This window comes from Terriglobales bacterium (genome assembly GCA_035651995.1).
Classification (GTDB): Bacteria; Acidobacteriota; Terriglobia; order Terriglobales; family Acidobacteriaceae; genus DASRER01.
In genome coordinates this window covers 1-55,400 of sequence record DASRER010000033.1, presented here as the reverse complement: position 1 = coordinate 55,400, position 55,400 = coordinate 1, and the positions used below count along the sequence as shown (strand labels likewise).

The window sequence follows — 55,400 nt, the reverse complement described above, 5'->3', positions numbered from 1 at the left end:
TGCACGCCAGTGAAGTGGCGCCCGCGCAGCATGCGCCTGAACTTGCGTGGCGAATGGTGACGGGCGAGGATGCCGAAACGCGGGCGATCCGTCAGAACGTGATCCTGCTGCAAATCCCCGTGATTAATCCGGACGGGCTCGACTGGATCGCGCACTGGTACACGGGGAATGTGGGCACGGCATACGAGCAGGCTCCCCTGCCTTGGCTGTATCAGAAATACGCGGGGCACGACAACAATCGCGACTGGTTCATGCTGAATCTGCAGGAGACGCGGAACGTCACGCGACTGCTGTTTCAGGAATGGTTTCCGCAGATTCTGTACAACCAGCACCAGTCGCCGCCGTTCCCCGCGCGCATTTTCATACCGCCGTATGCCGAGCCGCTGAATCCGAACATCCCGGCGGCGGTGATGGAGGGGATCAACGTCATCGGTATGACGATGAAGGAGCGGTTCGCGCGCGAAAACAAGCCGGGCATCCTTTCTTATTGGGGCTACGACGGCTGGTGGAACGGCGGCCTGCGATCCGTGCCGGCTTTCCACAATATGCACGGGATTCTCACGGAAGTGGCGGGCACGAGCTTCGCTTCGCCGCGGACTTATCGGGAGAGTTCGCTGCCGCACTCGTTTCCTAACGGATATCCCACGCACGAACCCACCATCTTCTACGAGATGCCGTGGCGCGGCGGCCGGTGGAGCGTGCGCAACGCGATCGATTACATGCTCACCGCGGATTACGCCATCCTGACGCACGCCGCAATGCGCCGGTCTGATTTCCTGCTTAAGGCGTGGCAGATGGCGCGCGCCGAGATCGATGAGGGGAATCGAGGCAATCCGTACGCTTATGTCGTTTCACCCAAGCAGTGGGATCAACCAACCGCGCTGGAATTTCTGGAACGGCTGGCGGCATCAGGCGTTGCCGTCGAGCGCGCGCGGGCGGCGTTTCAGGCGGGCGGCAAGTCGTATCCGGAGGGCACGTTCGTGCTGCGGGCCGGCCAGCCATTCCGGCCATACCTGATGGATCTGGTAGAGCCGCAGAAGTATCCCGAACTGCGTACGGGCACGGGCGGGCCTACCAAGCGTCCGTACGATATCGCGGGATGGACGCTGAGCATGCAGATGGGGGTGGTGCTCGATCGCATCGTAGATCGGTTCGAGGCGGATCTGGAACCGCTCGCTCGCATTCCAGAGGCGCCGGCACACGCTCTCGACCATCGCGAGAACGCTTCGTTTCTGGAGACCGCGACGAGGCTGGAAAAAGGCGAGCGGATGGGCTGGACAGCCGACGGCGCAATCGTGACGGGCGGCGACAAATCCGCGTACGAGTTGCATATCCCGCGGGTGGCACTTTATGTACCGTGGCTCGCCAACGCTGATACCGGCTGGACCGAGTGGCTGCTCGATCATTACAAGATCAAGTACACGGAACTGCGCAACAAGGATTTCGACGGTTCGGACCTGCGCACGCGTTTCGACAGCATCATCCTGGCGCAACAAACGGCGGCATCGATTATGCACGGCGGGACGTCGGACACGCGCGCGGGGCGGGAGAACGGAAGACAGCGTCCCCAGTATACGGGCGGTATCGGATTGAAAGGTGTGGAACAGATTGAGCAGTTCGTGCGGGCGGGCGGCACTCTGATCGCGCTCGATCAGGCAACCGAGGTGCCGGTGCAGTTCTTTCAGATTTCGATCCGCAATGCACTGCGGCCGGCCGGGAGTGCATCGCCCGAAGGCGACGCGCAGGCGGCCGGCGCCCGGCCGGATTTCTATTGCCCGGGCTCGCTGCTGCGGCTGAGCGTCGACAACACGCAGCCGCTGGCGTTCGGGATGCCCAAGGAAGTGATCGCCTTTTCGACGGGCGGCGAGGCGTTCGACGCCCCGGACAAAGAGGCGCATGCGGTCGCGCGCTTCGCCGAGAGCAACGTGCTCGCCAGTGGCTGGCTTTCCGGAAAGAAGGAGATCGCCGGCAAGGCAGCGCTGGTCGAAGTGAAGTATGGTCGCGGGCAGGCGGTGTTGTTCGGGTTCAGGCCGCAGTTTCGCGGTCAGCCATACGGCACGTTCAAGTTCCTGCTGAATGCGATCTACCTGGCGTCGTCCAAGGCGGCGAATTAGTGTAATGCTCGCCCTGGCCTTTCCCGAGTCTGAACCGCTCGCGGTGGGGCGGCCAATCTTAAACGCGGACCGGCTTTCAGGCCAGTCCGGCAGGGTAAAAGGCGGCTGCGGGCAGGATTGCCCGCCACACAACCACTGCCAGCAATTCTTCCACAGGAGAGGAGACTAGATGGCGCGGGCTCTTGTCCTGTTCGACATCGATGGCACACTGGTGCGGCGCGCGGGGCCGCATCACCGGCAGGCGCTGGTCGATGCGGTGCGCGCCGTGACCGGCGTCGAGACCACTACCGACAGCATTCCGGTGCAGGGCATGCTCGATCCGGACATCCTGACCCTGATGATGCTGAATGCAGGCATGGAACCGGCGGCAATCCGCGAAGCGCTTCCGGAGGTAATCGAGCGCGCGCCGGAGTTTTATTTGCACAGCGTACCGGATATCCGCGACAAGACCTGTCCGGGCGCCCGCGAGTTGCTCGACGAATTGCAGAGTCGTGAAGTGCTGTTGGCGCTGGTGACCGGCAACCTGGCTCCGATCGGCTGGCGTAAGCTACAGCGCGCTGGACTCGACGGTTACTTTCGTTATGGCGCATTTGGCGAGATGGCGAAGGATCGCGCGGGCTTGGCGAAGGCGGCGATCGAACGGGCGCGCGTAGAGCATCAGATCGCGCCGCAGACGCCGGTGTCGCTGATCGGCGATGCGCCCGCGGATATTATCGCGGCCAAGGCAAACGGCATCCGTTCGATCGCGGTGTGCACAGGGTTGACGTCGAGGGAGGAGTTGGCGGCACACAACCCGGATATACTGGTCGAGGATTTGCGGCAAATCGCCGCCGAAGCACTGCTCCGCTAACCACGGCTTGGCTGCACCGTCTAATGCCGATATGGCCAGAGTCGCCCAGGATCTGCGTTTCGCTCTGCGCGCCATGCGCCGCAGCCCGTTGTTTGCCGCGGTGGCAGTGTTATCGCTGGCGTTAGGCATTGGCGCCAATACCGCCATTTTCACGCTGATGGATCAACTCATGCTGCGGCTGCTGCCGGTGAAGAATCCCGAGCAACTGGTGATGCTCTATCAGCAGGGAGCCCACAATGGCAGTAACATGGGGCGGCGCATGCATTCCTACCCGATTTATCAGGATTTTCAGCAGAAGGCGGCGCCGTTCTCGGAGGTCCTCTGCCGTCGGCTGGTAAACACCTCGATCAGCGTAGACAATCAAACGGAGCGGGTCGATGCGGAGATGGTGTCGGGCAATTATTTCACCATGTTGGGTGTGAATGCAGCGATTGGCCGCGTCTTCAGTTCCGAGGCGGACGACCGCGTCTACAACGGGCATCCGGTCGTGGTCTTGAGCTACGATTACTGGGCCAGCCGATTTGTAAAGAATCCCACGGTCGTCGGCAAGAAAATTCTGGTCAACAATTATCCGATGACGATCGTGGGCGTCTCGGCCGCCGGATTTGCCGGCCTGGACCCATCGCGCTCGCCGCAGATCCGGGTTCCGGTGCTGATGAAGCCGGCCATCCTGCCGGAATGGACGTGGTTTGATGCAGGCGACCGGCGCGCACGCTGGGTGCAAGTCTTTGCGCGGCTCAAACCGGGGTACACGGTGGAATCGGCGCGGGCGCCCCTGCAGACCCTGTTCACGCAGATTCGTCAATACGAAACCACGCTGCCCGGAGCGAGGAACTGGAGTTCCTACTCGCGGACACAATTCCTGCGCGGCACCGTCCACCTCGAGAAGGCCGCGACCGGGTATTCGGACCTGCGGAATCACTTCTCCACGGCACTGGTCGTACTGATGTCGATGGTGGGTCTGGTGCTGCTGATCGCGTGCGCCAATGTGGCAAATCTCCTGATTGCCCGCGCCTTTGCCCGTCAGAAAGAGATCGCCGTGCGGCTGTCGATGGGTGCATCCCGCTGGGCGTTAGTGCGGCAGTTGCTCGTCGAGAGCCTTTTCTTATCCGCTACCGGCGGGATTATGGGCGTGGCGCTGGCGATCGTCATGACCCGCGGCCTGGTGGCGTTGGTGCCGGCGGAAGGGAATCCGCTGCTGATTCGTTCCACCCCCGATCTGCGAATCCTGCTTTTCGCGCTGGCGCTGACGTTTCTCACTGCACTCGTGTTCGGTCTGGTACCGGCGTTGCGCGCCAGCCGGCCGGACCTGGCCCATACACTCAAGGATGCGGTGGGATCGATTGCCGGATCCGGCGGGTCGCTGTTCCTGCGCAAAGGACTGGTGACCGCGCAAGTAGCGCTGAGCTTCCTGCTGTTGTTCGGCGCTGGATTATTCGTGCGCAGCTTACAAAACCTGAAAGCCAAGGACACGGGCTTTCGCGAACTCGACAACCTGGTGACGTTTCAGGTGAATCCGGCGCTGAACGGATACGACAAACCGCGCGCCGTGCACTTCTACCGCGAGCTACTGCAAAACATCCGGGCTTTGCCCGGTGTGCGCTCGGCGGCCGTGGCCACGGTAGCCCTGCTGCACGGCGACGAGTGGGACAACGGGACGTTGGTGGAAGGCTACCAGGCCAAAGACGGCGAGGACATGCAGGCTTTTATGAACGCGCTCTCGCCGGGATACTTTCAAACGATGGGAATCCCGATTCTGGAGGGGCGCGACTTCGACCAGCGCGACGTCAAGGAGAATGCCAAGGTCGCCATCGTCAATCAGCAGTTCGCCCGGCATTTCTTCAAAGGGCGGAGCGCCGTAGGGCGTCATATCGGACAAGGCGGCCCGCGTTCGAAGCTCGATATAGAGATTATTGGCGTTGCCGCGGACTCGCTTTATGAAGGTCCTCGCGAAGGAGTTCGCCGCCAGGTATTTATTCCACAATGGGGCAATGGCGGAGTGACGTTTTACGTGCGCACGGCCATGAGTGCGCCTGGTGCGTATGCTGCTCTGCGGAACGAGGTAAAGAAGCTGGATGAATCTTTGCCGGTATACGAGGTGAAGACTCTGGCGGCGCAGCTCGATGAAACGCTGTTGACCGAGCGGCTGATCGCGCTCCTCTCGGCAGGATTCGGTTTGTTAGCAACGCTGCTCGCATCGGTCGGCTTATATGGCGTGATGGCGTTCGCGGTGGCCCGGCGCACGAAAGAGATGGGTTTGCGGATGGCGCTCGGGGCGCAGCGAGGCGCGGTCATCTGGCTGGTGATGAAGGAAGTGCTGCTGCTGTTGACGATCGGCCTCGGGATCGGGCTACCGGCGGCGGCCGGCCTGGGACGGTATGTGGCCGGTCAGCTCTATGGAGTGGAGCCAGGGGATCCCTGGATCGGTGGCGCGGCGGTTCTCCTGTTGTCGCTCGTGGCAGCCGCAGCCGGATGGATTCCAGCGCATCGCGCCAGCCGGATCGACCCGATCCTGGCGCTCCGCTACGAGTAGCGACCCGCATTCAGTTCCAGGTCGAAGGCCGCGGCACCGGAGAGCCGGCGGAGGCGCGAGAGTGGAGTTCACCAAACGCGCGCATCCGCGACGATCGGGTTGGTTTCCGGCACACGTTCAAACTTGCTCCGAAGCACCTGCCCGACCTTAATCACAACGGCTGCCAGCCAGATCGCGGCCAGAAAAATCATCACTTCCACAGAGATACTGTTCCAACTTCCGAAAACCAGATTAAGAATCCATGTCGTCATGACCTGAATTTACTGCGAAAAATGTTGGTCTTCAAGAGATTTTGTTCCGTTTTCAGAACAGACCTGGCTAGGAGTACCCAGTTTAATAACCGAAGTTAATTCAGAAAATAGGTGCGATACAGGGTGTCGCGCTGCTTGGGGATGAAGCCGGCGTCGCGAATCAGGCGGCGGAGCTCTTCTTCGGTGGAGCAATGATGGGCGCCCGCGGCCGAGACAACGTTCTCTTCGATCATGATGCTACCGACGTCGTTGCCGCCGAAGCGCAAGCCGAGCTGGCAAGTCTTGAGCCCTTGCGTGACCCATGACGATTGCACGTTCTCGAAATTGTCGAGATAAATGCGCGAAATCGCCAGCGTCTGCAGGTACTCCACGGCCGTCGCTTCCTCTTTGATGAAGCGGCCGAGGCTGGTGTTCTCGCGCTGGAAGGTCCACGGGATGAACGCCGTGAATCCGCCCGTGTCCTCCTGAATGCGGCGCACGATCTCGAGGTGATTCATGCGCTGCTCGAGCGTCTCGCCGCAGCCGAACATCATGGTCGCTGTGGTCCGCATGCCGAGCGAATGGGCGGTGCGATGCACGTCAATCCACTCGCTGGTGTTGCACTTCAGACGGCTGATGCGATGGCGCACGCCGTCGTCCAGGATCTCGGCGCCGCCGCCGGGGATGGAGTCGAGGCCGGCATCGCGCAGGCGCATGATGGTGTCGCGGATGGTGAGCCCGTTCAGCTCGGCGAAGTGGATGATCTCCGAGGCCGAGAAGCAATGCAGCCACACCTGCGGGAAGCGCTGCTTGATGCCGCGCAGCAGGTCTTCGTACCACTCCAGCTTCAGACCGGGATGCAGCCCGCCCTGCATGAGCACGCCGGTGCCGCCGAGTTCGACCGTCTCGCGGATCTTGTCGTAGATCACGTCGAAGTCGAGCACGTACCCCTTCGCAGCGCCGGGGCCCTTGATCGGCGCGTAGAACGCGCAGAAGGTGCAGTACTCGGTGCACAGGTTGGTGTAGTTGATGTTGCGGTCGATGATGTAGGTGACCACGCCCTCAGGGTGCAGCTTGCGGCGAAGCGCGTCGGCTTCCATGCCGATGCCGATGAGGTCATCGGAGCGGAACAGGTCGAGGGCCTGGGCGTGGGTGAGAGACATTGAATATCGGGTCATCGGGCCATGGAACATTGGTCCGATACAACCTTCGATTGTAAGAGCGCGGCCCGCATCATCGCAAATCAACGGGCCGGGAGGCGATTCTCAGGCGGCAGCCTGCTCCGGCGCGCCGCGCTGTGCGACTTCTTTGCGTTTCTGATGGCGCGTCCAGAGCCATCCGATGAGCGCGGCGCCGACCGAGAAAATCACGAACGACACAATCACGAGTATTTCGTTCTGCCGGAGGACGCGGATGATGTGGCGTCCGTAGTGCTGCGCGAGCCAGACGATGATTCCGTAACGCAGCACTCGGCCGGAGCCGAGCGCGAGCAGGAATTTGCGCCGCGGATACTGCAATGCGCCGGCGCCGACCACGAGCGGAACCATGGGCAACGGCGGCGGGAGCAGCGCGCCGATGAACAATGCCCAGAAGCCGCCCTTCTCGAATCCCTTAACGAGCTTCTCGACTTTGCTGTGGGGCAGGCGTTTCTCCAGCGCCTCCTGGCCGCCTTTGCGGCTGATGCGATAGGTGATCCATGCGCCCAACAGCGCCGCGGCCGTCGCCATGAACCAGTAGTAGGGCCACCATTTCGGGTTTCCGGCGGTGAGGACGATGGTGGCGAAGTCGAGGCTGCCCGGCAGCGGGACAAAAGACTGATCGACGATGCCGATCAGGATCAGGCCCGGTCCACCGAGGTGAACCAGCCAGCGCAGATTGAATTTGAGAACAGCGAATTCCGTCATGGCCGCCGGGACCGATGCACACCCCGGAGCGCATCGGGACCACCTGAGGTTGGATGCAGGATCAGAAAGAATGCGGTGGGAAGGAACTTCCTCCCACCGCATAGGTGCATTGCTCAGGGTCGGAGGTTGCGCACGCGACTGACTTCTGCGTTGAAGCTGACTAGGCCCCCACTCCCGATAGCTTCGAGCAGTCGCTGCTTGGCGGTACCCTGAAACGCATCGTCTGAGATTGACGGCCGGAGAAACGACCGGAGGGCAACTTCACCTCCCGACTGAAGCGCCGCGAGTGCGCGACCGTACACCTCAATGATACGGGTACGTTTTGCAACGAGATAGTTGTTAAAGTCCTTTGCATCTGGGCCAAAGCGACTCCCGTCTCCCAACTCAAGATAAGCAACTGTAACGACGACGCGCTGGATGACATCCTTGCCACCTACGGAGAATCTTACTGGCTCACGAATTGAGGCCCGCGGAGCGAGCAAGCCCGTTGGCGAGATCCAATTGTCGGCGTACACAGGAATCCGGCGTACCGAATCGCCGCTATAGATGTCCCACCATAGCTCATAAGCGACGACCTTCTGATCGCCCAAGTTCTCTACCGAAACAGAGACTTTGTTGAGCTCCTGAGGAGAGAGAGAGTAGCGGATGTCTGAGATTCCGAGCGGAGCGTTTGTCGGATTGGAAATCTTGACGATGCCAAAGGATTCGGGAACCCCAGTCGCGGGCTGTGCTGATAGGCTGGCGAGCAACAGCGTGCTCGGGACGCTATTTCGAATGCTGGCGACTGATGTACATCCAATCCAACTCTTCGGTCGCAATTGTGTTTGGTTTCCCGGCCTTCCGCTGCATGACATCTCTGAGCAGTTGATTCCGTTCGTAACACTCTGTTTGCAGCAGGATCCGACAGTTTGGCAGCTGCCACCGTGATATGAGCAGGATTCGGTGTTGTCGGCGGCGTTACATTCGCAGCTCGCCGAAAGCCCATTCTGTGGGCAATCCCAAGTTGCTGTGCACGCGGGCTTGCCGGCGGCATCGTCCTGGCTCCAACAGATGCACGGCACCAGTATGACCAGCGCCGGTGCGGCCCAAATGTAAGTCCATCTGAAACTTCCCTTTGGCACCATATCTTTCGCCTCCAGATCGGTGTCCGGAGGCGGGAACATACCTCCCCCCCAAAAAAAAGAAAGCGCAATCATGCGTCACAATTTGGCGGATTCAAGCGCCGTCCTGAAGGGCGATTCGTTAGTCGGCAGTGCGCTCCTAGTACTTCCCGCGGTGCACCGCTGGCGAATCGCTGTTTGCAAGCCCAAGAAAACCCAACTCTGGCGCAGGGGGGAGCAGGCGCTCTTCGGCGGCGTAGCGCAGGAACAGGTGCAGGCCGGCTAGGTTTTCCGCATCGAGCTGGAAGCTGATGCTTTCGGTCAAGTATCCGCGCACGGCTTCTTCCGAAATGCCGACGCGTGGCGCCCACTCGCGCGCCAGCACATCAATGCTGGCGGGCTGGAGGCCGTGGTCGCGCGAGAGGCGGAAGTGCGCGGGCATGTTGGGCTGCAGGGCCTCGGCCCGAACCGCCCAGAAGGCGAAGACGAAGGGCTTACCGGTCATGCGGCGCCACTCGGCGGCAAGATCGAACACGCCGTAGCGCGTGGCGTCTACGCGCAGGGCCGAGTCGCCGATGAGCAGCGCGGCGTCGTGCGCGGCGAGCATGGCGTCGAGATCAGGCTCGGCGCGCGTGAACTCGCGCGGCGCGCCCTTGGCGTTCGCCGGGAACCAGCGGCGCAAGAGCAGGTCGCAGAGCACGACCGATGTCCGCGAGCTGACGTCGGCGGCCACGGTTTCGACTTCCTCCAGCGGCTTGCGCGCGATGAGCAGGATGCTGCGCACCGCATCTTTCGCCGCGATGCAGACGTCGGGCAGAATGACCAGGTTGGGAATGCTGAAATACGTCACCGCGGGGATCAGGCCAATGTCGGCCGCGCCGGAGCGCAGCGCCTCGGCGCACAGTGAGGGAATCGTGTAGCTGATGTCGTATTCGCGGCCAAGCGGGGTACGCTCGAAGTCCCACATCAGCGGCGCGGTGTTGAGAAACGAGATCGCCGAGACGCGCGGGCGGGGCATGGGCGAGGGAATTCTAGCAGGCGGCGCGCGACGCATGACTGCGCTTGCACTTCTACCCGCAGGCGTGTAAAAGGCACGCCTCATGTCGACTCCCGCGGGTTCTCCGGAAAAGATGCTGTACTGGCTGGCGCTGGCGCAGGCGCCGCAACTAGGGCCGGCGCGCGCGAAGAGACTGGCCGAGTCGCTGGGCGGGGTGGCCAGTGTGTTTCACGCATCGCTGACCGAGTTGGAAGCAGCCGGGCTGCATGCGGCGTCGGCACAGGCGATCTTCAACGGCAAGGCGATGCAGGCGGCGCAGGAAGAGCTGGTGCGGGCGGCGTCGGCCGGGGCGCAGGTCGTTGGCCTCGATGACGCCGCGTATCCGGCGCGCCTGCGGCAAATCTACGACCCGCCGCTGGTTTTGTACGTCCGCGGCAACGTGGAAGCGCTGGCGCAGCCGGGAATTGCGGTGGTCGGGACCAGGCACCCCACCCCCTACGGAGTGGGCATGGCCGAACGGCTGGCCTGCGACCTTTCGGCCCGCGGCCTCATCATTATTAGTGGGCTGGCGCGCGGGGTAGACTCGGCGGCCCACCGGGGCGCGGTCAACGCCAAGGGGAAGACCGTGGCCGTGCTGGGCACCGGCGTTGACGTGGTTTATCCACGCGAGAACAAGCCCCTGGCCGAGAGCCTGCTCGAAATCGGCGGCGCGCTGGTCAGCGAATTTGCTCTGGGCACGTTTGCCGCGCCGCAGAATTTTCCCATTCGCAACCGGATCATCAGCGGGCTCGCCCTCGGCGTGCTGGTCGTCGAGGCGGGCGAGTACAGCGGCACGCGCATCACGGCGCGCATGGCGCTGGAGCAGAACCGCGACCTGTACGCGGTGCCGGGGAACGTGACCAACAAGACCTCATGGGGGCCGAACACGCTCATCAAGCAGGGCGCCAAGCTGACCGCGACATGGGAAGACGTTTGGGAGGAACTCCCGCCGGATGTGCGACTTGCACTGACCCCGGCGGAGGGCGCTGAAACCGAACGGGGGGCTGCCGCATCTCTATTCAGCGACGAACCGTTAAGTGATCACGAACGCAGTGTCTTTCGCCTCCTGAAAGCGGACGAGTCAACCCACATTGACGAGATCGTGCAGGCACTCGAGACGCAGCTCTCGTCGTCGGAGATTTTTGCGGCGCTGTTTGAGCTGGAGCTGGCGGGGAAAATCCGTCAATTGCCGGGCAAGAATTACGTCAAGGCGTTCTGAAAGCGCTCCTTCAACCCGTTCGCTCGCTGCAAGTGCTTCAAGCGAAGAGCCAAGAGCCAGCAGCCAAGGGCGCGCTTGTTGTTGAAACGAGTACCGCGATTCGCCACGCTTGCAACTTCCGTGCTAGTTTGTCGTTCTTAAGGGAACCAGAGAGGGAATATTGTCGAAGATTTTGTCAAAGGGTTTAGTCATCGTCGAATCGCCGGCCAAGGCGAAGACCATCCAGAAATATCTTGGCAGGGGCTTCACGGTTGAGGCGTCGCTGGGGCACGTCAAGGACCTGCCCAAGAGCAACCTCGGCGTGGACATTGAAAACGATTTTGAAACGGACTACGTCGTTATTCCCGGCAAGGAAAAGGTCCTTGCCAAGCTGAAGAAGCTGGCCGAGGGCGCCGATGCCATCTATCTGGCGCCCGATCCGGACCGCGAAGGCGAAGCCATTGCCGCGCACCTGGCCGACGAACTGGGCGGCAACGGATCGAAGAAGAAAAAAGCGAAGAAGGCGGCGGCCAACGGACGCGAGATCCATCGCGTCACGTTCAATGAGATCACGCAGCGGGCGGTGCGGGAGGCGTTCGAGCATCCGCGCACGATTGACCGCAACCTGGTGGACGCGCAGCAAACCCGCCGCGTCCTCGATCGGCTGGTGGGCTACCAGATTTCGCCGCTGCTGTGGGACAAGGTCCGCCGCGGGCTGAGCGCGGGCCGGGTGCAGACCGTCGCGCTGCGCCTCATCGTGGAGCGCGAGCGCGAAATCAAGGCGTTCCAGAAGACCGAGTACTGGACGCTGGACGCGCACCTTGCCGCCGGCAAGCCGCCGGCATTCGACGCGCACCTGGTGGGCGCCAATCCCGAAAAGAACGTGGTCCCCGACGCGGCCACGGCCGAGCGCCTGAACGCGGCGCTGGAAAAGGCCGAGTGGACCGTCACCGGCGTCGAGAAGAAGGAGCGCCGCCGCAGTCCGGCGCCGCCGTTCACCACGTCGAAGCTGCAGCAGGATTCGTCACGCAAGCTGCGCTTCAGCGTGAAGCGCACCATGATGCTGGCGCAGCGCCTGTACGAAGGCGTGGAACTCGGCGAAGAAGGCTCGGTCGGCCTGATCACCTACATGCGCACCGATTCGGTGAACGTGAGCAAAGATGCGCTTGCCGAAGTGCGCGAATTCATTCCGCAGCAGTTCGGCGCCGCATTCGTGCCCGAGCAGCCGAACTTCTACAAGTCGCGCAAGGCGGCGCAGGAGGCGCACGAGGCGATCCGGCCGACTTCGGTTGCGCGGCATCCGGATTCGATCCGGCAATATCTGAAGGACGACGAGTACAAGGTCTACAAGCTCATCTGGCAGCGCTTCGTGGCGTCGCAGATGACGCCCGCCGTCTTCGACCAGACGGTGGTGGACATCGAGGCGCGCACCAATGGTGACGCGTATCCGTTCCGGGTTACCGGTTCCGTCCTGAAGTTCGAAGGCTTCCTCAAGGTTTATGAGGAGTCGAAGGAAGGCAAGGACGAGGAAGATGAGGCGCTCCGTCACAAGCTGCCTCCGCTGGAAGCGGGACAGAAGCTCGCGTTGCGCGAGCTGAAGCCGGAGCAGCACTTCACCGAGCCACCGCCGCGCTACAACGAGGCGTCGCTGGTGAAGGAACTGGAAGAGCGCGGCATCGGGCGTCCGTCCACCTACGCGGCGATCCTCACAACCATCCAGGAGCGGCAGTACGTGCAGAAAGTCGGGGGCAAGTTCGTGCCGACCGAGATCGGGCTGGTCGTCACCGATCTGCTGGTGGAGAACTTCCCCGACATCTTCGACCTGCAATACACCGCGCGTTTGGAAGAAGAGCTGGACGACATCGAGGAAGGCAAGGAGCAGTGGACCGACGCGCTGGGCGAGTTTTACAAGAAATTCGAGAAAGACCTGAACTATGCCCGCAAGCACATGGAGAACATCAAGCGGATGGAGAAGCCCACCGAGGAGAAATGCGAACGGTGCGGCTCGCCGCTGGTGATCAAGTGGGGCAAACACGGGTCGTTTTACGCGTGCTCGTCGTACGACAAGAACGATCCCAACAGCTGCACGTTCACGAGAGAAAACCCGATTGACTTGCCCGACCTTGACTCGGCCGACATGCAGGAGACGTCGCAGGAGGAATACTGCGAGAACTGCGGGCGTCCGATGGTCCTGAAGCGCGGACGCTTCGGACAGTTCATGGCGTGCACCGGGTATCCGGACTGCAAGACCACGCGCCGCCTGGACCAGGGCAAGAAAGTTCCGGACATTCCGCTGGAAGAAACCTGTCCCAAGTGCGGGCGCAACATGGTGCTGCGCCACGGGCGCTACGGTGAGTTCGTGTCGTGCTCCGGGTATCCGGAGTGCAAGTACATCAAGCAGAACTTCATCGGGGTGAAATGTCCGGAGTGCAAGGACGGAGACCTGGTGGAGAAGAAAGCACGCAAGCGCGGGAACAGCTTCTACGGCTGCTCGAATTATCCGAAGTGCAAGTTCACCTCGGCGCACAAGCCGATCGCGGAGAAGTGCCCGCAATGCGGCAGCGAGTACCTGGTGGAGAAGAACCTGAAATCAGGGCTGGTGATTGCCTGCCCGAAGGGGGAGTGCGACTACTCGCGTCCGCTGGAGGCCGTCGCGGCTTCATAAGCTGCTATAGTCCCGGAAATTGGTATAGTGAAGTGCGCGCCGAGGGCGCGCACATTGCTTTTGCCGGGAGAAATCATGGCTAAGAAGCCCACACCCACCGATGCCGACCTGATCCTGAAGCTGTATGACCTGCGCCGCGAAGCGGTTATGCGCAATGCGCGCCGCTACATGGGCGGCGAATTCTGGCCTGCCAGCGCCGACGATGTCATCGCGCTCCTCAGCAATCCCGCTGATCCCAACAACGCCTTCATTCGCCAGGTGCTCGGTTACTGGGACATGGCGGCGTCGCTGGTGGTCTTCGGCACGCTCAACGAGGCGCTGTTCGTGGAAAATGCCGGCGAGATGTTTTTCTACTACGCCAAAATCAAGCCGTTCCTGAAGCAGATCCGCGAGCGTTTTCCGACCGCCATGCTGAACATAGAGAAAGTTGCGGAGCGCACACCGCAGGCGCGCAGGAAGCTGGAAGCCGTGGCGCGCAACGTGGCCCTGGTACGCGAAAAGCGGATGGGAGCGGGAAGATAAGGGAGTTTCAAGTTTCGGGTTTCAAGTTTCGAGATAAGGCGCGGTGCAACTCGAAACTTGCAACCTTGAAACTGCAGTTACGCGATGTATTCCCTGATGTACTCGTCCCGCGTCTCCACCAGCTGTTCCGCGGCGCCGTCGAAGATTACGCAGCCGTCGCGCAGGACCAGGAATGTCGTCTCCACGTCCGTGGTGGAGTCCCGGCCGATGGGCACCATCTTGTTCTGTTTCGTGTCGAAGCAGTTTGTGGCCATCACGAACGCGTCCTGCAGGCGGTGCGTGACCATGAGCGCGGTGGTCTTGTAGACGTCGCGCTGTTTCAGGATGAGCTCGATGATGGTGGTTGACGTGATGGGATCGAGCCCGCCGGTGGGCGAGTCGTAGAGAATGACCTCCGGCCGCGTGACGATGGCGCGCGCGATGGCCACGCGGCGCCGCATGCCGCCGGAGAGTTCGGACGGAAACATGTCGAGCGTGTGCTCCAGCTCGACGAATCGCAGCGCCTCCGCCACGCGCTGCTCCACTTCCCCGGCGCTCAAGCTGTGGTCTTCCATCAGGCGGTAGCCCACGTTCTCCCGCACGGTGAGTGAATCGAAGAGCGCGCTCTCCTGAAAGACCATGCCCACGCGGCTGCGGAGGGCGAATAGGTCCTGTTCGGTCATGGCCGTCACTTCCTGGCCGAGCACCCAGATGCGTCCGCGGTCGGGGCGAAGCAGCCCCAGCGCCAGCTTGAGGATGGTGCTCTTGCCGGAGCCGGCAATGCCCAGCAGGACTTTCGTCTCGCCGCGAGTGAGCGCGAAGGAAATGCTCTTCAGCACTTCGTTTTCTTCGAACGAAATCGCCACGTCATCGAAGACGATGGCCTTGTCTTCGGCGGGAAACGGCGCCGGGGCGGGCAGATCGGCCGGATGGGTGATGGACGACATCGCTTACAGCACCACCATGAGGAAGCGCGTCAGGAAGAAGTCGACCACCAGGATGAGCACCGACGCGGCGACCACCGCCTGGGTGGTCGAGCGCCCCACGCCCTGCGTGCCGCCGGTGGTGGACATGCCGTAGTAGCAGCCGACGGTGGAGATGAGAAAGCCGAAGAAGATCGGCTTCACCAGCCCCATGATCACGTCGGCATAAGCGAGCGTCTGGTACGAGGTAGTCCAGTACTGATAGCTGTCAAGGCCGAGCAGCGCGTAGCTGATGAACCAGCCGCCGCACAGGCCCACCAGGTCGGAGATGATGCTCAGGAAGAAAAGCATCACCACGGTCGCGGCAACGCGCGGCGTGACCAGCTTCTTGTACGGGTCGGTGCCCAGCGCGCGCATGGCGTCGATCTGCTCGGTCACCTTCATAGAGCCGAGTTCGCTGGCCATGCCGCTGGCGTTGCGTCCGGCCACCAGCAGGCCGGTGAGCACCGGGCCGAGTTCGCGCACCATGGATACCGAGACGAGCTGGCCGGTGAGCGAGAGCGATCCGAATTTTTCCAGGGTGCTCGAGGTGTTCAGCGCCAGCACGGCGCCCGTGAAGAACCCGGTCAGGATGACGATGGGCAGCGAGCCGACGCCGATGTTGTCGGCCTGGAGCAGCATGTCGGCCACGTAGCGCGGCTGCCGGAACAGGTTGGTGACGGAGCGCCAGGCAAGCTCCGCGTACTCCTGCACGGCGAGTACTTTTTCCTTCGCGATTTCTGCGGGAGAAACCAGCTCCAGCGGCATGAGTGCCGAATAGTGTAGCAAGCGCCCGGGGAACTTTGACCGCCGAAAGAGACTACAGAGGTCCTGAGCCCGCCAAGAACACGGGCCCAAGACGGCGCTTCAAGATTGCAGGATCAATCCCCAGAACCTCAGACCCCGCAGAATCGAGGTGAGCGCTTGGAGCATTAGTCCTTCGATTTCTTGCGGATTTCGATGTTCAGGCGCTTGATCTTCTGGTTCAGCGTCGAGAGCGGGACGTGGAACTGCTCGGCGGCCTCGGTCTGGTTCCAATTGCAGCGCTCGAGCATATCGGCGATGATGCGGCGCTCGCACTCTTCCATGATGTCGAACAGCGAGGCGTCGGGCCGGTGCTCGATGAGCTGCTGCGCCGCGCCTCGGCCCGCGATATGGTCGGGCAGCAGGTCAGGGCCGATGACGGGGCCGTTGGAGAGCACCACGGCGCGCTCGACCACGTTCTCCAGTTCGCGTACGTTGCCCGGCCAGGCGTAGTCGAGCAGCGGACGCAGCGCTTCGACCGACATCTGCCGCATCGGCTTGTCGTTTTCGGTGGAGAACTTGCGCAGGAAGTGATCGACGAGGAGTGTGATGTCCTCGCGGCGGTTGCGCAGCGGCGGCAGGTCGAGTGTGATGACGTTCAGGCGATAGTAGAGGTCGTCGCGGAAGCGGCCCTCGCGCACCAGTTGCCGCAGGTCCACGTTGGTGGCGGCGATGATGCGCACGTCCACCTGGATTTCCTGCACGCCGCCCAGGTGCATGAACTTTCGGTCCTGGAGCACGCGGAGGATTTTTGCCTGCGTCTCCAGGCTCATGGCGCCGATTTCGTCGAGGAACAGCGTGCCGCGGTCGGCGATCTCGAACAGGCCCTTCTTCGATGCGACCGCGCTGGTGAACGCGCCTTTCACGTGACCAAACAGGGTGGACTCGAGCAGGTCGGCGGGCATCGAACCGGTGTTGACCGGGACGAAAGCGCGGTCCTTGCGGGGCGAGTTCATGTGGATCGCTTTCGCGATCAGCTCTTTTCCGGTGCCGCTCTCGCCCTGGATGAGCACGGTAGAGCGCGAGGGCGCCACCTGGCTCACCAGGTCGAAGATGCGCAGCATGGTGTCGGACTTGCCGACGATGTTTTCGAAGTTGTAGCGCTGCTTGAGGGCGCGCTTGAGCTGTACGTTTTCCTCTTCGATGCGGCGGTGCGCGATGGCCGCGCCCACGTCGGCGAGCAGTTTTTCGTTGTCCCAGGGCTTCTGGATGAAGTTGACGGCGCCGCCCTGCATGGCCTTCACCGCGTTCTCCACCGTGCCGAAGGCGGTGACCATGATGACGGCCATCTGCGGGTCGCGCTCGCGGATTTCAGTGAGCACCTTGAGACCGTTGCGGCCGGGAAGCGCGTAGTCCAGCAGGACCACGTCGAAGGGTTCGTTGCCGAGGCGGGCGAGGCCTTCGTCGCCGTCGCCGGCAACTTCCACGCGGTAGCCTTCCAGTTCGAGCAGCGTCTGCAGCGACTCGCGAATGGCGGCTTCGTCGTCAATGATCAAAATGGCGCCCGTGCGCGCCCCGCCTTCCAGCGGTGGCGAGCTGCGTAGCGGCGTAGAGGCAACAGCTCTAGACATTCACTGCCTTCCTTATCAAAGGGAATTCCAGGTGGAAGGTCGTGCCTTCTCCCACGCGGCTCTCCACGCGAATCTTGCCGGCGTGCTCCTGGATGATGCCGTAGGTAACGGCGAGGCCCAGGCCGGTGCCGCGTCCCTGGCCGTTATTGCGGGGCGCGTGTTTGGTGGTGAAGAACGGATCGTAGATGCGGCTCAGGTGTTCCTGCGCGATGCCGGCGCCGGTGTCGCGCACGCGCACGTTCACGCCCGAGCCGTTCGAGGTGCTCACGTGCAGCGTGCCGCCGCTGAGCATGGCGTCTTTCGCGTTCAGGAACAGGTTCAGGAACACCTGCTGCAGTTTGCCGGCGTTGCCGTGGATGTGCGGCAGCTCCGGATCGAGTTCCTGCTCGATGCGGATGCGCGCCGTCTTGAACTGGTGCTCCAGCAGCATGAGCGTTTCGTGGATCACGCGGTTCACGTCCACCTCGCCGAACTCGGAGGCGCCGGTGCGCGAGAAGTTCAGCAGGTTGTTGACGATCTCGGAGGCGCGGAAGCTCTGCGCGGTGATCTTTTCCAGCAGCGACGACTTCTTCTCGTCGCCCTGGAGCTGCTTGGAAAGCATCTGCGCGTAGCTGGAGATCACCGCCAGCGGCGTGTTGACTTCGTGCGCCACGCCCGCGGCCATCAGGCCGATGGAGCTGAGCTTTTCCGCCTGCGTGAGCTGCGATTCCAGCTCGATGCGCTCGGTGATGTCGTCAACGATGATGAGGCGGCCAATCACGTTGAAGCGGCGCGTGACCAGCGGCGCAATGGCGATGTTGGCCACGCGGTTTTCGCCGGTGCGCGTGCCCAGCCGGAACTTGTAGAGGTTGTGAATGCCGCCCGACTGCCGCAGCCGGTAGAACTCTTCGGTGAAGGCGGCAGGAAACACGTCCGCCAGCGGTTTGCCGACCGCTTCCGAGCGCGGCAGCGCGTACATCACTTCCATCTGCGAGTTCCAGAACTCGATGCGGTCGTCCAGGTCCACCGCGAGCACGCCTACGCTGATGGACTCCACGATGTTCTCGTTGAAGTCCTTCAGGCGCTCGTACTGCTGCACTTTCTGCTCGAGCGAAGCGTATAGGCGGGCGTTCTGGATGGCGATGCCGATGTAACCGGCGAGCGTCTCGAGCAGTTCCACGTCTTCGCTGGTGAGGAAGTCGCCTTCCATCGTCTTGCCCAGGCCGAGGACGGCGACCGCGCTCTGCTGCACGGTGCAGGGGATGTAGTAGTTCAGGTCGAGGCGAGCGATGGTTTCCTGTGCGCTCGGGGTTTCGCGCAGCGCCTGGTGCGTATTGTCGAAGAACAGGTGTCCGTGCTGGCCGGGACGCGGCGCGCTCAGGAAGCTCAGGTCAAGCCCCAGAAGGTCGCCCATGCCCGCGGACTTGGCCATGACGAAGCCGCCGGGCGCCTTCTCATCGGCGAGAAAAACGGCCACGCGCACGACCATGAGCGTGCGCGAGAGGCGATCGACCACGGCGCTGAGCATCTTGTCCATGTCGGTCTCGGAGCTCAGCTCGCGGCCGAACTCGACCAGCGTCTTGCGATAGTCCACGCGCTGGCGGGAGAAGAACTGGTCCATGCGCTCCTGGATCCAATTCTTGACCGGGTCGAACAGGAATGACGTGACGATGATGGCGACGATCAGCCCGGTCGGGCCTGCGCTGGGCAGGTTCTTGTGGACGATCTCGGCGGCCAGAGCGACCACCAGGTAGAACAGTCCGGCAATGGACGCGGCCGCCAGCGTGTAGGCGACGCCGCGCTTGAAGATGATGTCCACGTCCATGAGCCGGTAACGGAAGATGGCGTAGCCGAAGGTCAGCGGCAGAAACACCAGCGACAGCACCGAGACCTTCATGGTCGCAGTGGGCAACGCGCCGAGCAGGTAGGGGACGACGTAGAACAGCGTGAACGGCGCGATGGCAAGAATTGTGCCGCGCGTCACCCACTTCATCTGCTGGCGCAGGATGGGAGTGGCCGCGTGGCGATAGCTGTGCCACAGCACGCCCGCGGCGCCGATGAAGTACAGCGCCAGGTAGCCCATCTGCACGCGGTCAAGGTTGAAGCGCAGCAGCTCGCTGGGCGGCAGCAGGCGGATGGCCGAAACGTGCAAAGCGCCGAGCAGCACCGCCGGCAGGTAGACCACGGCCGGCAGCCAGCGATGGCGGCGAACGAACTCCTTCGTCTCGGGGAAGGTGAAGGCGAAGTGCAGGAACAGCGCCGGCTGCAGGAGCCAGGCGACCTCGTTGGACCAATAGATGATCCAATCAAACGAATTCAGCTTGCCGGTGTAGTGGAATGCGTAAAAAATGAACGACACCAGGCAGAAAACGTAGAAGTGCGTCGACTTGGGCGCGGTCCAGCGTCGCAGGAGCACGTACAGGCCGATCCCGAGATAGATCAGCGCGATCAGCCGCAGGCCGGAGTTGAGCGACCGGTCGGCGGGCGTGAGGATGATCGGCGCATCGAGGGCAACGCCCCCGCGCACAATCGAGTACGTAACCTTGCCGTAGACGCCGGTCTTGTACATTTGCCGGCTGAGGGCAGCCGCGTTGCGGACGTCCTGGCCGGCGACGGCAATGAGGCGGTCACCCTGCTTGATGCCGGCGCGGGCGCCGGGTCCTTCGGAGTCCACGCGCTGGGCGGCGAGGCCGTCCACTCGCTCCACCCACCACACGCCGTCGTAGGGGACCGGGTATTCGCGCTCCTTGCGGAAGTTGATCCAGGCGAAGATTGCCGATGCCAAGGTGAGGAAAGCGAGGACAACGGCAACGAACCGGACTTGGAAATCCTTGGCCATGGGGCGGCGCGACAGCGGCGGGGTGCGAGGCGCCTCGCCGAGTGCATACTTCTCCGCTTGCTTGTGATGCAACTCGGGTGCCAGCCGCAACGCCATATGGGATCGTCTAAGTGCTTTCGGAACTGCGCGTTACGCAATTATAGAAGCGACTTACGCGAACGGCTACCATTTTTGGTAGGCCAATCTGGAAGGCTGTATCCAGAACTGCTTTGTTCTGAATAGGTTGTAAGATGCGGGGCGGGCGGAAGTGGATATTCCGAACGGCGTAGGATGGCGCTTTTCGGCGCGCGCCTTACGGAAAAAGCGCCAGACCTGTGCGCCCCGCTTGGAACAGGATGGCGTCGCCGATCGGCCAACAAAAACGGGGAGCCTGCACAGGCTCCCCAACAGAAGCGACAGAGGCGATTCGCTCAGATTGGAATCAAGCAGGTGCGGTTCGGTTGCCTGCAAAAAGCGGTGGAAAGTGGATAGTGAATGGTAGACAGTGAAGATGGGCGTCACTAAACCGTCGTCTCGCTACCGGCGATTTCCTTCTTGAACACCAGGCTCCAACACGCCACGGTATACAGCGCCTCCGCTGTGGCGGCTGGTCTCGCTGAACGGTGGATCACCGTGGACGGCGTGCGGGTGCGCTATCTGCACGGCGGCGATGGTCCGCCGCTGGTGCTGGTGCATGGGCTGATCGCATCGGCTTTCTCCTGGCGCTTCAATTTGCCCGAACTGGCGCGCATACGTACCGTGTTTGCGCTCGACCTGCCGGGGGCGGGCGAATCGCAACGCCTTCCGATGGACTGCTCGCTGCGGGGCCTGGCGAAGTGGCTGCTGAATTTCTGCGCCGCCTGCGGCGTGGAACGCTTTGATCTGCTGGGCACGTCGCACGGCGGAGCCGTCGCGATGAAGGCAGCCGCGATGGATGCGGCAGGCGACAAGCGGATTCAAAGGCTGCTGCTGGTGGCGGCGGTGAATCCGTGGTCGCGCGGACCACGCGGCCGTATCGCCGCGCTGAACCTGCTGCCGCAGTTCGTGACGGTTCCGTGCCTGAAGATACTGGCGCCGCCGCTGCGCGGATTCTTCCTGCGCCGCGTTTACGGCGACCCGCGACGCATCCCTCCGGGGACGGCGGAAACGTACGCGAGCTATCTGCGCCCGCCCGGGTCGGTGGAGCACACACTGCGCATCCTGCGAACCTGGCATCAGGACCTGGACGAGCTGGAGCGCGCGCTCCCCCAGATTGCGCATCTTCCAACGCTGGTGCTGTGGGGCGAGCGCGATCCGGCGGTGATGGCTTCGTCGGCCGCGGAACTGGCGAAGCGATTGCCGAACACGCGCACCGTGCTTCTGCCCGGCGTTGGGCATCTGCCGTATGAGGAAGCGCCGGACAACTTCAATGCGGCAGTCATCTCATTCCTAACCAGCGCTCAGCATTCAGCACTCGGCATTCAGCCCTGAAGCTGTATCTTGAAGCTCGGGCCTGCATTGGCTGAGTGCTGATTGCTGACTGCTGTGTGCTGCCATGGATAGCTGGCTCTTCGCGCATCTGCGCGCGTTCTTCGCCGAGTTCGGCTACTGGGCCGTGGTGATTGCCCTGCTGCTGGAGAACATGGGCATCCCGGTGCCGGGCGAGACCGTGCTGCTGTTCGCCAGCTTCCTGGCATGGTCGGAGAACAAGCTGCACCTGCCGGTGGTGATTGTGGCCGGCATCTGCGCATGCACGGTGGGCGACAACATCGGGTATGCCATCGGACACCGCGGCGGCCGCAAGCTGCTGGAGCGCTACCGGCATTTTTTCCGGATCCGCAACCGCACGATCGCGATGGGCGAGCGCTTGTTCGCCAAACACGGCGCGGTCACCGTGTTCTTCGCGCGCTTCATTTTCGGAATGCGGATCATCGCCGGACCGCTGGCGGGCGTTCTGCGGATGCACTGGCGGAAGTTCGCCATTTTCAATTTTCTCGGCGCGGTGGTCTGGGTCAGCGTAATATCGGGCCTCGGTTACTTATTCGGCGGACAGTTCGAGAGGCTGGAGCGGCTGATGGGCCGCGCCAACGCGATCATCGCCGTGGCGGCGGTGGTGCTCATCTACTGGACGGTTCGCGCCTACCGGCGGCGCATGCAGGACGAGGCGGCCGAGCCGGAATAGCGCCGCGCACGGGCGCCTGAAGCGCTGCTATCCTGTGAGTGCCGGCCGAGCATGACCGCCAAACGCATCGCCACCATCGCCCTGGGGTGGGCCTTTCTGCTCCTTGGCGTGGCGGGACTGGTTCTCCCCATCCTGCAGGGAATCCTGTTCATCGTGATCGGGCTGCTGATTCTCTCCACCGAGTACGTGTGGGCGCACCACCTGCTGCGGCGACTGCGCGAAAAATTTCCCAGCGCGGCGCGGCGGGCCGACCGCGCGGGTGGACGCGCGCAGGCATGGCTGCGGCGCATCGGGCCGAGCGGAGCCAAGCCCGAACAAAAGGCCGATTCCAAGCCGGAGTGAAACGGTGCGTTGCTCCGGCCTGGGCGCAGTGCTAGCCTGCGGCCGTGGCGTCGCCAGCATCACGGTTGAGAGCTGCGCTCGCGAAGATTGATCGCGAAGCCTGGGTGCGCTTTTTCGCCGCCATCGGCGGACTAGCGCTGGCGTTCACTGCCGCGGTCTTCTCCACCGTGTTCCGATACGCGGGCAACGTGCTGGCCACGGCGCTGCTGGCCTCGGCGGCCCTGCTGCTGGCGGGGCTGGTGGCGGTGATCAGCGTGCCTTACCTGGCGCGGCGCGTGGTGGTGGCGCGCATGCGCGACGCGTTCGACTACGACGTGACCCGCGAAGGCGCCGGTTATCTGATTCTGGTGCTGGTCGTCGGCGTGGCGGCGCTGAACACCGGCAACAACCTGCTGTTCATCGTTGTCGCCGCCATGCTGGCATCGATCCTGATTTCCGGCATCGCCTCGGCGGCGCTGCTGCGCGGGTTGGAACTCGACATCGCGCTGCCGCAGCACGTGTTCGCGCGGCGCGCGGTGTGGGCGCGGTTCAAGCTGCGCAATCGCCGGAGAGTTGCGCCGGCGTTTTCCGTTACTATCGCGCCGCCCAAGCGGCCGGGGACGCGGCTGCGCCGCCGCTGGGTCCCGGGCGTGTTTGCGTTTCCGCCGAAGCGCCCGCCGGAGCGGCAGTGGGTGCGCATTCCCGACCTGCAGTGGCGCGTGGTGGAAGCGCCGCCCGCGGGCCCGCGCATTTTCGACGGCGCGGTCTACTTTCCCTACATCGCGCCGGGCGCGGTGGGCAGCGCCGACGTGGAACTGAACTTCGCGCGCCGCGGGCGCTACCGGCAGGACGCGCTCGGCGTCGCCACGCGTTTTCCGTTTTCCTTCCTGGTGAAGACGCGACGGGTAACGCTGGAACGCGAGATCGTTGTCTATCCTTCGGTGGAGGAAACCGACGAGCTGCTCGAGATCCTGCCCATGATCACCGGCGAGTTCGAAGCGTTCGTCAGCGGGCGCGGGCACGACCTGTACCGCATCCGCGAATACATGCCCGAGGACTCGGCGCGGCACGTGGACTGGAAGGCGAGCGCGCGCAGCGGCGCGCTCAAGGTCCGCGAGTTCACCCGCGAAGACGAGCGGCGGCTGCGGATTGTCTTCGACAATCCCGCTCCGGGCGCGGTCTCCGAGGCCGCCTACGAGCGCGGCGTGATGCTGGCAGCGTCGCTGGCGTGGCACTTCGCAGCCGAGAACACCGAGCTGGAGTTCATGGCGCAGGGCTGCGCCGCGGGACAGGACGTTTACGGATTCCTGCGGCACCTTGCGCTGGCGGAGCCGGCGGCCGGCGAATCCATGATGGAAAAAATTCCGGCGGGCACCGATGACTACAACGTGATCGTCACCGCGCGCCCGCGCGGCTCGATTCCGACGGCGTTGTGGGCGTGCTCGTACTTCGTGTTCATGGACAGATGAACAATCGGCGGGGCACACCACTCGCTCCGCGTTTCATTGCGCGTTTCGCGAAAACCAGCTTTGTCGAGCGATGGTGCGGGCCGATGGTTTCCTGGGGCGGCCCCCAAGTCCACGTCCGAGTTCTTGGATGTGAATTTTTCCCGGCGAGTTGACCGGAAGCGGCCATCCTGCATCTGAGTTTTCCGAGCTGATGAAACCGCCCGGAGCCATCAACGGAAGCCGGTCGCTGCTGATCGTGGATGACGAGCCCAGCGTCACCCTGACGCTGAAGCTGATCTTCGAGCGCGAGGGCTACAGCGTGGTCGCAGCCTACAGTTGCGCCGAAGCCCTCATGCTGTTTGCCAACGGCCATCGCTATGACGCCGTCATTACCGACCTGAACATGGAGCGCGACGACATCGGCCTGGAGGTCGTGCGCAGCGCGCAGACGCTCGATCCGCGGCCGGTAATCGTCATCTGCACCGGTTATGCCAACGTCGAGAACGCGACGCAGGCGCTGGAGCTGCGCGTGGACTACCTGGCCACGAAGCCGGTGGACCTGGAAGAGCTGATCGGCGCGTTGCGGCGCCTGATCTCGAGGCGCGCGGCGGCGCGAGGAAGCAAATGACCGCCACCGCGCAGCATCGGGGACTGGCGCTGGTGGTGCATCCCAGCCTGGAGCGTGCCACCGCGCTGCACAACGCGTGCGTCGAGGCGGGCATGCGCACGGTGGTGGCGCGCGACCTGCCGACCGCGCTGCTGATGCTCAGCCAGCACGTGTTCGATGCCGCGATCGTCTCCGCCACCATCTCAGAGCACGCCGACGGCTGGTCGCTGGCGGCGGTCTTCCGCATGATCTTCCCGGGCGCGTTCGTGGCCGTGCTGGCGCCGGAGAGGTCGCTGGAGGCGCTGAAGAACGCGATCAACAGCGGCGCGGACCAGATCTTCGAATGCGAGACCACCGATGACGAGATCGCGCGCGCGGCCGCGGCGCGCCTGGTGAAAGCTGCGTCCGGCAGCGTGCAGTAAAGGCGCTGCCGGCTGCTGGCTACTGGCTGCTGGCCAAGAGCACACACTCGAGTCGAAGCCGGGAGACGTAGCAAGCTACGTCTCTACGAAGTCGAACAGACCGGACATATACCTCTCACCCCTCCCCCTGCCATTGAATGGAATCATGAGGTTAACGGTAGGGATCCGCCGGTGGTCCGTTCATCTAAAGGAGTTACACGCAAGATCCGTTGTCTAAAGGACTTAGCCGCCGACTTTGTCAAAGAACGAAAAACCCGCGCGTGTGCGCGGGCCTGCTTTCAGGGTAGCAGTTTGGGCAGGGAGAATGGGAAGGCGGCGCTAAAGTTTAGTCGGAATGATTGCAGGGGGTTGCGCGGAATTGAAGCTGTGCGGGGACTTGACAGGAATTCCACTGGGTTCGAACTCTTGTTATAGCCCAATGCGCGAGCAGACGTGAGCGCCGCCCACCCTTTGCGGAGCAAAACGCGCTCCGCAAAGGATGGGGCACCCCGCGGATCTGGAGCATCGTCAGTGAATGCCGGCCCGACCAGAATGAGGAAACGGAAGCCAGCAGACCGATGACAGGAAAAGACGGACCTAAATTTAGTGAAGAGTTTAACGAAGCCGATTTTTTTGGCTTTGCTAAGTCCTACCTCTCAGAATCGTTCCCCGACCCTCAGCGGTTTGGCTGCCCACCGGAGTCCGACCTACAGCGCATGGCCGAACATCCCGTCGAGGCCCGCGACGCAATGGTCAGCGAACACCTGACTTCTGTTCGCCATGCTTCAACCGCTACATGGAAATGCTTTCCCGTCTAAAGCAGCAATCCAGCTAAAGATCGCGATCAACTGGATAGCGGACGCAAACACTGGCCAAGCACCTCTCGTCATCTGGATACTTGACTAAGTCGGGAACATTTGGATATAGCCGGGCACGTCTCATGTCAGGGTAGAATAGCACGAGGTCCGTGCGCCCGGGAAAAGGAGGATAGGAATGAATCGAGTTCTCGTACTTATATTCCTAGTCTTGTTTGGGAACCTACTTCCAGGGCCTGCACAGGACTTGCGTTCGCAAGTCACTCCGGAAGTTCTGGCCGCCGATTCGACGCACTTCATGGAATATGGTGGCAGCCCTTCCCTTGAGCGGCAGGTTGCCCTGCCGGAAAATCAAAATAAGGACTTAGTCGTCGTCACTCGAACAGTTGGTGACCGGCCCCTGACGGGTATGCCCGATGGAAGTGTCCGCAGTTGGCTCGCCACGAAAGCCGCGAATGCTGACCTCGTTGTCCTGGCGACGCCTCTGAAACGTCATTCGGCGCTCACGGCGGATCACTCCTTCGTTTTTTCCGATTACGAGGTGCGCATCGAGCAAGTCCTTAAGGATGTTACCGGCCAAGTATTTTCCGGAAATATTATTGTGGTCGCACGCGCAGGCGGCGTTACGACGGTCAACGGCCACCCGGTCCGGGCAATCGACCCCGAGTTTCGTCTCTTTCGTCTCGGCGAGCAATATTTATTTTTCTTGTACCAGATTCCGAACACGGGGACTTTCAAGGCTTTCGCCGACAAGAGTTTTCTCATTTCTGGCGATCGGGCAATTCCCGCAAAGACGCATCCGGGGAAGTTTGCACAAGACTTTCGGAGTCGTCCCGCTTTCCTACAATTAGTGCAAGATGCCGTCTCGCTTGCAGCCGAACGGGAGAGGGCTCGCCAATGAAGCGCTGGCTGGGGTCGCTCCTGCCACACGCCGCGATTGCAGCAGCGCTATTCATTCCAGCCCTATGGCCGCTGTTTCACCTCCGCGGCGTGCATGCGCAAACGAACCTCACGCCACCGCCCACCGAGCAATCAAACGGCAAGAACGCATACTGGGCAAGCAACACGACGATAAAAGTCTGGATCGGCGCGGGTTTTACGACAGGTGAGGTGAACGACATTAGTATAACGACATTAGTATAACGACATTAGTATATGGTCCGCGTGTAGGTTCGCGGCAGTTCATGTTCGCCCGAAACGCGTGGTCAGCGCAACGGCGCCCACCCTTTGTATCTTGCGACGCGAAAGCCGCTCCGCAAAGGAGGTGGCACCGGTTCAGACTCCCTTCTCCTGCCAGACTCCGTTCTCCTAGGGATTCTCCGTAAACCGTTGCAACGCCTCCGATGCCGCCTCTTTCAGCGCGCTATCATCGGAATTCCTTAGAGCTTTTAGCGGATCAAGATTGCCCTTTGTGGCAGCCTTTGTCGCCGAACAGAGCTTGTCGAGCCTTTCAAGGACCGGCGACTGCGTTGCGTAGTTTGGGCTGACGGCCTGTGCTGGGAGTGGAACTGCGCCTCGCGAGTACTCGAGAGTACGAAAATATCGCAACTCTGGGTCGAGCTCCAACTCAGCGGTCCATTTAACCTGGAGATCTCTCGGTGCCTCTACTAAGAAAAGAAGATACCGCTCGCCTTTTAGCAGGTACTCCTGCCGGTACCCACTTTGAGAATGCGGCTCGTCTTCGGGCACAAAAATATACGCAACCTGGATTGACTCGAGTGGGGAACTCTGCAACGACGTTCGGGCCCTAGGCACCAAGTCGGACTGATGGCACACGATCCGTTCTATCTCCACTTCAAACAGCTGACCGTCAACTGGATTATTGACTGAAGCACGCATTGCCGCCAAGTCATTCCGTGCAATTCGTTTAGACACAATCCGCGATTTAACGGCCTTGCCAATAACAACCGCCTGACATGACGCCGCTCGGCTGTACAACTGCCTAACATCATTCTCTGGCTTTATTGCCGGACTATCGAGTTGTCCAAGGGCGGCGCAAAGCCACCCTGTAGCCATTATGCCGAGAACTCCACGGCGACACAGTTTGCTGAGAATCATAATCCTCCACAGCTCCCTTGGTACTTGTATTGCGGCGGTACCGGATCGGAGGCGGAGTAAGCCTGCTGCTCGTCCTGGGACAACCGACCCTGCACGGTCGAGCGCTGATCGTTTATGTAGGCCACCTTCACCTGGCGAACTTGGTCGAGTAAATCAAATTCTGTATCCCCTGTTAGGTCCTTGATTTGGTTATAAAGGTCGGCAACGAGGAACAGGTCCCCAAAGAGGTGCCCTGCTCCCTGGATCCAGTTTGCCAAGTGCACTCCTTCGTGGATCTCGGCCTTGTGGCGGAACTGGCTCGTGGCCGGAATGTTATACGTGGCCGATACGGGCACTACGCGAGCCATTGTACCTGTGCCTGTGATGGTCCATTTGTGAGTAGTCGGGTCTTGGGCGTCATCGGGAGAACCAGAAATATTCGCAACGTTGGGGTCAACGAATGCCGCTGTTGAAGGTATCGATACAGTAAGTGTGGTGTTCTTGTTTATTTCTTGATTGTCATCGAATGTGACCTTCGCATTAATGGTGTACTGGGCGTTGTAACCAGCACCGCAGGCAGTATTGGGTAGAGCGAACCAGTGCCCGTCGGTGTCTGTCTGGAGCGCCGCAGGCGAGCCAAAGGTCACGTTTGGATTATTGCCAGCCCCGGCGGGGGCTGTGAAAGACCAAGCGTAGGCGATTGGGCTTCCACCGGTTACGCTGATGGTGAACTGACTACTGTTCCCGTCGACGATGCTTTGCGCAGGACTCAGGTCGAAGCCATTCACCACAATCTGTGCATCGGTTGTCCTCGTCTCAATTGGGCAAATGTGCCCGCCTGGAGCTTCGAGGTCTGCGTATGAGGTCACAATGGTGAAGCCCGGGGCACCGGTTATCACGTGGCCGCCCTCGCTCACTGTGGCGACATTGGCATCGTATGTGAACCATTGGTAAGTCCACGGCGTGACATCGTTCGGTGTCCCGACGCAGTTGGTGGCCCAAACTTTTTGGTCATTGCCGTTTGGCAAAGGGCCGAGGAGAGGATCTTCAGTTTCGGTTGGCTGGTTATATCCGCAGCACTGGGCGCAACCGTAGCCGACGTGGCCGTATGTCTTGTCCATCACCAGCTTGCCTTCGTAAAGATAGCCGTTCGGCAGGTTCTTCACGTCTTCGATCTCGTACGTACCGGAGGTGGTGCCGTCGGGGAACACCTTGCCCTTGCGGTCGGGAACGTGATTGTTGACGAGCTGGCCGATGTTGACCCAAGTCTGCTCGCTAGCGCTCAGCATGGCGTGTGGAAGCTCGTAACGAAAAGTTCCGTCCGCCGAAACCAGTGTTATCGCCACTTCCGCTGGGTTCGTGCCGGCATTGCCTACAGTAATGATGCTGTTGTGGAGCACATCGGCTGTCCAGAGGGTGCCCACGAGCATATGGGAAACCATGTCGCCGAAGGGTGACTGCGCGCCATAGCGGAGAGTGTCGTCGTAGGAGGCGGCGAGCGCGACCAAATCGCCGGTGTCGCCCTGGTAGGTGAAGTGGACGGCGGCGAAGTGCGCTGAGGAGGGCAAGACGCCGTCGTTTTGCAATTGCCGCAGACTCAGGGCCCGGGTTTCATTGGCTGCCAGCGGCCCTAATGGCACGGTGACCGCGGCGGACTTGTCGCCCTCAAACCAACGAATCATCAGAGATACGTCCTTCGGGGCTGCCGTCGTGTTCCGAACGAATACGGTTGGGTTGAGCTTGGTCCCGGCGGGAAAATTCAGCGCCGCGTCGGGTTCGGTGAGCGCAATCATGGGCGCGCGGATGGTGTTGGTCGTGGCCTTGGAGTGGAATTTGTACTTCTCGAACATCTTGACCGTACCGCCGAAGTTGGCGGTTTCGTCGTACAGGATGTGGCCGAGGAAGACCGAGCCAGCTTTGGCGTCGAGTTGAATGCGAAGGCCGCCGTGATCGCCGGCGAGGTTGCCGCGCGTGATGGCGTCGCGCACGTCGAGGCGGCGGGATTGGCCGGCTGCCAGGCCAAGCGGCGTGCTCTGCGTAGCCCCGTTGGAATCGAACCACGTTACGTTCGCGTTTACGGGCTGGTCGGATGTATTGGAAATCATCATCTGCCCGTGGGCGGTTGTGCTCGGCATCCACCAGATGCCTTCGTATGTGCCGGCTCCGAAGCCCGAGAGCTCGTCGGTGGCGTCGAAGTGGTAGGCGATGGCCTTGCCCGGCATGTGCACCATGGTGGCCGCATACACGTTGAATGCCATGGCTGAGGTGAATTGCAGCACGACAGAACCATAGGCGCGGTCGCCGAGCAAGGGCGGATACTTCACGGTCGCCAGCGCCAGGTCAATTCGGCGGCCCTCGCTGGGTTTGAGGTCAATCGCGTCGAGCGTCAGCTGCTCGCCGCTTGCGGTGCGGAGGATGGGCGTGACGGTTAGCGGGCGGGCAGCGTAGTTGTTGCGGATTTCAAGTGAGGTATGCCAGCCGGGTTCGAGCGTCCAGTAGGGCGCAATGAGCTTCTGCGGTTTATCCGGAGGCGACTTCGGCTTCGATGCTGGGGCGTCCGCGGCGACTGCAACTGCCGTTAGGACAAACAAGGCTGAACACCGCAGGATCAGGGGGGCGAGGAGGTGGCGGGAATCGCGCATTCTGCACCTCGGAATCTAGGTTGAGCCGTGCGCGATTAGAACACAACGCGAGTTGCTGGTTGCTCGACACCATGAAATTTTCTGAGCAAAAGTAGTTCCGTTTCGGGAAAATCAATTCCCCTTCCAAAATTGTTAGTCGGCAGCTCCCCTCTCCCTGCCGCGCCTAGACACCAAGTTGTCGAAATCGAGCGTTTCGGTGGAAATCCGCTGCTCAGCCTCGACTTAGGCCGACTTGAACCAAGTTAGTAAACCCCGCCGCTGGTGGCCGCGAATCTTGGCGATGCGATTCCTTGCGCTTTGCCGGGGGTAGGGAAGGGTAGGGCGGCCACCTTAAAGATTTTTATTGACAGCAAACGGATTAGGCGTAGGATGTGGTCGAAAGTGGTCCAAAGTGGTGGTTACAGGGTGTCCGGTGGGGGAAGCGCTACCGAAGTGGAGCGCCAGCCAAATGGCGGATAAAAAGCCGACAAACCGCACCAGCGAGCCCGAAAGCACCGAAGTTTTGACCGCTTTGACCTCCCTGGCTGCGGCAGTAGCAGCCGGAATCAAGAGTTTAGGACCGAAGACCTCAGGACCCAAGTTTCTAGCACCCAAGGCCCCGCACCGAGGCAGGACGCATGTTTCGCGGCAACCATCCAACCCGCGTAGACGAAAAGGGCAGGCTGAAGGTGCCGGCCGAGTTCAAGCGCGTGGTGGACGAGAAATACGGCAATCAGTTCTACATCACCAGCCTGGATGGCAAAAGTGCCTTGGTGTATCCCTTCGAGGAGTGGCAGCGCATCGAGGAGAAGCTGAACCGGCTCTCCACCTTCAATCCCACCAAGAAGAAATTCCTCAACCGGACGAACTACTACGGGCAGGTGGTGGAAATGGACGGGCAGGGTCGGCTGCTGATTCCGGCGCTGCTGCGCGATGCGGCCGAACTGAAGGGCGAAGCGGCGGTGCTGGGCCAGTTGAGCTATCTGGAAGTGCGCAACATGGAGGCCTTCCGCAAGGAGATCGCTGAGAACCCGTTCACGGCCGAGGATGAGAAGACTCTGGACGATCTGGGGATCTAGCGAACGGCGGACGCCGCGGAGCAGGGCGGCGTGAATGGCAGACGAGATTGGAAGTGGGCACGGCGCCCTCGAGCAGGGCGGGCATGGTGGGCAAGGCCATGCTTCGGTTCTTTTAAAAACGGCGATCGAATTTCTGGCCGTAAAGCGCGGTGGGACCTATATCGACGCCACGGTGGGTTTGGGCGGGCACGCGTACGAAATCGCAAGACGCCTGGGCGCACGGGGACGTTTGATTGGCTTCGATAAGGACTCAGCAGCGCTGGCCATCGCCCGCCAACGCCTACAGCCGCCCGCGGAACTGGCGGGCGAGTGGCCGCAGATCGAGCTGAAGCAGGCGAGCTTCGCGGAAGTCGCGGATCTCGCAAGCGATTCAGCCGACGGACTGCTGGCCGACCTGGGGCTGAGCTCGATGCAGCTCAGAGAGGCGGAGCGGGGATTCAGTTTTCAGGCGGAAGGGCCGCTCGACATGCGCATGGACACGCGCAGCGAGCGCACCGCCGATCAAGCGGTAAATCGGCTCGGTGAGCGCGAGCTTGCCGATCTGATTTACGAATTCGGTGAGGAAAGGAGGTCGCGGAGAATCGCCAGAGCCATTCGTCGGGCGCGGCCGATACGCAGTACGGCGCATTTAGCGCAGGTGGTATCGGCCGCGGCCCGGCCAATGAATCGCCGGCAGATTCATCCCGCGACGCGGACCTTCCAAGCAATCCGAATTTGGGTAAACCGAGAGCTGGACGACTTGCAGGCGCTGCTGAGTGAGGGCGCGGCGCCGCGCGTCCTGGGCCCGGGCGGGAGGCTGGTGGTGATCAGTTTCCACTCGCTGGAAGATCGCATTGTGAAAGACGCGCTGCGCCACGGCGCGCACCAGGGTTGGTACCGGCTGCTGACGAAAAAGCCGGTAACCGCCGACGAGGAAGAAGTGGCGCGGAACCCGCGCTCGCGCAGCGCCAAGCTGCGAGCGGCGGAGAGAGTTTAGGGGCTTCGCCACGTTAGCCAGGCAAAGAACGCGGCGCGAAGGTGGGGCACCAAAGCAAGTTCCCCCGGACAACCAACCGGGGCCCCGGCCGAGGCCGGGGGGAAGTTATGGAGCCGGTTGAGATCCCTCGCATTCGCTCGGGATTTCGCCGCGCGGCCCAGAGGCCGCGCAAACGGCTCAAGTTTCGGGACGGCACTGCGAACCTGTACTAGGGCGAAAACGGACCCTCCCCGGGTCCGCCGGCTGCGGCCGGGAACCAATCCTTCTTTCCGGCGCCGTCCCGGAAAAGGTTGGCGGGGCGGAGGTGCAGGGATGCATCGGGGAACACTGATTGACGAACTGATGGTCGCGGTGGAGCGGGCTGAAGAGCACGTCCACCAGTTGGAGCTGGAAGCGCAGCTCGCCGAGATGGAATCGATCGCGGTCTACGAGCTTCCGCAGCGAGAAGCAGTTGCCGGAGTGGCGTAAATGGCAGCCGGGGCTCTGAACTGGGCAGTACCGGCGGCGCGCGTCTGGTCGCGCATCAAGCCGGCCACCGAAGTGGCGCCGCGCCGCGTGGCGGTGACGCGCGGCATGCCGGAGATCTACTTCGAAAAAGTCATCGACAACTCGCGCCTGGTGAAGGTCGCCGACCCGCGCCGCACGCGCGACATGATGATGTTTGCCGCGTCGTGCTCGCTGCTGTTCCTGATGGTGATGTTCTACGCCTGGCAGCACTTCAGCGCGGTGGAGTACGGATACCGCATCGAGCAGCAGAAGGCGCAGCGCGAAAGCCTGGTGGAATTGAATCGCGAATTGCGGCTGGAAGAAGCGGCGCTGCGCGATCCGGAGCGCATCGACGTGCTGGCGCGGCGCATGGGCCTGCAATCGCCCGAGGTCGGACAGGTGCAGCGCATCGACAACTCGCAGCAGGAAGCAGGCGGGCCGGTGCTGGCGCGCTACACACCGCCGGCGGCGGAAGTCGCCACGCTGCGTTAACAATTTGTGGCGGGCGTATCCCGTCATCGAGATCGGTTTTCAGCTTCAACAGGGTTGCAAACCGATTAACCCCAGCACCGCCGGTCCATAGCGTGTGCTGGGGTTATCAATCATCGAATGGCGGCCGCGGCTCGGGCCGGCTTTGTTGTGTCAGCGGCGGCAGTGGTGAGGCAGGGATGCTTCGACTCGCGCTTCGCGCTCGCTCAGCATGACCACTCCGAACAAAGACACAGCCCGCAAGCGGCTCTACATTCATCGAATGGCGGCCGCGGCTCGGCTTTTTTGTTGTGTCAGCGGCGGCAGTAGTGAGGCAGGGATGCTTCGACTCGCGCTTCGCGCTCGCTCAGCATGACCACTCCGAACAAAGACACAGCCCGCAAGCGGCTCTACATTTTTGGCGCAGCCGTTGGGTTCTGGGCGGTGGCGATATCGCTGCGGCTGGCGCAGTTGCAGGTGGTTGAGTACGGCGACTTCCAGCAGCGGGCCGCGCGCCAGCAATTGCGGACGGTGGAAGTCGCGGCGCGGCGCGGCGTTGTCTTCGATCGCGCCGGGCACGAGCTGGCCATGTCGGTGATGGTGGACTCGGTGTTCGCCGTCCCGAGCGAAATTCCCGACCCGGAAAGCACCGCCGCCCTGCTGGGCAAGATCGTGGGCCAGGATTCGAGCGACATCCTGGCGCGCATGAAGTCGTCGCGCGCCTTCGCCTGGGTGGCGCGCAAGCTCGATCCGCCGACGGCCGACCGCGTGCGCGCGCTGAACCTGCGCGGGATCTACTTCACGAAGGAACCGAAGCGGTTTTATCCCAAGCGCGAGCTGGCGGCGCAGGTGGTGGGCTACGTGGGCATGGATGACGAAGGCCTGGGCGGGATCGAGCGCGCCTTCGACGCGCAGCTCCGCGGCGAACAGGGCAAGATGCTCATCCAGCGCGACGCCCGTGGACGCTGGTTCGGCCGCGTGGAGCATCAGCCCGAACCCGGCCAGAACCTGACGCTCACCATCGACGAAAAGATCCAGTACATCGCGGAGCGGGAACTGGACCGCGCCATGCGCGAGACGCGCTCGGAGGCCGGCACGGTCATCGTGCAGAACCCGCGCAACGGCGAAATCCTGGCGCTGGCGAACCGGCCCACGTTCAATCCGAATAATTTCCGCGGCATCTCGCCGGCGCAGATGAAGAACCGCGCGGTGAGCGACATCTACGAGCCCGGCTCGACGTTCAAGATCGTGACCATCGCGGCGGCGCTGGAAGAGAAGCTGACGCGGCCCGACGAAGTGGTGGACTGCCAGATGGGGTCCATTGTCATTGGTGGATTGCGCATCCGCGACCACAAGGCGTACGGCAATCTCACCATCGAGCAGGTGATCGCCAATTCCAGCGACGTGGGCGCGATCAAGATCGGGCTGCGGCTGGGCAACGAGCGCTTTGACCAGTACATTCGCGCCTTCGGATTCGGCTCGCAGACCGGCATCGAATTGCCGGGCGAAACGCGCGGAATGACGAAGCCGGTGACCCGCTGGTCGAAAGTTTCCATCGGCGCGATTTCGATGGGTCAGGAGATTGGCGTGTCGGCGGTTCAGCTGGCGGCGCTGATTTCGACGATTGCCAACAACGGGGTGTGGACGCCGCCGCACATCCTGCTGAACGGACGTCCGCCGGCGGCGCAGCCGGCGTCGGCGAACGCGCCCGCCGTGGTCGCGCCCGCCGCGTACAAGCCGCCGACGGAGCGGCGAGTGATCTCGCCGGAGACGGCGGCAAAAATGCGCCGCATGCTGGAGGCGGTGGTGCAGTACGGCACCGGGCCCAAGGCGCAGCTCGAGGGCTACAGCGCGGCGGGCAAAACGGGCACGGCGCAGAAGGTTGATCCGGCCACCGGCGCTTATTCCAAGACCAAATACGTGGCGTCGTTCGGCGGCTATGCGCCGGCGAGCGATCCGGCGGTGACAATCGTGGTGATCCTCGACTCCGCCAGCGGCCTGCACCAGGGCGGACAGATTGCCGCGCCGGTGTTCGCGCGCATCGCGCAGGACGTGCTCGCCTACATGAATGTGCAACACGATCTCGATTTGCGCGCGCCGAGACAGAGTACCCTGCGCGCCCGCGTACGCGACGCCGACCTGGAGGAGAGCTCGCCGGACCGGCTGTCGGCGTCGCTCGATTTCGGCGGGCAGGGCGATGACGACGACGCGTCGGTGCAGTCGAAGCTGGCGCAACCGGTCGCGGCGCCGGCCGCGCCGGCCAGGCTGGTGGCGGCGTCGTTCAAGCCGGAGAAGGCGCGTCCGCAGCCGGCGCGCAACACGGAGCCGCTCGAACCCAAGCTCACGCCGGCCCAGATCAAGGCCGCGGACACCGGCACGGTGGTGCTCGACGTTGAGGGCGGGACGGTGGTGCCGCAGTTTGTGGGCAAACCGCTGAGACAGGTGATCGAGTTGGCCCAGGCCGAGGGCCTGGAAGTGGACGCGCTCGGCAGCGGCGTGGCGCGCGAGCAGTCACCGCCGGCGGGCAGCAGGATTCCGGCGGGCGCGCATGTGGCGGTCAGGTTCGGGCGATAGCGGCAGAGGGACGGAGTAGTTGTCCCACGTCTGCCAGGAGAAGACAGAGCTGGGGCGCGCCATCGCTCAGCGGGCCGGGGCAACGCCTCGTGCTTGCAGAGTTTCCACCCAGGCGACCTGTTCCAGCTTGCCGACGCCGAAGACCCAGCAGGCTGCGCCGAGCACGGAAACAACTGCGGTGATCACGAACGCGGTCTGGAAGCGTCCCGTCCAGTCAACCACGAAGCCGGTCAGGGCCGGCCCGACAACGCCGGCGAAATTGGCGAGGCCGTTCTGCAGGCCCGTCCAGCGGCCGGCCACCTGCGGTCCGGCGAGCGCCTGCGAAAAGGCGTAGAGGCCGGAGCTGGTGATGCCGCATCCGATCGCCGCGACCGCGAGCAAGGCCATATAGGTTTGGTCGCCGGCGATGCCGGCGAGGACCAGAGCCATCGCGGCTGTAATGTGGCCGGTAGCGATGGCGGCCTTGCGCACCAGGGTGGGCGAGTTACCGCGCGCGATGAAGAAGTCGGTCGTGAATCCGGTGATGATCGCGGCTGCGGCGTCGGTGAGGTAAAGAAGAGCGGCGGTGCGCGCCATCACCTGCATGGTGAGCCCGCGTTCGTGCACCAGGTAAAACGGCAGCCACGTGACCAGCAGATAAAGCGCGTAGTTGGCGGCGAACTGACCGGCGGAAACGCCCCAGAAGGAGCCCTGGCGCAAAATGTCGATGGTGCGAATCCGCAGCGGCGTGCCGCCAAACACGGGGCGACGGGGACGCCAGCGCATCCAGGCGGGCAGCCAGAGCAGGCCGGCGAGGCCTATCCACACGAAGACAGGGCGCCATCCATACCAGGCCATGAGCGATCCGGCGACGAACGTGCCCACGGCCGGGCCACACTTCATGCCCGCGATCACAATCGCGTTGGCCAGTCCGCGAAAAGACTCCGGGACATGCTGCGCGAGGATCTTGGAGCAGGCCGGGAATGCCACCGATTCGCCCACGCCGAGCGCGAAGCGCATGACCATCAGCATGGCGAAGCCCTGGACCAGGCCGGTGGCAGCGGTGGCCAGCGTCCAGGCAAGGAACCCGGCGGCGATGACGAGCGTGGCGTCGAAACGGTCCACGAGCCAGCCGCTCACCAGGTGCATGAGCGTGTAGGTCCAGAAAAACGCGGAGAGCAGGATGCCGAGCTGAGAGGCGGAGATACGCAGCTCGTCTTTGAGCAGCGGCGCGGCGAGCGAGAGGTTGCCGCGGTCCACATAATTAATGAGGACCGAGAGCGCCAGCAGGAACAGGGTGGGCGCAAAGGAGCGCAGGCTGGCCGGGAGTGACGATGCGCGCTCCAAGGCGAGGCATTCTGCGCCACCCGAGCGGCGATTGCAACCTGGAAGGGACGGGGAACGAAGGTAGCAGCACCAGAGTCGCGGGGCGGAAAACAGCGGCAGCTTATAATCGCGAGCAATGAGATTCCTTGAGTTGTTGGGCGAGGCGGCGGCGAAGTCTGCCGTAGCCGGACCCAATCCCGAGATCACCGGGCTGGAACACGATTCGCGGCGCGTGCGCCCGGGCAACGTGTTTGTCGCCATGCGCGGCGAGACGACCGACGGCAACCGCTACATTGACGCGGCCGTCGCGAACGGGGCTGCCGCGGTGGTGACCGATTCGGCGCAGACGCCGCCGCGCGAGGGAGTGGGCTGGGCGCGCGTGGAGCACGGACGCCGCGCGCTGGCGGAGATGGGCGCGCGGCTTTACGGCAGTCCGGCGCGCAAGCTGGCGCTGAACGGAATCACCGGAACGAACGGCAAGACCACGACCACGTTCCTGCTGGAATCCATTCTGAAAGCGGCGGGGCGCGGGTCGGTGCTGATCGGCACCATCGAGTATCACGTGGCGGGCGAAGTCTTCGCCGCGCCGCATACTACGCCCGAGTCGCTGGAAATCAACCGCATGCTCGACAAGGGCCTGCGCTCGGGCGCGACGGAAGCGGTGATGGAAGTATCGTCGCATGCGCTGGCGCAGGGGCGGGTGTGGGGCATGCCGTTTCATGTCGCGGTGTTCACCAATCTCACGCGCGACCACCTCGACTATCACACCGATCTCGAACAGTACTTCCTGGCCAAGCGCGCACTGTTCGAGGGGACGGGAACGGAGCCGCCGGTGCACGCCGTGGTCAATACCGACGATCCCTACGGCGCGCGGCTGGTGGGTTTTGCCCGCGAGCGCGGCTCCAAGGTCCATAGCTATGGGCTATTCAGCGGTGACTTCCGCGCGGTGCAGCTTCAGCTTTCACCGCGCAGTACGCGATTTGATCTCGTCGCTCCCGGCGGCGGCGTGCGCATTGAGTCGGCGCTCATCGGGCGGGTGAACGTGTTCAACATCGTGGCAGCGGCGGCGGCGGCGTTTGCGCGCGGCTGCACGCCGGAGCAGATCCAGGCGGGCGTGGCTGCGCTGGAGCGTGTTCCGGGGCGCTTCGAGCGGGTTGACCTGGGCCAGCCGTTCACGGTGGTGGTTGACTACGCCCACACCGACGACGCGCTCAAGAACCTGCTCACGGTGGCGCGCGATTTCATTGGACGCATGGCGCACTCGGGCCGGGTGATCACCGTGTTCGGGTGCGGGGGCGACCGCGACCGCGCCAAGCGCCCGCTCATGGGGCACGCTGCCGGCGCGGGCAGCGACCTGGTGATCGTGACCAGCGACAACCCGCGCAGCGAAGACCCGATGGCGATCATTGACGAGGCGGTGCCCGGCGTGCAGCGCTCCGGTGTCAAATATAAGGTGGAGCCGGACCGGCGCGCCGCGATCCGGCTGGCGATTGCGGAGGCCAAGCCGGGCGACATCGTGCTGCTGGCAGGCAAGGGCCACGAAAAAGTGCAGGTAACGCGCGCCGGTACGGCGCCGTTTGACGACGTGACGGAGGCGCGCGAGGCGCTGGAGGCGCTCGGCCACGGCGCCGCCGCGCCGGCGCGGAGCCAATCGTGAAGCTGCCGCTCTGGCGCGTGGCCGACCTCACCTCGGCGGAAGGCGAGTTCATCGGCGAAGCTATAGCTGAGGGCTATTCGATTGACTCGCGCACCGTCCGCCCGGGCGAGCTGTTCGTCGCGATCAAGGGCGAACGTTTCGATGGCCACGACTTCGTGGAACAGGCGCTCGGAGCGGGCGCGGTTGCCGCCGTGATTCAAAAAGGCCACGCGGCCCGCTTTGCCGAGCGCGGGAAGCTGCTGCTCGTCTCCGACACGCTCGCCGCTTTGCAGTGCCTGGGCGCGGGCGTGCGCCGCATCTGGGGAAGGCCCGTCATCGCCGTTACCGGCTCGGCAGGGAAGACCACAACGAAAGAAGCGATCGCGCACGTGCTCGCGTCGCGCTTCCGCGTGCTCAAGTCGGAAGGAAATCTGAACAATCACTTCGGACTGCCGCTGCAACTGCTGCGGCTGGAGCCGGAGCACGAGCTGGCGGTGATGGAGCTTGGCATGTCGCACGCCGGCGAGATCACCGCGCTGGCCAAGTTGGCGCAGCCGAATGCGGGCGTTGTGACCAACGTGGGGCCCGTGCACCTGGAGTTTTTCAATTCGGTCGGCGACATCGCGCGCGCCAAGTACGAGCTGATCGAATCGCTGCCGCCGAATGGCACGGCCGTGCTCAACGCCGACGACGAGTACGTTTCCCAATTCGGCCGCGACTTCAAGGGCCGGGTCACGACGTTTGGCATTCATAGGCCGGCGGACGTTCGCGCCGAGAACGTCATTGTGCGCGGCGGCAGCGGATCGGAGTTCAGCCTGGTGGCCGGCGGATGCACCGAGCCGGTGCGCCTCCCGCTGGTGGGCGAGCACAACATCTACAACGCGCTGGCAGCGGCCGCGGTGGGCATGGACCGCGGGCTGACGCCTTCGGAGGCCGCCGGCCGGCTGGCCACGCTCGCGCCCGCAGAAAAACGCGGGGAGGTGCTGGAGTTGTCAGGGGCCACGGTCTTGAACGATTGCTACAATTCAAATCCGAAAGCGCTGGCAGCCATGGTGGACGCGCTCGCCGCCGTCGCGGCCAAGCGGCGCATCGCGGTGGCGGGCGAAATGCTCGAGCTTGGGCCGGAGGGTCCGAGCCTGCATCGGGCGGCGGGCGAGCACATGGCGGGGCAAAAGCTCGACTTCGTGCTCGGCGTGCGCGGTATGGCGCGCGAGATCGTGGATGCGGCCAGGGCGGCGGGCGTGGCGGCCGAGTTCGTGGACACGCCGGAGCAGGCGGGCGCGTGGCTGGCAGCCAACGTGAGGCCGGGCGACGCGGTGCTGCTGAAGGCGTCGCGCGGTGTCAAATTAGAGAAGGCGCTTGACGCGTGGCGAGCGGCGCAGGGAAAGAGTACGACCCGACGTTAGCGCCGCAAACGGCGCGTCGCGAACGTGGGGCGTCATCGTTGGTGTAGCGAACCGGATCAGGCAAACGGAATCAGTGAGGTCGCGGACGATTGCTCTACTGGCTGCTCTACGAAAAGATTTTCCACCTCGGCTTCACTCCTTTTCGGCTCTTCCGATTTCTTACGTTCCGCACCGCGTTTGCTTCGCTGACGGCGTTGTTCATGGCGCTCATCGTGGGCCCGGCGGTCATCCGCCGGCTGCGTGAGTTCCAGATCGGCCAGTTCATCCGCGAAGAAGGTCCGAAAGCGCACCAGAAGAAAGCCGGCACGCCGACGATGGGCGGCGTGCTCATTGTGATCTCGATCCTGGCGCCGACCATCCTGTGGGCCGACCTGCGCAATCGCTACGTCTGGATCGCGGTGCTTTCCACGCTGGCATTCGCCGGAATCGGCTTTGCCGACGACTACCAGAAAGTCGTGCACCGGCGGAACCTCGGCCTGACCGGACGCACCAAGCTGCTGCTGCAGTTTCTGACGGCGTTCGTGATCGCCGTGGTGCTCATGCTGTTCACCGCGCGCGGCGAATATTCCACGCACCTGATCGTGCCGTTCTTCAAACAGTTCCGGCCTGACCTGGTCATCAACGCGCTCGAACACGGCTATCTGTACGCGCTGGCATTTCTGCCGTTCATCGCGTTCGTGTCGCTGATCATCGTTGGCTCATCGAACGCGGTGAACCTGACGGACGGGCTGGACGGACTGGCGATCGGCTGCACGGTCATCGCCGCGGGCGCGCTGACGGTGCTGACGTACGTGAGCGGGCACGCCGTGTTCGCCGACTACCTGGAACTCTCGCGCATGCCGCAAGTGGGCGAGTTAACCATCTTCTGCGGCGCGATGGTGGGGGCGGCCATCGGGTTCCTCTGGTACAACGCGCACCCGGCAGAAATCTTCATGGGCGACGTGGGCTCGCTCGCCCTGGGCGGCGCCATCGGCACGGTGGCGGTGATCATCAAGCAGGAGCTGCTGCTGCCGTTTATTGGGGGGATTTTCGTGATCGAAGCGCTGTCGGTGATCCTGCAAGTGGCGTCGTACAAGCTGCGCAAGAAGCGGATTTTCAAGATGGCGCCGCTGCACCATCACTTCGAGCTGCTGGGCTGGAGCGAGTCGAAGATCATCGTGCGCTTCTGGATCGCCTCGCTGGTGTTCGCGCTGTTCGCGCTGACGACGCTGAAGCTGCGTTGAACCTGCTACTAGCTGCCGGCTGCTAGCTGCTGGTCGTACGCTCTGACCAGCAGCGAAGAGCGAGCAGCCAGCAGCGGTGTTACTTGTCCCCGCCGCCTGAGTCTGCCGCCTCGCTGAACGTCGCCGGCTGCCAGAAGTCGCGCGGGTAGAGCGGCTGCAGCTTCGTCTGCGGGCCTTCGACCTGCGACAGGTAAGACTGGTAGGCGTTGAGCTGCTTTTCGGCGCCGATGACGAAGTAGCTGGCGCCGGGCACGGTTGACGTCTTCACGCCCATGCCGGGCAGCATGCGTCCGTAAACGGCGGCGGCGCGAGCGAAGAGCTTGTCGGCGATGCCGGGCTCGTTGCGCAGCGCGAGCACGGCCTGGCGCAGCGCGCGGACTTTCGCCGGCGTAACGCCGTCGGCCAGGTCGGCGGCGATGCCCTCGCCGCGGTCTTCAAACAACGCGGGCGCGCGCGTGGCCTGGAAGACCTGCGCCACGGCGTACTCGACCAGGCGCTGGTCGTGCGGCGGCTGCTTCACGATGTCGATCACGAACCTGATGGTCTGCGGAATCTCCGGCGTGCGCTCGGCGTAGTAGCCCACGCGGCCATCGGCCACGCTGCCGCGCAGGCCGTTGCTGTACGCCATGCCGGAGCTGACCGTCTTGATGAAGACGCCGTGGGCGCCGGCGCCGCCGTAGATGCGCGAGGCGAGATAGTCGAGGAGCTGCTCGCGGTCGGTCGTGTCGTAGGTCACGCCCGGAATGGAATGCAGCACCACGCCGCCTTGCAGGCTGGGCGCCATCAATCCGGAGTACAGCAGGCTGGCATCGGCCTGGCGCTGATGCACGCGGTCGGTGATCAGGCCGCTGGAGCCGGCGCGGGGCGCGTCGGCAGGCGCGACGGAAAGGTGGGCGACGAGCTGATTGATCCCGGCGCTGAGCTGCTTCTCGGCCTGCGGGCCACCCACCAGAAACATGCGCGCGTTGCCGGTCTTGAGGATGTCGCGGCGCAGCGCGTTCAGTTCGGCCAGGGTTTTGGCGGGTGGCACGAGCAGATCGTGGAGCATTTGGCGGCAGAGATACGCCCAGTCCTGCTGCAGGCTGTTTTCCGGCAGGTCGGAGAGCAGGACGTCGAGATCGCGTGCCGCAGCGGCGGCGTTGGACTTGGCGGCGCCGGGCAGCGCATTGAAGGCGTCGACGTGCGGTTTAAGCGACGCTGAGACGTCGGCGGGCTTACCCTGCATCGCGGCCAGCATCGCCTTCAGCGACTTGCGATCGCCCTGAGATGCCGCGCCCGAGAGATTGTTGAGGAAGCTGGTGATGGCGGCGCGCTCGGCGTCGTTGCCGGCCCCTTTCAGCAGCCAGCGAAGGCGGTGCGCGTTGTGTTCCTGCGTGAGGAATGAGGCCGCGCTGAGCCGCGCTGGATTGTTTTCCGTGAGCAGCGCGTTGGCGGGATTGTTGACCCAGCTTTCTTCCGCGCCGAACATCACGCGGCGCAGGCGCGAGAGCTGCTGGTCCACCACGTCGCTGATGCGCGACAGGTTCTGCTCGGTCCAGTTGGGAGCGGTGAGGACGTCGCGCATCCACTCGAGCGCGCGCCGCGACTCGGCCATGTCGTTGCCGGCGCCGAGCACTTCCAGCTCCACGCGTCCGGTGCGGACGCTGGTAGTGAACCTGGCGTCGAGGGAAAGGACCTGCTTGCGGAGCTCGTCGGACATCTGCTCGAAGCTGACGGGCTTTCCGTCGCGGAGCACGCCGGTGCGCGTGAGCAGTTCCGGCAGCAGCGAGAGGTAGACCAGCCGCTCGGGCGCAACGCCGCGCACGTTGAGCGCCAGGCCGACGGTGGCGCCGGTCATGTTGTCGAAGCGCGATGTGACCAGGTCAATGCCGCCGGGGAGCTTGGAGACGCTGTAATCGAGGTCGTCGTCGAGCGTGAGCGGCGGCTTTTTGATGAACGGCGGCATGGGCGTCTTCTGCGCGATGGTTTCCAGCTCCGCCGAGTTCTTGTCGTAGTCGGCCTGGTAGCGGCGCACGGCTTCCTGCGCGTCGGTCACGCTGTAGACCGTCTTCAGACGCTCCACTTCGGCGGCAGCGCGCTCGTTGCGCTCGCGCAGCTCCTGTTGCAGGAGCCTGCTGCTCGGGCGCGAACCGGCCACGTACGGCGTGACACCCGCGAGCTTCCACTTGGGCAGGTATGTGCGCCAGATGTTCCGGGCGCCGGCGAGTTGCTGCTCGACGAAAGCGATGTCAGGCTTGAGCGTGAGCGACTTCCGGAAGCCGGGCGTGGCGTTGATCATGGCCAGATGGTCGGGCCACTGGCTGTTGACGCTGCGAATGCCGAAGCGCGGCGGCGTGTTCATCTGCTTGTTCAGGTCGCGACGCGTTTCGGTGATGCGCGAGCGCAGCCGGCTGTTGAACTCGGCCAGCTCGGGCGATCCATCGGGCCAGGCGGCAACGCGATCGAGTTCCTTGAGCACGAGCGTGCGGATTTTCTGCAAGCCTTCGGGATTGATGAACTCCTGCCGCACGTTGCCCATAACGATGCTGACGGGCATTCCCTGGTCGCGCGTCATGAATGCGTTAACGGAGGTGGCGCCGGTATCGAGCTCGCGCGTGCGCGTGTCCACCAGGCGCTTGTAGAGGTTGGTGTCGGCGTCGCCGGCGATGGTTTCAAGGAAGAGATTGGCGAGCACTTCTTCGCGCTCATCGAGATTGCGCTCAGCGGGCCAGGAAAAGAACACGAGGCCTGGCTCCTGCTCGTTGGCACTTGGATACTCGGCCACCGCGACGCTGCCCGCCTCGGCGGGCTGCGGCGCGGGCATGGTGGCGCCGGTCACGATGCCCGTCTTGCGATGGTCGCTGGCGGGAAATGCGTTCAGGATGGCCGACGTCCGGCGGAGCGCTTCGTTGAGTGAAACCGATTTCGGCAGTGAGGCGATCACGCCCATGTTCCAGAGCACGTAGTGGTCGGCGTGAAATTTGCGGATGTGCCCGGGCTGCATCTGGCGCAGCGCGGGCGGCCATCCGCCGGATGAGAGCGCCAGCGGATGCTGCGGGCCGTAGACCATCGCCTGAAGCTGCCGGCGGAGGCGCGATCCCGGGCGCGCGAACGAGGAAACCATCTCGTTGTAGACGGAACCCTTTTCTTCCAGCCACAGCGACTTGTCGGCACGCTCGGTGACGCCGAAGTTGCGCACTTCGCGGCGGATTTCCTCGTCGGTGTAGTCGGGGTGGAGGAGCGCGTCGAGCGTGTCCTGGAGTTCGTCGAAGAAGACGTCGGGGCCGGCGGCGGTGTTGAAGACGTAGCGCGTGTGCCACTGCTCGGTGTAGGCGTTCTCCACGATCAGCGACATGCCCTGGTTCGCGCTCAGCGTGCGTCCGCGATTGCCCTTGAGCAGCAGCAGGTGCTCCTGCGTGTGCGGCTCGCCCATGTCGGAGGTGGGCACGGTTTCAGCCCACACCATGGCCTGCGGGACGGTCTGGATTTGCAGCAGGTCGAGCGTGAATCCGGTGGCGCGATGCTTGAAGCGCGCGCCCATGGGCTGGTCGGCGTCGTTGAGATAAACAGCGACCGCTTCGAAGCCGTGGACCACCTGGCCCTGGCGCAGGTTCTGATAGCTGACCGCCGAATCGGCGGCGAACGCGGAGGCGGCAACCAGGCACAGCAGCAGAACGCAGATCAATCGCATGGCGGGAGACCCCTGAAATGTGGGCAGGGCAGGATACACCGGCTGCCTGGACGAATTGAAGGCGCAGTGGTGAGCGAGCGGCGTCAGGCGTCGCAGGGCGGTGAGGAATAAGGTTCCCGGCGCTCAATGACGGTGTCTAAAGACATAATCCACAGGGTGTTCGTGGCACAATGGGCCCAGATTGCCTTCCCCGATGGAGTTGAGCGGCAAGCGCGTGCTGGTGGTCGGATTGGGGCGCTCCGGCGTGGCCTCGGCCAGTTTTTTGCAAGACCGCGGCGCGCGCGTCACCGTCTCGGACGCCAAGCCGGCGGCCGAACTGCGGGGCGAAATCCCGTCGCTGCTCGACCGCGGGATCACGGTGGAAACCGGCGGGCACGGCGAGCGCACCTTCCAGGACCAGGACCTGATCGTCGTCAGCCCCGGGGTGCCCTACGACGCGGCGCCGCTCCAGCAGGCGCGGGCGCTGGGTGTGCCGATCATCGGCGAGGTGGAGCTGGCGGCGCGGTTTTTGAAGGGACGAATCGTCGCCATCACCGGTTCTAACGGGAAAACGACGACCACCACGCTTGCCGGCCAGGTGATTGGGCGCGGGGGGAAGCCGACGCTGGTGGGCGGCAACATCGGGACGCCGGCAATTTCGCTGGTCGAGCGCTCGACGGCCGATGGCTGGACGGTGCTGGAGGTGTCCAGCTTTCAGCTGGAGACGATTGAGACTTTCCGGGCGCACATCGCCGCAGTGTTGAACGTCACGCCGGACCATCTGGATCGGCATCGGACGTTTGAGGCGTACGCGGCTGCGAAGGCACGCGTCTTTGAAAAGCAGACCGCTGAAGACTTCGCAATACTCAACGCTGACGATGCGACATGTGCAGCAATGGCTTCCGGCTTGCGCTCGCGCGTGTACTGGTTCAGCCGGACAAAAGACGTCGAGGCGGGCGCCTTCGTGCGCGACGGACAGATTGTGTGGCGTGACAAAAGGGGCGAGCGTGCGGTGATGCCGGTAACAGAGGTTCCGCTGAAGGGCGCGCACAACCTGGAGAACGTGCTGGCGGCGGCCGCCATGGGCGTGCTGGCCGGTGTGGAGGCCGAAGGCATCCGCGGCGCGGTGCGCGAATTCAAGGCAGTGGAGCACCGGCTGGAGTTAGTGGCGCGCGTGAACGGCGTGGACTACTACAACGACTCCAAGGCGACCAATGTGGACGCCACCATCAAGGCGCTGGAGTCCTTTTCTTCGGGAGTGCATTTGGTTCTCGGGGGAAAAGACAAGGGCAGCGACTACTCGGTACTGGGGCCGCTGATTCGCGAGCGCGTGAAGCGCGTGTACACCATTGGCGCGGCGGCGCAGAAGATCGAATCGCAGATCGCGGGCGCGGCGCCCATCGTGCAGGCGCAGACGCTGGAGACGGCGGTGCGCCGCGCGTCGGAAGGCGCGGCCGCGGGCGACATCGTGCTGCTGGCGCCCGCCTGCGCCAGCTTCGACCAGTTCGAGAACTACGAGCATCGCGGGCGCGTGTTCAAAGAGTTGGTCGCGACGCTTGCGGCGCGGGAGAGCAAGCAGCAGGGAGTGGCGTAAGGCGATTGAAACCGTCCCGGCATGCACGCTGGTGAAAGCAAGAAGGACCTCAGTCAATAACAAATAACAAATAGCAATTGACAAATGGCGAAACGGGTCAGCGTCGACAAAACGTTGTTTGCCGTCACCCTCATGCTGGTGCTGGTGGGGCTGGTGATGGTGTTCAGCGCCTCGGCGGTGGTGGCCAAGGAGCGCTTCGGTTCGCCGTACACGTTTTTCCTGCGCCAGCTGGCATGGGCCGTCGCCGGGCTGACGGTGATGTTGCTGGCGATGAAGGTGGATTACCGCCAGTACAAGCACCCGGCGGTTGTCTTTTCGTCGCTGGCGGTCACGACGGTGCTGCTGATCGGCGTCTTTTTCCTCGATCGCTCGCACAACACGCACCGGTGGTTCCACCTGGGCAGCTTCTCGTTCCAGCCGTCGGAACTGGCCAAGCCGGTCATCATTTTATTTCTCGCGTATTTCCTCGAGACGCGGACCAAGTCGATGGACGACTGGCGCGCGACGCTGCTGCCCGCGGTGGCGCCGAGCCTGCTGTTTGCCGCGCTCATCGTGAAGCAGCCGGACCTGGGCACGGCCATGGCATGCATCGCCATCACGGGCGCGATCCTTTATATCGCTGGCATGAACTGGCGCTACTTCGCTTATTCGGCGGTAGCGGGCCTTCCCGTGCTGTATCTGCTGATCTTCCGCGTGGGCTGGCGTTACCAGCGGATTCTCGCCTTCCTGGATCCTTACTCGGACCCGCAGGGACGCGGCTTTCACATCATTCAGTCGCTGATCGCGGTGTCGACCGGCGGCGTGATGGGACAGGGACTGATGGAAGGAAAGCAGAAACTCTTCTATCTGCCGGAGCCGCACACGGACTTCATCTTCTCCGTGCTGGCGGAAGAGTGGGGGCTGGTGGGCAGCGTGGTCGTGGTCGCGCTGTTCGCCGTGTTCATGTATCGCGGCGTGCGCGCGGCCGTGCTCACGCAGGACCCATTCGGACGTTATCTAGCCACCGGCATTACGGCGATGGTGGTGGTGCAGGCCATGTTCAACATCAGCGTGGTGCTGGGCATGCTGCCGACGAAGGGAATTCCGCTGCCGCTGGTCTCGTATGGCGGTTCATCGTTGTTTATTACGCTGGCGTCCATCGGGGTGCTGCTGAACATCACCCAGCACGCGGACTGATATGCGCGTGATCCTGGCGGGCGGCGGAACCGGCGGGCACGTCATCCCCGCGCTGGCCATTGCACAGGAACTCAAGTCGCAATTCGCGGCCGAAGTCATCTTCATCGGCACCTCGCGCGGCATCGAAACGCGTCTTGTCCCACAAGCCGGATTTGAGTTGCGGCTCGTCGAAGTTGGCCCGCTGAACAGGGTCAGTTTCGCGCGGCGCCTGCGGACAGTCTCCGACCTGCCGCGGGCGATACTGGCCTCGCGTCGCATCCTGCGCGCGTTCCGACCCGACGTGGCGATTGGCGTGGGCGGATACGCCTCTGGCCCCGCCATGCTGGCGGCGATCCTGCGCGGCGTTCCCACGATCGCCTTCGAGCCGAACCTCATGCCCGGCTTCGCCAATCGGCGCGTGGCGCGCTGGGTCACGGCGGCAGCGGTGCAGTTTGAAGAGAGCTGCCGCTGGTTCGGGGGCGGAAAGTGCCACGTGACTGGCGTCCCGGTGCGTGCGGCGTTTTTTCAGGTACCGCCTCGGGGCGAGGCGGAAGGGCCGTCGCTGCTGGTGTTCGGCGGCAGCCAGGGCGCGCACGCCATCAACAGGGCGATATGCGAGGCCCTGCCGGAACTGCGGCGCCGCGTGCCGGAGCTGGCGATCACGCACCAGAGCGGCGAGCGGGAATTCGAGACAGTGCGCTCGGCGTACGCGGCTCAGGGCGTGGAAGCCGACGTCCGTCCTTATATAGAGGACATGGCCAGGGCCTATGATCGCGCCGACCTGCTCGTGTGCCGCTCCGGAGCCAGCACGGTGGCCGAGGTCGCAGCGGCAGGGAGGGCGGCCATCTTCATTCCGTTTCCCCGGGCTGCCGACGACCACCAGCGGCGCAACGCCGAAGCGCTGGCGTCAAAGGATGCAGCGGTAGTGCTGCCTGAATCGGAGCTGACGCCGGCCCGCCTGGCCGAAACGATTGCCGGCCTGTTCGCCGATCGGGCGCGATTGCGACAAATGAGCGCCGCGGCGCGAGCGCTGTCGCGGCCCGATGCGGCGCGGGCGATTGCACAGCTCGCGAAAAACATAACGGCAAACCGCAGAGGACGCTGAGGACGCAGAGGAACAAGGGCTTTGGTGTTTGTTTTTAGGGACTGCGTATTCGGTCCATCACTAATAGCGAATTGGAAGCAGTTAAGATTGAAGCCTCTGCGTCCTCCGCGTCCTCTGCGGTTTGGGTTTAAGGAATGTTTGCCAAGATCCAACGCGTGCATTTTGTCGGCATCGGCGGCATCGGGATGAGCGGCATTGCCGAGGTCCTGCTGAACCTCGGCTTTCGCGTTTCCGGCTCCGATTTGAAGCTGAACCCGCTGACCGGGCGGCTGGCGAAGATGGGGGCGACGATCCAAGAAGGACATCGCGCCGAGAATGTGCGTGGCGCCGAGGTCGTGGTCGCGAGTTCCGCTATCTCGGCGAGCAATCCGGAGATTGTTGAAGCGCATCGCCTGAAAGTTCCGATCATCCAGCGCGGCGAGATGCTGGCCGAGCTGATGCGGCTGAAATACGGCATCGCCATCGCGGGCATGCACGGGAAGACGACGACAACTTCGATGACCGCAGCCGTCCTTGCCGCGGGCGGCCTCGATCCGACGGTCGTCGTAGGCGGGCGCGTGGACGCGATGGGCTCGAATGCGCGCCTGGGCAAATCGCAGTACCTGGTCGCCGAGGCCGACGAGAGCGACCGCTCGTTCCTGAAGCTCTCGCCGATCATCTCGGTGGTGACCAACATCGACCGCGAGCACATGGATTGCTATCGCGACATGGACGACGTGGAGCAGACCTTCGTCGAGTTCATGGACCGCGTGCCGTTTTACGGCACGGTGATTGCCTGTGTTGACGATGCGCGGCTGCGCGCGCTGCTGCCTCGCGTCTCGCGCCGAGTGGTGACCTACGGCACGGCCGAGGGAACCGATTTTCGCGTGCTCGACACAGGGCTGCAATCGCGCGGCTCCGATTGCCTCAGCCGTTTTCGCGTGCGCTACCAGGGAAGCGATCTTGGTGAATTCCGGCTGCACGTTCCCGGCGCGCACAACGTCCTGAACGCGGCGGCGGCGGTGGCCGTCGGCGTGGGGCTCGACCTGAAGCTCGACGACGTGCGCGCGGGGCTGGAGACTTTCCGCGGCGTTGATCGCCGTTTCCAGATGCGCGGCGAGGCGAGCGGCGTCACCGTGGTGGACGATTACGGCCATCATCCCACCGAGATTCGCGCCACGCTGGCCGCGGCGCGGCAATGCGGCTACCAGCGCGTTCTGGTCATCTTCCAGCCACATCGCTACACGCGAACCCAGGCGCTGCTCGAGGAATTCGGGCGCGCGTTCGGCGACGCCGACGAAGTGTTCGTGCTCGACATCTACGCCGCCAGTGAACAGCCGATTGCCGGCGTTACCGGCGAGCGCGTGGCCGAAGCCGTGACGAATGCTGCGGGGCGTGCTCGCTACGTGACCAGCTTCACCGAGGCAGCCGAGGCGGCCGCGGCCGCCGCTTCGCCGGGCGACCTGGTGCTCACGCTCGGCGCCGGCAACGTCTCGCAAATTGGCCCCATGGTGCTGGAAAAGCTGGGAGCGCGCGCTGCCGCGGGCGCTCACGACAAGTGAACTGCGAGGAAAGTTTCAGGTTTCGAGTCTTTGTGCAGCAAGCTGCGAAACTGGAAGTTCGAAACTTGAAACGTGAAACTCTGGAGCTGCTGTTGGGAGGATTTGTGCACCTTCGCGCAACGAAATTCCTGGCGTTGCTGATCACGCTTGCCATCGGCGCGCGCGCCGCCGATCAACTCGACCAATTGGTTGATGGCGGCCACTGGAAGCGCGCCGCCGCAGCGGTTGACGCCGCGCTGCAGAAGAACCCGAACGATGCGCACGCGCTGCGCCTGAAGGCGCGCGTCCGCATGATTTACGGCGACCTGGAAGGCGCCGAGGGTCTCGCGAAGAAGGCGGTCGAGCTCGATCCCAAGAGCGCCGACGCGCACTACTGGCTGGCTCGCGTCTACGGCGAGCAGGCGGGCAAGGCGAGCTTCTTCAAACAGATTGGCCTGGCGCGCAACGTCCGCAAGGAACTCGATGCGGCGCTGGCCATCGACCCGAAGCACGGGCAGGCGCACTACGTTTACATGATCTATTACTGGGACGCGCCCGGCATCGTGGGCGGCGACAAAAACAAGGCGCGCGCCGAAGCTCAGGAAGTCATGAAGATTGACGCGGTGCGCGGCTACATGGCGCTGGCCGAACTTGCCGAAAAAGAAAAGCAGGTGGACAAGCTGCCCGACCTGTACCGGAAGCAGCACGACGCCAACCCGAACAACTACGAGACCGCCATCACCTGGTGCAGTTACCTGACGAGCAAGTCACGCTGGGCCGAGGCGGAGAAGTGCTCGCGCGACCTGGAGAAGCTGGACCCCACGCGCAGCAACGCGTACACGCTGCTGGCCGTCGTCTATGCCAGCCAGAAGCGCTGGCCGGACCTGGACACGACGCTTGCGCTGGCGGAGAAAAACGTCCCCGACAACCTGGTGCCGTACTACCAGGCCGGACGCGTGATCGTGACGGATGCCAGCGGCAGCGACTATGCGCGCGCCGAACGCTACTTCCGCAAATACCTCACCCAGGAGCCCGAGCCCGGCCAGCCCAAGCTCGCGGCCGCCCACTGGAGGCTCGGCCTGGCGCTGGAGAAGCAGGGCCACAAAGCCGACGCCTATAAAGAGGTGGAGATCGCGACGAAAATGGATCCCAAGCTCGAAGCGGCGCAGGCGGATTTGAAGCGGCTGAGGTGAGAAGACAGCATTCAGCAGTCAGCACGCAGCATTCAGCCCTTGCATTCAGCCCTTGCATTCAGCAATCGCCTGAGCTGCCGGTCAGATGCGAGCTGACTGAATTCCCATCCCACAGAAAAATTTCCGAGCGCCGTTAACAAACGCCCAGCTCGTTCGTCTTATAGGCGGAAGGCAATGAGGCGATGCAATCGGGCTTGAAATTGGCGGTGGGGGCGTGGGCGGCGCTGGGATTGGCGATGGCCGTTCCGGCTCCGGACCTGAGCATCCGGAGCCCGCGCATGCTGGCCGGCATCGCCTATGTGGAAGCCATGCTGGGGCAGCCGGAGAGCGCGGCGCAGTGGATGGAGCGCGCCCGCCACGCCGATGACGCCGCCGCCGGCCAGCAGAGCGCTCAGCAGGTTGCGAATCCGGCTCCGGGGGCGCAAGCTTCCGGCGCAGTAACCACTTGCCGTCGCGAGCCTGCGCGGGTCGCTGCTCCGGTGAAGCAGCTTCCCCACATTTCCGTGCCTGAACCTGCCCTGGCGTACGCAGCCACGGTGCTGCCGGCGGCCCTTCACATCGATGGGAGCCAACTCGCTAGCCTGAAGTACATTCCGGTCAAAACCCGATTCATGAGCCGCTCCCAGATCGATTCGCTGATTCGCGCCGAACGGCGCTCATGGCGGTTGCAGTACCGCATGGCCGTGCCACGGGCGCCGCGGCCCCCGGCCACGCCGATCAGCTAGTCTCGGCTGGTCGCCGTGGGCGTAGCAAGCTGCGTTTCTGCGGTGTGGCAGCGCCGGAGCCCAACTTCACACTCCGCAATTCCACAATTCCAAGCTATAGTGTGCTCGCGGGCGTTCTCTCGACCAAAAACAGGCATTGATGGCGCGGAACGACGGATATCCAACCGATTCGGCTCCCTGGCGCGGCAAGCGCGGAGCCGGCGCGGGCCATTCCGGGGCCGGGACGGCCTATTCCGACGAGGAAGCGGAGCGCGGCGGTTCGCGCGCGGCCGTCGAAGATGACGACTTCGATCCGCGGCTACTCGACCTGGAGGTCGAGGAAGAGTCACCATTTCTGCGCGGACAGAAGCGCGTTCCGGTGCGCCGCGGGCCGCTGCCGCGCAAGGCAGCGAACCGGCTGCGCCAGGGCGTCATCGCGCTGGCCTGCGCCACCGTGCTGGCCTGGGGTGGCTACCAACTCTACAGCTACGGCACGCACTCATGGCGCTTCCGCATGGAGTCCAGCGACGACGTGCAGCTCGCGGGCCTGGAAAACGTCTCGAAGCCGCAGGTCATGGAAGTATTCGCCGCCGACCTTGGCCGTAACATCTTCTTTGTGCCGCTGGCCGAGCGGCGGCGCCAACTGGAAGAGATTCCGTGGGTCGAATCGGCCACGGTAATGCGCCTGCTGCCGCACCGCATCAGCGTGAAGATTCGCGAGCGGACGCCGGTGGCGTTCGCGCAAGTGGGCTCGCGCATCCAGCTCATTGACGCGGGCGGCGTGCTCATGGAGTTGCCCGCCCGCTCGCAGAAGAAGTACTCGTTTCCGGTGCTGGTGGGCATGGGCGCGAACGAGCCGCTCTCCACGCGCGCGGCGCGCATGAGGATTTTCACCCGGGTGATGCGCGAACTTGATTCGGAAGGCGCGCGCTACTCGCAGGACATCAGCGAAATGGACCTAAGCGATCCGGCGGACGTGCGGGTGACCGTGCCCGACGACGATGGCGCGGTGTTCGTGCACCTGGGCGACGCCAATTTCCTGGAGCGCTTCAAGATCTACAAGGCGCATGTGCAGCAGTGGCGGGCGCAGTTCCAGAAGCTGAGCTCGGTGGACCTGCGCTACGAACGGCAGGTCATTGTCAATCCCGACGCCGGCGCGCAGCGACAGGCCATCAAGATCGCAGCCGACGGCAAGGCGCCACCGCCCAAAGGGAAGCGGTAGGCGCCATCATCAACCGCAATTCCAGCCAGCCACAACAGGATGAAGCAGTGAAGCCGCCCGAGCCAGAGCGGCGCGGCGCAGGGGGCCATGGGGAAGCAGCCGGAGAACGTTCTCGCAGCCATTGACGTGGGCAGCGCCAAGACGTGCGTGCTGGTAGCCGAGAGCGGCGAATCCGGCCTGCGCTATCTGGGCCACGGAGTGGCCGAGTCGCGCGGCTCGCGCAAGGGCGTGATCGTGGACCTGGAAAAAGCCATCGCCGCCATCCAGCGGGCGATGGTGGCGGCGGAAGAGGCGGCCGGCGTGGAAGTGGAGCACGGCGTCACCGGGATCGCGGGCGCGCACATACGCGGCGTGAACAGCCGCGGCGGCGTGGTGCTGGGCTCGCGCGCTCGCGAGATCACGCGCGACGACGTCCGCCAGGCGGTGGAACGCGCCCGCGCCATCACCCTGCCGCCCGACCGCAAGGTCCTGCACCTGCTGCCGCAGGAATTCCTGCTCGACGAGCAGACCGGCATCCGCGATCCGCTGGGCATGATGGCCACGCGGCTGGAGGTGAAGGTCCACGTGGCCACCGCCGCCGACAGCGCCTCGCAGAATGTGGTCACGGCCCTGAATCGCGCGGGCATTCACGTGGACGACACTATTTTTGAGGCGCTGGCGTCGGCGGAATCCGTGCTGCGCGCCGATGAGCGCGAGCTGGGCGTTTGCCTGGCCGATATTGGCGCAGGTTCGACCGACGTGGTCGTCTGCCACAACGGCGTGGTGGTGCACACGGCGGTGATTCCCATCGGCGGCGACCACTTCACCAGCGATGTGGCCGTCGGGCTGCGCACGCCGCTCGTTGACGCGGAAAAGATCAAGCGCATGTTCGGTTGCGCCGTGGTGACGCGCATCCCGGAAGCCAACGAGATTGAAGTGCCCGCGGTGGGTGATCGTCCGTCGCGGCTGATGCCGCAGCGCCTGCTGGGCGAGGTGCTGGAGCCGCGCGCCCGCGAGCTGTTCGAGATGCTGCGCGACAACCTGCGCCATGCCGGCGTCTTCGAGTTGTGCGGTGCGGGTCTGGTGCTCACCGGCGGCGGCGCGCGGCTGAATTCGATGACCGAGATTGCGGAAGACGTGCTGCGCAAGCCGGCGCGCCTGGCGGCGCCGGCCGCGCTGGGACGCATGCCGGAAACGCTGGCCGAGCCGGAGTACGCCACCGTGCTCGGCATGGCGACGTACGCGCAGCGCTCGCGGGTGGCGAGGGGCGCGCAGGAGCAGGGAATCGGGGCGAAGCTGAAGTCGCTCTTCGCGAGGAAACCGTAGGACTTCAACGCAGAGGACGCTGAGGACGCAGAGGGACGCAGAAAGACGAAAAAAAGTAGAAATCAAAAAATCAAAATCGAAGTAGTCTCTAGCCGAGAGCCGAGAGCCGAGAGCCGAGAGCCGA

42 protein-coding genes are annotated in these 55,400 nt (G+C 63.6%); 30 read left to right on the top strand and 12 right to left on the bottom strand.

Annotated elements, in window-relative coordinates; all coding sequences use genetic code 11:
* The 3 genes from VFA60_11340 to VFA60_11330 all read left to right on the top strand — a co-directional run.
* Nucleotides 1-2,114: M14 family metallopeptidase (locus tag VFA60_11340; GenBank protein ID HZQ92379.1), on the top strand; the 2,114-nt coding region annotated here is incomplete at its 5' end.
* A gap of 169 nt (nucleotides 2,115-2,283) precedes the next feature.
* Nucleotides 2,284-2,964 carry an HAD family hydrolase gene (locus tag VFA60_11335; GenBank protein HZQ92378.1) on the top strand — a complete coding sequence of 227 codons (681 nt, stop codon included), beginning with the start codon at nucleotides 2,284-2,286 and terminating at the stop codon, nucleotides 2,962-2,964.
* 31 nt (nucleotides 2,965-2,995) lie between these two features.
* Complete coding sequence (locus VFA60_11330; GenBank protein HZQ92377.1) at nucleotides 2,996-5,497, top strand: ABC transporter permease; 2,502 nt, start codon at nucleotides 2,996-2,998, stop codon at nucleotides 5,495-5,497.
* Nucleotides 5,498-5,565: 68 nt separating this feature from the next.
* Here VFA60_11330 and VFA60_11325 read toward each other — a convergent pair whose 3' ends face one another.
* The 5 genes from VFA60_11325 to VFA60_11305 all read right to left on the bottom strand — a co-directional run bounded on the left by VFA60_11325 (nucleotide 5,566) and on the right by VFA60_11305 (nucleotide 9,749).
* Nucleotides 5,566-5,748 carry a hypothetical protein gene (locus tag VFA60_11325; GenBank protein HZQ92376.1) on the bottom strand — a complete coding sequence of 61 codons (183 nt, stop codon included), beginning with the start codon at nucleotides 5,746-5,748 and terminating at the stop codon, nucleotides 5,566-5,568.
* A 95-nt stretch (nucleotides 5,749-5,843) separates the two neighbouring features.
* Nucleotides 5,844-6,905 (bottom strand): cyclic dehypoxanthinyl futalosine synthase, encoded by a 1,062-nt coding sequence (gene mqnC, locus VFA60_11320; GenBank protein HZQ92375.1) that lies wholly within the window; start codon nucleotides 6,903-6,905, stop codon nucleotides 5,844-5,846.
* Nucleotides 6,906-6,992: 87 nt separating this feature from the next.
* On the bottom strand, nucleotides 6,993-7,631 hold the full coding sequence (locus VFA60_11315; GenBank protein HZQ92374.1) for a VTT domain-containing protein: 639 nt from the start codon (nucleotides 7,629-7,631) through the stop codon (nucleotides 6,993-6,995).
* Between the two features lie 113 nt (nucleotides 7,632-7,744).
* The gene (locus VFA60_11310; protein ID HZQ92373.1) at nucleotides 7,745-8,380 is read right to left on the bottom strand and encodes a hypothetical protein; all 636 of its coding nucleotides are present in this window, start codon (nucleotides 8,378-8,380) and stop codon (nucleotides 7,745-7,747) included.
* 511 nt (nucleotides 8,381-8,891) lie between these two features.
* Entirely contained in the window at nucleotides 8,892-9,749 is an 858-nt protein-coding gene (locus VFA60_11305; GenBank protein ID HZQ92372.1) for a menaquinone biosynthesis protein, read from the bottom strand.
* A gap of 82 nt (nucleotides 9,750-9,831) precedes the next feature.
* Here VFA60_11305 and dprA point away from each other — a divergent pair, with 82 nt between their 5' ends.
* The 3 genes from dprA to VFA60_11290 all read left to right on the top strand — a co-directional run bounded on the left by dprA (nucleotide 9,832) and on the right by VFA60_11290 (nucleotide 14,152).
* Complete coding sequence (dprA, locus tag VFA60_11300; protein HZQ92371.1) at nucleotides 9,832-10,986, top strand: DNA-processing protein DprA; 1,155 nt, start codon at nucleotides 9,832-9,834, stop codon at nucleotides 10,984-10,986.
* Between the two features lie 172 nt (nucleotides 10,987-11,158).
* Nucleotides 11,159-13,630, top strand: coding sequence for a type I DNA topoisomerase (topA, locus tag VFA60_11295; GenBank protein ID HZQ92370.1), 2,472 nt, complete (start codon nucleotides 11,159-11,161; stop codon nucleotides 13,628-13,630).
* A 75-nt stretch (nucleotides 13,631-13,705) separates the two neighbouring features.
* The gene (locus VFA60_11290) at nucleotides 13,706-14,152 is read left to right on the top strand and encodes a hypothetical protein (GenBank protein ID HZQ92369.1); all 447 of its coding nucleotides are present in this window, start codon (nucleotides 13,706-13,708) and stop codon (nucleotides 14,150-14,152) included.
* 77 nt (nucleotides 14,153-14,229) lie between these two features.
* On the opposite strand, the gene VFA60_11285 is transcribed toward VFA60_11290, so the two are convergent.
* The 4 genes from VFA60_11285 to VFA60_11270 all read right to left on the bottom strand — a co-directional run bounded on the left by VFA60_11285 (nucleotide 14,230) and on the right by VFA60_11270 (nucleotide 20,382).
* Nucleotides 14,230-15,078, bottom strand: coding sequence for an ATP-binding cassette domain-containing protein (locus VFA60_11285; protein ID HZQ92368.1), 849 nt, complete (start codon nucleotides 15,076-15,078; stop codon nucleotides 14,230-14,232).
* 3 nt (nucleotides 15,079-15,081) lie between these two features.
* Nucleotides 15,082-15,855 carry an ABC transporter permease gene (locus VFA60_11280; protein HZQ92367.1) on the bottom strand — a complete coding sequence of 258 codons (774 nt, stop codon included), beginning with the start codon at nucleotides 15,853-15,855 and terminating at the stop codon, nucleotides 15,082-15,084.
* Between the two features lie 170 nt (nucleotides 15,856-16,025).
* Entirely contained in the window at nucleotides 16,026-17,468 is a 1,443-nt protein-coding gene (locus tag VFA60_11275; GenBank protein HZQ92366.1) for a sigma-54 dependent transcriptional regulator, read from the bottom strand.
* Nucleotides 17,461-20,382, bottom strand: coding sequence for an ATP-binding protein (locus VFA60_11270; protein HZQ92365.1), 2,922 nt, complete (start codon nucleotides 20,380-20,382; stop codon nucleotides 17,461-17,463). Before VFA60_11270 ends, VFA60_11275 begins: the two co-directional genes overlap by 8 nt.
* A 438-nt stretch (nucleotides 20,383-20,820) precedes the next feature.
* Between VFA60_11270 and VFA60_11265 the strand changes: the two genes are divergently transcribed.
* The 8 genes from VFA60_11265 (at nucleotide 20,821) to VFA60_11230 (ending at nucleotide 27,161) form a co-directional block, all read left to right on the top strand.
* The gene (locus tag VFA60_11265) at nucleotides 20,821-21,735 is read left to right on the top strand and encodes an alpha/beta fold hydrolase (protein ID HZQ92364.1); all 915 of its coding nucleotides are present in this window, start codon (nucleotides 20,821-20,823) and stop codon (nucleotides 21,733-21,735) included.
* Between the two features lie 64 nt (nucleotides 21,736-21,799).
* On the top strand, nucleotides 21,800-22,426 hold the full coding sequence (locus tag VFA60_11260) for a DedA family protein (GenBank protein ID HZQ92363.1): 627 nt from the start codon (nucleotides 21,800-21,802) through the stop codon (nucleotides 22,424-22,426).
* 51 nt (nucleotides 22,427-22,477) lie between these two features.
* Entirely contained in the window at nucleotides 22,478-22,768 is a 291-nt protein-coding gene (locus tag VFA60_11255; GenBank protein ID HZQ92362.1) for a PGPGW domain-containing protein, read from the top strand.
* 65 nt (nucleotides 22,769-22,833) lie between these two features.
* Nucleotides 22,834-24,216, top strand: a complete 1,383-nt coding sequence (locus tag VFA60_11250; GenBank protein ID HZQ92361.1) for a DUF58 domain-containing protein — start codon at nucleotides 22,834-22,836, stop codon at nucleotides 24,214-24,216.
* 190 nt (nucleotides 24,217-24,406) lie between these two features.
* The gene (locus VFA60_11245) at nucleotides 24,407-24,823 is read left to right on the top strand and encodes a response regulator (protein ID HZQ92360.1); all 417 of its coding nucleotides are present in this window, start codon (nucleotides 24,407-24,409) and stop codon (nucleotides 24,821-24,823) included.
* A complete protein-coding gene (locus tag VFA60_11240; protein ID HZQ92359.1) occupies nucleotides 24,820-25,224 on the top strand; it encodes a hypothetical protein in 405 nt (134 codons plus the stop codon). The genes VFA60_11245 and VFA60_11240 overlap by 4 nt, the downstream gene beginning before the upstream one ends.
* A gap of 972 nt (nucleotides 25,225-26,196) precedes the next feature.
* Complete coding sequence (locus tag VFA60_11235; GenBank protein ID HZQ92358.1) at nucleotides 26,197-26,919, top strand: hypothetical protein; 723 nt, start codon at nucleotides 26,197-26,199, stop codon at nucleotides 26,917-26,919.
* Nucleotides 26,916-27,161, top strand: a complete 246-nt coding sequence (locus VFA60_11230) for a hypothetical protein (GenBank protein ID HZQ92357.1) — start codon at nucleotides 26,916-26,918, stop codon at nucleotides 27,159-27,161. The genes VFA60_11235 and VFA60_11230 overlap by 4 nt, the downstream gene beginning before the upstream one ends.
* 911 nt (nucleotides 27,162-28,072) lie before the next feature.
* Here VFA60_11230 and VFA60_11225 read toward each other — a convergent pair.
* Nucleotides 28,073-30,697: a hypothetical protein gene (locus VFA60_11225; GenBank protein HZQ92356.1), complete on the bottom strand. Its 2,625-nt coding sequence runs from the start codon at nucleotides 30,695-30,697 to the stop codon at nucleotides 28,073-28,075.
* A 617-nt stretch (nucleotides 30,698-31,314) separates the two neighbouring features.
* Here VFA60_11225 and VFA60_11220 point away from each other — a divergent pair.
* From VFA60_11220 to VFA60_11200, 5 genes are all read left to right on the top strand, one after another.
* Nucleotides 31,315-31,755 (top strand): division/cell wall cluster transcriptional repressor MraZ, encoded by a 441-nt coding sequence (locus VFA60_11220; GenBank protein HZQ92355.1) that lies wholly within the window; start codon nucleotides 31,315-31,317, stop codon nucleotides 31,753-31,755.
* 34 nt (nucleotides 31,756-31,789) lie between these two features.
* Nucleotides 31,790-32,731: a 16S rRNA (cytosine(1402)-N(4))-methyltransferase RsmH gene (gene rsmH / locus VFA60_11215; GenBank protein ID HZQ92354.1), complete on the top strand. Its 942-nt coding sequence runs from the start codon at nucleotides 31,790-31,792 to the stop codon at nucleotides 32,729-32,731.
* Nucleotides 32,732-33,043: 312 nt separating this feature from the next.
* Nucleotides 33,044-33,199, top strand: a complete 156-nt coding sequence (locus VFA60_11210; protein HZQ92353.1) for a hypothetical protein — start codon at nucleotides 33,044-33,046, stop codon at nucleotides 33,197-33,199.
* Complete coding sequence (locus VFA60_11205) at nucleotides 33,200-33,709, top strand: cell division protein FtsL (protein HZQ92352.1); 510 nt, start codon at nucleotides 33,200-33,202, stop codon at nucleotides 33,707-33,709.
* Between the two features lie 348 nt (nucleotides 33,710-34,057).
* Nucleotides 34,058-36,259 carry a penicillin-binding protein gene (locus tag VFA60_11200; protein ID HZQ92351.1) on the top strand — a complete coding sequence of 734 codons (2,202 nt, stop codon included), beginning with the start codon at nucleotides 34,058-34,060 and terminating at the stop codon, nucleotides 36,257-36,259.
* A 66-nt stretch (nucleotides 36,260-36,325) separates the two neighbouring features.
* Here VFA60_11200 and VFA60_11195 read toward each other — a convergent pair whose 3' ends face one another.
* Nucleotides 36,326-37,585, bottom strand: a complete 1,260-nt coding sequence (locus VFA60_11195) for an MFS transporter (protein ID HZQ92350.1) — start codon at nucleotides 37,583-37,585, stop codon at nucleotides 36,326-36,328.
* 115 nt (nucleotides 37,586-37,700) lie between these two features.
* On the opposite strand from VFA60_11195, the gene VFA60_11190 reads away from it, so the two are divergent.
* The 3 genes from VFA60_11190 (at nucleotide 37,701) to mraY (ending at nucleotide 41,829) form a co-directional block, all read left to right on the top strand.
* Entirely contained in the window at nucleotides 37,701-39,221 is a 1,521-nt protein-coding gene (locus VFA60_11190) for a UDP-N-acetylmuramoyl-L-alanyl-D-glutamate--2,6-diaminopimelate ligase (protein ID HZQ92349.1), read from the top strand.
* Nucleotides 39,218-40,606 carry a UDP-N-acetylmuramoyl-tripeptide--D-alanyl-D-alanine ligase gene (gene murF, locus VFA60_11185; protein HZQ92348.1) on the top strand — a complete coding sequence of 463 codons (1,389 nt, stop codon included), beginning with the start codon at nucleotides 39,218-39,220 and terminating at the stop codon, nucleotides 40,604-40,606. The genes VFA60_11190 and murF overlap by 4 nt, the downstream gene beginning before the upstream one ends.
* An 89-nt stretch (nucleotides 40,607-40,695) precedes the next feature.
* A complete protein-coding gene (mraY, locus tag VFA60_11180; protein HZQ92347.1) occupies nucleotides 40,696-41,829 on the top strand; it encodes a phospho-N-acetylmuramoyl-pentapeptide-transferase in 1,134 nt (377 codons plus the stop codon).
* A gap of 79 nt (nucleotides 41,830-41,908) precedes the next feature.
* On the opposite strand, the gene VFA60_11175 is transcribed toward mraY, so the two are convergent.
* The gene (locus tag VFA60_11175) at nucleotides 41,909-45,499 is read right to left on the bottom strand and encodes a hypothetical protein (protein HZQ92346.1); all 3,591 of its coding nucleotides are present in this window, start codon (nucleotides 45,497-45,499) and stop codon (nucleotides 41,909-41,911) included.
* 193 nt (nucleotides 45,500-45,692) lie between these two features.
* On the opposite strand from VFA60_11175, the gene murD reads away from it, so the two are divergent.
* The 8 genes from murD (at nucleotide 45,693) to ftsA (ending at nucleotide 55,276) form a co-directional block, all read left to right on the top strand.
* On the top strand, nucleotides 45,693-47,072 hold the full coding sequence (murD, locus tag VFA60_11170) for a UDP-N-acetylmuramoyl-L-alanine--D-glutamate ligase (protein HZQ92345.1): 1,380 nt from the start codon (nucleotides 45,693-45,695) through the stop codon (nucleotides 47,070-47,072).
* A gap of 84 nt (nucleotides 47,073-47,156) precedes the next feature.
* Nucleotides 47,157-48,248, top strand: coding sequence for a putative lipid II flippase FtsW (ftsW, locus tag VFA60_11165; protein HZQ92344.1), 1,092 nt, complete (start codon nucleotides 47,157-47,159; stop codon nucleotides 48,246-48,248).
* Between the two features lies 1 nt (nucleotide 48,249).
* Nucleotides 48,250-49,332, top strand: coding sequence for an undecaprenyldiphospho-muramoylpentapeptide beta-N-acetylglucosaminyltransferase (gene murG / locus VFA60_11160; protein HZQ92343.1), 1,083 nt, complete (start codon nucleotides 48,250-48,252; stop codon nucleotides 49,330-49,332).
* Nucleotides 49,333-49,466: 134 nt separating this feature from the next.
* Nucleotides 49,467-50,873 carry a UDP-N-acetylmuramate--L-alanine ligase gene (murC, locus tag VFA60_11155; protein HZQ92342.1) on the top strand — a complete coding sequence of 469 codons (1,407 nt, stop codon included), beginning with the start codon at nucleotides 49,467-49,469 and terminating at the stop codon, nucleotides 50,871-50,873.
* 65 nt (nucleotides 50,874-50,938) lie between these two features.
* Entirely contained in the window at nucleotides 50,939-52,045 is a 1,107-nt protein-coding gene (locus VFA60_11150; protein HZQ92341.1) for a tetratricopeptide repeat protein, read from the top strand.
* A gap of 182 nt (nucleotides 52,046-52,227) precedes the next feature.
* On the top strand, nucleotides 52,228-52,770 hold the full coding sequence (locus VFA60_11145; protein ID HZQ92340.1) for a hypothetical protein: 543 nt from the start codon (nucleotides 52,228-52,230) through the stop codon (nucleotides 52,768-52,770).
* 139 nt (nucleotides 52,771-52,909) lie between these two features.
* Entirely contained in the window at nucleotides 52,910-53,971 is a 1,062-nt protein-coding gene (locus VFA60_11140) for an FtsQ-type POTRA domain-containing protein (protein ID HZQ92339.1), read from the top strand.
* 87 nt (nucleotides 53,972-54,058) lie between these two features.
* The gene (gene ftsA / locus VFA60_11135) at nucleotides 54,059-55,276 is read left to right on the top strand and encodes a cell division protein FtsA (protein ID HZQ92338.1); all 1,218 of its coding nucleotides are present in this window, start codon (nucleotides 54,059-54,061) and stop codon (nucleotides 55,274-55,276) included.
* The last annotated feature ends 124 nt before the right edge of the window (nucleotides 55,277-55,400 follow it).

What these genes read in the sequence shown, in the direction of transcription:
- VFA60_11335 (HZQ92378.1), top strand. Translation starts at nt 2,284, where the DNA reads ATGGCGCGGGCTCTTGTCCTGTTCGACATCGATGGCACACTGGTGCGG.
- VFA60_11330 (HZQ92377.1), top strand. Translation starts at nt 2,996, where the DNA reads ATGGCCAGAGTCGCCCAGGATCTGCGTTTCGCTCTGCGCGCCATGCGC.
- VFA60_11325 (HZQ92376.1), bottom strand. Translation starts at nt 5,748, where the DNA reads ATGACGACATGGATTCTTAATCTGGTTTTCGGAAGTTGGAACAGTATC.
- mqnC (HZQ92375.1), bottom strand. Translation starts at nt 6,905, where the DNA reads ATGACCCGATATTCAATGTCTCTCACCCACGCCCAGGCCCTCGACCTG.
- VFA60_11315 (HZQ92374.1), bottom strand. Translation starts at nt 7,631, where the DNA reads ATGACGGAATTCGCTGTTCTCAAATTCAATCTGCGCTGGCTGGTTCAC.
- VFA60_11305 (HZQ92372.1), bottom strand. Translation starts at nt 9,749, where the DNA reads ATGCCCCGCCCGCGCGTCTCGGCGATCTCGTTTCTCAACACCGCGCCG.
- dprA (HZQ92371.1), top strand. Translation starts at nt 9,832, where the DNA reads ATGTCGACTCCCGCGGGTTCTCCGGAAAAGATGCTGTACTGGCTGGCG.
- VFA60_11290 (HZQ92369.1), top strand. Translation starts at nt 13,706, where the DNA reads ATGGCTAAGAAGCCCACACCCACCGATGCCGACCTGATCCTGAAGCTG.
- VFA60_11285 (HZQ92368.1), bottom strand. Translation starts at nt 15,078, where the DNA reads ATGTCGTCCATCACCCATCCGGCCGATCTGCCCGCCCCGGCGCCGTTT.
- VFA60_11275 (HZQ92366.1), bottom strand. Translation starts at nt 17,468, where the DNA reads ATGTCTAGAGCTGTTGCCTCTACGCCGCTACGCAGCTCGCCACCGCTG.
- VFA60_11270 (HZQ92365.1), bottom strand. Translation starts at nt 20,382, where the DNA reads ATGGCGTTGCGGCTGGCACCCGAGTTGCATCACAAGCAAGCGGAGAAG.
- VFA60_11260 (HZQ92363.1), top strand. Translation starts at nt 21,800, where the DNA reads ATGGATAGCTGGCTCTTCGCGCATCTGCGCGCGTTCTTCGCCGAGTTC.
- VFA60_11255 (HZQ92362.1), top strand. Translation starts at nt 22,478, where the DNA reads ATGACCGCCAAACGCATCGCCACCATCGCCCTGGGGTGGGCCTTTCTG.
- VFA60_11245 (HZQ92360.1), top strand. Translation starts at nt 24,407, where the DNA reads ATGAAACCGCCCGGAGCCATCAACGGAAGCCGGTCGCTGCTGATCGTG.
- VFA60_11240 (HZQ92359.1), top strand. Translation starts at nt 24,820, where the DNA reads ATGACCGCCACCGCGCAGCATCGGGGACTGGCGCTGGTGGTGCATCCC.
- VFA60_11235 (HZQ92358.1), top strand. Translation starts at nt 26,197, where the DNA reads ATGAATCGAGTTCTCGTACTTATATTCCTAGTCTTGTTTGGGAACCTA.
- VFA60_11230 (HZQ92357.1), top strand. Translation starts at nt 26,916, where the DNA reads ATGAAGCGCTGGCTGGGGTCGCTCCTGCCACACGCCGCGATTGCAGCA.
- VFA60_11225 (HZQ92356.1), bottom strand. Translation starts at nt 30,697, where the DNA reads ATGCGCGATTCCCGCCACCTCCTCGCCCCCCTGATCCTGCGGTGTTCA.
- VFA60_11220 (HZQ92355.1), top strand. Translation starts at nt 31,315, where the DNA reads ATGTTTCGCGGCAACCATCCAACCCGCGTAGACGAAAAGGGCAGGCTG.
- rsmH (HZQ92354.1), top strand. Translation starts at nt 31,790, where the DNA reads ATGGCAGACGAGATTGGAAGTGGGCACGGCGCCCTCGAGCAGGGCGGG.
- VFA60_11210 (HZQ92353.1), top strand. Translation starts at nt 33,044, where the DNA reads ATGCATCGGGGAACACTGATTGACGAACTGATGGTCGCGGTGGAGCGG.
- VFA60_11205 (HZQ92352.1), top strand. Translation starts at nt 33,200, where the DNA reads ATGGCAGCCGGGGCTCTGAACTGGGCAGTACCGGCGGCGCGCGTCTGG.
- VFA60_11200 (HZQ92351.1), top strand. Translation starts at nt 34,058, where the DNA reads ATGACCACTCCGAACAAAGACACAGCCCGCAAGCGGCTCTACATTTTT.
- VFA60_11190 (HZQ92349.1), top strand. Translation starts at nt 37,701, where the DNA reads ATGAGATTCCTTGAGTTGTTGGGCGAGGCGGCGGCGAAGTCTGCCGTA.
- VFA60_11175 (HZQ92346.1), bottom strand. Translation starts at nt 45,499, where the DNA reads ATGCGATTGATCTGCGTTCTGCTGCTGTGCCTGGTTGCCGCCTCCGCG.
- murD (HZQ92345.1), top strand. Translation starts at nt 45,693, where the DNA reads ATGGAGTTGAGCGGCAAGCGCGTGCTGGTGGTCGGATTGGGGCGCTCC.
- ftsW (HZQ92344.1), top strand. Translation starts at nt 47,157, where the DNA reads ATGGCGAAACGGGTCAGCGTCGACAAAACGTTGTTTGCCGTCACCCTC.
- murG (HZQ92343.1), top strand. Translation starts at nt 48,250, where the DNA reads ATGCGCGTGATCCTGGCGGGCGGCGGAACCGGCGGGCACGTCATCCCC.
- murC (HZQ92342.1), top strand. Translation starts at nt 49,467, where the DNA reads ATGTTTGCCAAGATCCAACGCGTGCATTTTGTCGGCATCGGCGGCATC.
- VFA60_11145 (HZQ92340.1), top strand. Translation starts at nt 52,228, where the DNA reads ATGCAATCGGGCTTGAAATTGGCGGTGGGGGCGTGGGCGGCGCTGGGA.
- VFA60_11140 (HZQ92339.1), top strand. Translation starts at nt 52,910, where the DNA reads ATGGCGCGGAACGACGGATATCCAACCGATTCGGCTCCCTGGCGCGGC.
- ftsA (HZQ92338.1), top strand. Translation starts at nt 54,059, where the DNA reads ATGGGGAAGCAGCCGGAGAACGTTCTCGCAGCCATTGACGTGGGCAGC.